This window comes from Capnocytophaga sp. oral taxon 336 str. F0502 (assembly GCF_000411575.1).
GTDB classification, from domain to species: domain Bacteria; phylum Bacteroidota; class Bacteroidia; order Flavobacteriales; family Flavobacteriaceae; genus Capnocytophaga; species Capnocytophaga ochracea.
In genome coordinates this window covers 97,502-155,172 of the sequence record NZ_KE150492.1, presented here as the reverse complement: position 1 = coordinate 155,172, position 57,671 = coordinate 97,502, and the positions used below count along the sequence as shown (strand labels likewise).

General features: G+C 39.8%; 32 protein-coding genes and 1 pseudogene (2 of these 33 running past the window's edge). 20 read left to right on the top strand and 13 right to left on the bottom strand.

The features are described from left to right. Window positions 1–1,351, top strand: partial view of an arylsulfatase gene (locus tag HMPREF1528_RS10510; protein ID WP_016479728.1) — the 3' portion only. 92 nt of this gene lie to the left of the window's left edge; only the last 1,351 of its 1,443 coding nucleotides appear in the window; its start codon lies off the left edge, out of view; the stop codon is at window positions 1,349–1,351. A 112-nt stretch (window positions 1,352–1,463) separates the two neighbouring features. Here HMPREF1528_RS10510 and HMPREF1528_RS10505 read toward each other — a convergent pair whose 3' ends face one another. From HMPREF1528_RS10505 to murD, 8 genes are all read right to left on the bottom strand, one after another. Then, complete coding sequence (locus HMPREF1528_RS10505) at window positions 1,464–2,747, bottom strand: MFS transporter (RefSeq protein ID WP_016479727.1); 1,284 nt, start codon at window positions 2,745–2,747, stop codon at window positions 1,464–1,466. Between the two features lie 143 nt (window positions 2,748–2,890). Further along, on the bottom strand, window positions 2,891–3,484 hold the full coding sequence (locus HMPREF1528_RS10500; protein ID WP_009417664.1) for a thymidine kinase: 594 nt from the start codon (window positions 3,482–3,484) through the stop codon (window positions 2,891–2,893). A gap of 3 nt (window positions 3,485–3,487) precedes the next feature. Continuing rightward, a complete protein-coding gene (locus HMPREF1528_RS10495; RefSeq protein ID WP_016479726.1) occupies window positions 3,488–4,507 on the bottom strand; it encodes a DUF3078 domain-containing protein in 1,020 nt (339 codons plus the stop codon). Between the two features lie 519 nt (window positions 4,508–5,026). Continuing rightward, window positions 5,027–6,736 (bottom strand): 1-deoxy-D-xylulose-5-phosphate synthase, encoded by a 1,710-nt coding sequence (locus HMPREF1528_RS10490; RefSeq protein WP_016479725.1) that lies wholly within the window; start codon window positions 6,734–6,736, stop codon window positions 5,027–5,029. A 175-nt stretch (window positions 6,737–6,911) separates the two neighbouring features. Then, complete coding sequence (locus tag HMPREF1528_RS10485; protein WP_016479724.1) at window positions 6,912–7,457, bottom strand: CopD family protein; 546 nt, start codon at window positions 7,455–7,457, stop codon at window positions 6,912–6,914. Between the two features lie 85 nt (window positions 7,458–7,542). Beyond that, on the bottom strand, window positions 7,543–8,574 hold the full coding sequence (gene hemH / locus HMPREF1528_RS10480) for a ferrochelatase (RefSeq protein ID WP_016479723.1): 1,032 nt from the start codon (window positions 8,572–8,574) through the stop codon (window positions 7,543–7,545). A 25-nt stretch (window positions 8,575–8,599) separates the two neighbouring features. Then, on the bottom strand, window positions 8,600–9,832 hold the full coding sequence (locus tag HMPREF1528_RS10475) for an FtsW/RodA/SpoVE family cell cycle protein (RefSeq protein WP_009421080.1): 1,233 nt from the start codon (window positions 9,830–9,832) through the stop codon (window positions 8,600–8,602). Window positions 9,833–9,834: 2 nt separating this feature from the next. Next, window positions 9,835–11,169, bottom strand: a complete 1,335-nt coding sequence (gene murD, locus HMPREF1528_RS10470) for a UDP-N-acetylmuramoyl-L-alanine--D-glutamate ligase (protein ID WP_016479722.1) — start codon at window positions 11,167–11,169, stop codon at window positions 9,835–9,837. Window positions 11,170–12,383: 1,214 nt separating this feature from the next. On the opposite strand from murD, the gene HMPREF1528_RS10465 reads away from it, so the two are divergent. Then, window positions 12,384–24,551: a T9SS type B sorting domain-containing protein gene (locus tag HMPREF1528_RS10465; protein ID WP_016479721.1), complete on the top strand. Its 12,168-nt coding sequence runs from the start codon at window positions 12,384–12,386 to the stop codon at window positions 24,549–24,551. Window positions 24,552–25,061: 510 nt separating this feature from the next. On the opposite strand, the gene HMPREF1528_RS12485 is transcribed toward HMPREF1528_RS10465, so the two are convergent. Further along, the gene (locus HMPREF1528_RS12485; protein ID WP_157464904.1) at window positions 25,062–25,214 is read right to left on the bottom strand and encodes a hypothetical protein; all 153 of its coding nucleotides are present in this window, start codon (window positions 25,212–25,214) and stop codon (window positions 25,062–25,064) included. 273 nt (window positions 25,215–25,487) lie between these two features. Between HMPREF1528_RS12485 and HMPREF1528_RS10460 the strand changes: the two genes are divergently transcribed. Then, the gene (locus HMPREF1528_RS10460) at window positions 25,488–27,017 is read left to right on the top strand and encodes a leucine-rich repeat domain-containing protein (RefSeq protein WP_034568047.1); all 1,530 of its coding nucleotides are present in this window, start codon (window positions 25,488–25,490) and stop codon (window positions 27,015–27,017) included. Between the two features lie 951 nt (window positions 27,018–27,968). Then, window positions 27,969–28,694, top strand: a complete 726-nt coding sequence (ric, locus tag HMPREF1528_RS10455) for an iron-sulfur cluster repair di-iron protein (protein ID WP_016479719.1) — start codon at window positions 27,969–27,971, stop codon at window positions 28,692–28,694. Window positions 28,695–28,749: 55 nt separating this feature from the next. Here ric and uvrA read toward each other — a convergent pair whose 3' ends face one another. Beyond that, complete coding sequence (gene uvrA / locus HMPREF1528_RS10450; RefSeq protein WP_016479718.1) at window positions 28,750–31,506, bottom strand: excinuclease ABC subunit UvrA; 2,757 nt, start codon at window positions 31,504–31,506, stop codon at window positions 28,750–28,752. Between the two features lie 4 nt (window positions 31,507–31,510). Then, window positions 31,511–32,096: pseudogene (rhuM, locus tag HMPREF1528_RS13165) on the bottom strand (RhuM family protein). Between the two features lie 656 nt (window positions 32,097–32,752). Here rhuM and HMPREF1528_RS10440 point away from each other — a divergent pair. From HMPREF1528_RS10440 to HMPREF1528_RS10390, 12 genes are all read left to right on the top strand, one after another. After that, window positions 32,753–33,436 (top strand): SIMPL domain-containing protein, encoded by a 684-nt coding sequence (locus HMPREF1528_RS10440; protein WP_016479715.1) that lies wholly within the window; start codon window positions 32,753–32,755, stop codon window positions 33,434–33,436. 8 nt (window positions 33,437–33,444) lie between these two features. After that, a complete protein-coding gene (locus tag HMPREF1528_RS12670; protein WP_016479714.1) occupies window positions 33,445–33,570 on the top strand; it encodes a hypothetical protein in 126 nt (41 codons plus the stop codon). Window positions 33,571–33,886: 316 nt separating this feature from the next. Further along, window positions 33,887–36,931 carry a SusC/RagA family TonB-linked outer membrane protein gene (locus HMPREF1528_RS10435; RefSeq protein WP_016479713.1) on the top strand — a complete coding sequence of 1,015 codons (3,045 nt, stop codon included), beginning with the start codon at window positions 33,887–33,889 and terminating at the stop codon, window positions 36,929–36,931. 12 nt (window positions 36,932–36,943) lie between these two features. Next, window positions 36,944–38,617: a RagB/SusD family nutrient uptake outer membrane protein gene (locus HMPREF1528_RS10430; RefSeq protein WP_016479712.1), complete on the top strand. Its 1,674-nt coding sequence runs from the start codon at window positions 36,944–36,946 to the stop codon at window positions 38,615–38,617. An 18-nt stretch (window positions 38,618–38,635) separates the two neighbouring features. After that, on the top strand, window positions 38,636–40,114 hold the full coding sequence (locus tag HMPREF1528_RS10425) for a hypothetical protein (protein ID WP_016479711.1): 1,479 nt from the start codon (window positions 38,636–38,638) through the stop codon (window positions 40,112–40,114). A gap of 128 nt (window positions 40,115–40,242) precedes the next feature. Next, window positions 40,243–41,769, top strand: coding sequence for a hypothetical protein (locus tag HMPREF1528_RS10420; protein ID WP_016479710.1), 1,527 nt, complete (start codon window positions 40,243–40,245; stop codon window positions 41,767–41,769). Window positions 41,770–42,334: 565 nt separating this feature from the next. Next, window positions 42,335–43,132 (top strand): hypothetical protein, encoded by a 798-nt coding sequence (locus HMPREF1528_RS10415; RefSeq protein WP_016479709.1) that lies wholly within the window; start codon window positions 42,335–42,337, stop codon window positions 43,130–43,132. Between the two features lie 53 nt (window positions 43,133–43,185). Then, window positions 43,186–44,604 (top strand): aryl-sulfate sulfotransferase, encoded by a 1,419-nt coding sequence (locus HMPREF1528_RS10410; RefSeq protein WP_016479708.1) that lies wholly within the window; start codon window positions 43,186–43,188, stop codon window positions 44,602–44,604. Window positions 44,605–44,621: 17 nt separating this feature from the next. After that, complete coding sequence (locus tag HMPREF1528_RS10405) at window positions 44,622–46,949, top strand: family 20 glycosylhydrolase (RefSeq protein WP_034568045.1); 2,328 nt, start codon at window positions 44,622–44,624, stop codon at window positions 46,947–46,949. A 100-nt stretch (window positions 46,950–47,049) separates the two neighbouring features. Then, entirely contained in the window at window positions 47,050–47,820 is a 771-nt protein-coding gene (gene surE, locus HMPREF1528_RS10400) for a 5'/3'-nucleotidase SurE (RefSeq protein ID WP_009422604.1), read from the top strand. Continuing rightward, window positions 47,808–48,110 (top strand): hypothetical protein, encoded by a 303-nt coding sequence (locus HMPREF1528_RS10395; protein ID WP_009411254.1) that lies wholly within the window; start codon window positions 47,808–47,810, stop codon window positions 48,108–48,110. Before surE ends, HMPREF1528_RS10395 begins: the two co-directional genes overlap by 13 nt. Before the next feature lie 11 nt (window positions 48,111–48,121). Continuing rightward, a complete protein-coding gene (locus HMPREF1528_RS10390; protein WP_016479706.1) occupies window positions 48,122–50,041 on the top strand; it encodes an LTA synthase family protein in 1,920 nt (639 codons plus the stop codon). A gap of 93 nt (window positions 50,042–50,134) precedes the next feature. On the opposite strand, the gene trxB is transcribed toward HMPREF1528_RS10390, so the two are convergent. Both trxB and HMPREF1528_RS10380 read right to left on the bottom strand, forming a co-directional pair. Next, entirely contained in the window at window positions 50,135–51,076 is a 942-nt protein-coding gene (gene trxB, locus HMPREF1528_RS10385; protein WP_016479705.1) for a thioredoxin-disulfide reductase, read from the bottom strand. 81 nt (window positions 51,077–51,157) lie between these two features. Then, on the bottom strand, window positions 51,158–52,159 hold the full coding sequence (locus HMPREF1528_RS10380; RefSeq protein WP_016479704.1) for a hypothetical protein: 1,002 nt from the start codon (window positions 52,157–52,159) through the stop codon (window positions 51,158–51,160). 846 nt (window positions 52,160–53,005) lie between these two features. Here HMPREF1528_RS10380 and HMPREF1528_RS10370 point away from each other — a divergent pair. The 4 genes from HMPREF1528_RS10370 to HMPREF1528_RS10355 all read left to right on the top strand — a co-directional run. Beyond that, a complete protein-coding gene (locus HMPREF1528_RS10370) occupies window positions 53,006–53,701 on the top strand; it encodes a DUF6089 family protein (protein WP_034554165.1) in 696 nt (231 codons plus the stop codon). Window positions 53,702–53,716: 15 nt separating this feature from the next. Then, window positions 53,717–54,439, top strand: coding sequence for an isoprenyl transferase (locus tag HMPREF1528_RS10365; protein ID WP_016479702.1), 723 nt, complete (start codon window positions 53,717–53,719; stop codon window positions 54,437–54,439). A 4-nt stretch (window positions 54,440–54,443) separates the two neighbouring features. Further along, window positions 54,444–56,978, top strand: a complete 2,535-nt coding sequence (gene bamA / locus HMPREF1528_RS10360) for an outer membrane protein assembly factor BamA (protein ID WP_016479701.1) — start codon at window positions 54,444–54,446, stop codon at window positions 56,976–56,978. A 69-nt stretch (window positions 56,979–57,047) separates the two neighbouring features. Further along, a protein-coding gene (locus tag HMPREF1528_RS10355) for an OmpH family outer membrane protein (protein ID WP_016479700.1) crosses the window boundary here: on the top strand, window positions 57,048–57,671 show its 5' portion. It continues 471 nt past the right edge of the window; only the first 624 of its 1,095 coding nucleotides appear in the window; the start codon lies at window positions 57,048–57,050; its stop codon lies beyond the right edge, outside the window.

Below are 57,671 nucleotides of genomic sequence, written 5' to 3'. Positions count from 1 at the left end.
TGACGATTTAGGTTACGGCGATATAGAGCCTTACGGTCAGCAAATTATCAAAACACCCCAACTCAGCAAACTCGCTGATGAAGGAATGAAGTTTACTCAGTTTTATACAGGTACATCTGTGTGCGCGCCCTCTCGTGCTTCGTTTATTACAGGGCAAACTACGGGTGAAACGCACATACGCGGTAATGAAGAAGTGCGTGAGCCAGTAGATGGGCAAGCACCTTTACTTGCTAACGACCCATCGGTAGCACAACTTTTTAAGAAAGCAGGCTATAATACGGGTTGTTTTGGTAAATGGGGTTTAGGTATCGTTCCTTCTGAAGGGAATCCGCTAAAACAAGGGTTTGATACCTTTTTTGGTTATAACTCGCAGTTCCGCGCTCATCGCCGTTATCCTGCTTTCTTGTGGCACGACAATGAAAAGGTGCTCATTCCTGAAAACGGAAATTATGAGCGCCAAGAGGTTTATGGCGAAGACCTCATACAAGAAAAAATATTGGATTATATAGGCAAACAAACAGCTGAAAAGCCTTTCTTTATGTGGCTTACTTATACACTCCCACACGCCGAATTGGTAGTGCCTCACGACAGTATTTACGCTTCGTACGAATATCTCCCCGAGAAACCTTATAAAGGGGTAGATTACGACAAGATTACTCCTAAACCTTTTGGCTGGGCAGGTTATATGTCGCAACCGCATACTTATGCCACTTATGCGGCTATGGTGAGTCGGTTAGACAAGTATTTGGGAGAAATACGCAAGCTCCTTAAAGTTAAAGGGCTTGATGAGGATACCATTATCATCTTTGCGAGCGACAATGGGGCACATCGCGAAGGTGGTGCTGACCCTAAGTTCTTCAACTCCTCAGCAGGATTGAGAGGTATTAAACGCGACTTGTACGAAGGCGGTATACGTACCCCTTACATTGTGTATTGGAAAGGCAAGATAAAGGCAGGTAGCGTAAGCGACCACATAGGGGCTTTTTGGGATATGATGCCTACCTTTGCTGAGATTACGCATCAGAAGTATGTGCCTAATAGGCATCAGGTGTCGTTTTTACCTACGCTTTTAGGGAAGAAACAACAGCAACAGCATAAATACCTTTATTGGGAGTTTCACGAAATGGGAGGTAGACAAGCAGTGCGTTATAAAAACTGGAAAGGAGTACGTCTAAACGTGAATAAAGATAAAAAGGCTCCTATTGAGTTGTACGACCTTACTACTGACCCTGCTGAACAGCACAACCTCGCTGAGAAATATCCTAAGATAGTGAAGAAAATAGAGCGATTTATGGAACAAAGCCATACGTGCTCAGAGCTCTTTCCTTTTGATTGGGAGACAAAGAAATAAAACTTACTAAGGAGGAAGAAAGATAACTTAAAAGCCTTTACCTAATCAGTATTTAGGTAAAGGCTTTTAAGTATAAGTATTATAGACCTTAAAAATGCTCTAAGAAGTAGGTTTAATGAGCTTTTTCATCTATTTTATTCTGCTTGGAGTCATAAGTAAAAGGCACTTTCCAAGTGATTAATAGTGCAGGAATAGTGCAAATCATTACCAATAAGAAGAAGTGTTGATATCCTAAATATTTACTTAGAAAACCACTAATCATACCAGGAACCATCACTCCTAAGTTCATCAGGCTATTGGCGAAAGCATAGTGAGCCATTTGGTATTTACCAGGAGCTATTTGTTGCATCATAAAGAGGGTAAGACCTACAAAACCGAAGCCATAACCAAAGTACTCACCTACAATTCCCAAAGCAATAGTAGGCAAGTGAGAGGGCAAGAAATAAGCAAAGAGCAGGTAAACTACAAATGGAATATTAAAAGCACACGCCAAAGTGAAAAGAGCTTTGCACAACCCTACACGAGAGACGAAATAGCCAGCTGAAATAGAGCCTACAATAAAAGCAATAACTCCCGCAGTACCGTATACTAAGCCATATTCTTGTTCGGTGAGCCCTAAGCCTCCTTTATCAGTTTTAGCAATGAGGAAAAGAGGAGCTATCTTCATAGCTAATCCTTCTGCAAAACGGTATAAGAAGATAAAAAACAAATAATAAAAAATATATTTCTTTCGGAAGAAAGCTACAAAAATACCCCATAGTTCTTTCATTTTTACATTAAAATCACCAGCTTGCTGAGGTTTAGTATCTTTTGGCAAAGCATAAAGGTGATATAGACCTACGAGACCTAAAATAGCAGCACAAATGCTAAGAATCAGTTGCCAAGAAGCAATTACACTCATACCTTTTGCTTTTACGAGCCAACCTGCTAAGAAGATAAGACCACCATTGGCAAGCACTTTTGCTAAGTTGTAGAAAGCACCTTGCCAGCCAGAATATACACTTTGGGTAGCTGTGTCCAATTGTTCCATATACATTCCGTCACCTGCAATATCGTGAGTAGAACCGCTAAGGGCAATCACTCCTAATAAGGCTAAACACACAGTGAAAAAGTTGGGCAGAGGTAACGAAAAGACAATACAACCGAATAAAGCTGCTGATACTAATTCGGTAATGACAATGTATTGTTTTTTAGTACCATAGAGCTCCATTATTACACTGATAACAGGTTTTAATGACCAAGGTAAGATGAGTAAAGAAGTCCAAAAAGCGTTCTGGTCGTCAGGAATACCTAATCCTTTGAAGATAATAGGAAAAACTAATGAAAGCATCACAAAGGGAAGCCCCATAGCGAAATAGGTGGTAGGCACCCAAGTAATAGGATTTTTCTTTTTCATAATGGTTGTTTATATTACTTCATTTTAAAAATCAGACAAAAGTACAAAATAATTACAAATTGGCAAGTTAGCAGATTAGCAAGTTTGAAAATACCCTAAATATACCAAAATAACTTATCAATTAAGTACTTTAAGTGCGGTTATTATTCTTTTGTTTTCTTAGCATTCATTGCTTTATAGAAGGCAGCGCGACTGAGAGGCTCATAGCTATCGGCTTCTCCTAACAAGCGTTGCTGGTCGTTAGAAACTTTGCGAAAACTATAATTGGCGAGGTTGCCGGTACGCGTACAAACAGCGTGTACCTTAGTAACATACTCGGCAGTAGCCATCAAGAAGGGCATAGGTCCGAAAGGCTTTCCTTTATAGTCCATATCGAGTCCTGCTACGATTACACGTACCCCGCGATTGGCGAGCTCATTGCACACGTGTACTATCTCGTCGTCGAAAAACTGTGCTTCGTCTATACCCACCACATCGCAACCATCGGCAAGAAGCATAATACTGGCGGCGGCTTCTACGGGTGTAGAAGGAATTTCATTAGCGTTGTGCGATACGATATTGGTATCATCATAACGCGTGTCGAAACTGGGTTTAAATATCTCTACCTTCTGTTTTGCAAATTGGGCACGACGTAATCGGCGAATCAGTTCTTCGGTTTTGCCTGAGAACATCGACCCGCATATTACTTCTATCCAGCCTGTCTTTTCGTTGTCGTTTACTGTATTCTCTAAAAACATCACTTAAAAAGTATATAGTACTCCTACTCCTAATACTTGCTTGAACTGAGTGCGTGCGCCATAGTTGTGCACTTCACCATTAGGTGCTTTGTACGAATAAAACTTCACATCGTCGTCGTATTTGATATGCACCCCTATACGCGCCTGCACGTAGTTATTTACCTTCAAGTTGAGATTAGTTTCCCAATCTACATCTATATTTCCGAAGTTTTTAAGGTAATCGCCATAGAAGTTGAAGGAAGTATTGAGTATCATATTCTCCATCACTTTCTTGTCCCAGCGACCGGACACTGAAAAACCGAGTTCGTTATGAGTACGCTTACCCTTTTTCAGAATAGTACCGTCAGGAGCACGCTGGGCTCTTTCTACCCCGAAAGCACCTTCATCGGCTAAACGTTGGTCGAGTACAGCAGTAGTTTTAAGCGTGATAGGCGAAAGGAAAATACTGAATTTTATCTTTGAAGGAGCATATTCAGTACCCAAACCAAAGGTGATATAAGCAGGGGCAAAGAATTTGGAGATAGGCTTTTCTACATCGGGATAGTTGTACCCGTTGCTAATTTGTGAAAGAAACTGATAGCGCGCCGTGTAATACCAAAACGACTGTGAGTCGCCTCGATAGCCAAACGATGAGATGAGTGAGAGTTTATCGTCGGTCTTGCGCACTTCGCGTCCTTTTTGAGCGTTAATACCGTAGTTGATTTCTAATTCGTTGTCCCAAAAGAAAGTGCGTTCGGTATAACGACGACGGAATTTGGCATTAAATATCCCCGAAATAGAACTTTCTCCTCCTGCACTCCAATTAGAAAAAGCTACCTCGCTCATATTAAGGCTCACTTGATTAAATTTGAACCATTTTTGTTGTGCTAATTTAAAACGGTTGAAAGTGAACTTTAACGCTTCGGTATCTTTCATTACCTTTACCGTATCGGACTTTACAGGGGCTTCGTACGTTCTTGCTTTGCGCACTTGCCCAAAAGCGGTAAAGGAGGTAAGAAACAGTAGAACAATGAGTTTTTTCATACAGAGAATCGTGCTAAATATTTCAGGGTGCAAAGGTAATGATAATTTGCTAATTTGGCAATTAGCAAATGAACTAATAAATGTAAAATGGAATGAATATAGCTGTTGGATACTTGACAGACAAAGCGTAATGAAAATATAATAGTAGGGGAGAGGTATAGAATGAGAAGTAATTATCAGATTAGCAAAATAGAAGATTGACAGATTGCTGAAAAAATCTTAATGTTTGTTAAATGTATGTATTTTTTTCAATTATTAAAAAGAAAAATATAATATAGTCTCTTACACCCTAAAAAGAGTTAAAATATTATTATTCAGTTAAATAAAAGATTTATCATACTTGTCTCTTCACTGAAGCTTAACCGAAGGAAGAGCGAACCTAAGACGAAGGAAAGGTGTTAGTTAGTTGAATGTCAATAGGAAGAAAGGGCTTTTAAAACTGTTGAGAAAAAAGTGTTAAAAACGTGAAATGGTTGAAGAAAAAGCAGTTTTTGTTCTTTCACATATTGGCTTATTTTGTCAATCTGCTAAATCTCTAATTTTTAAAAACTCTTCTTTGAGTGTCTCTACTTTGCCGTGAGGAATAAAACTATCAGGAAGGGTGATGATTTTCAGCGGAGTGGTATAGCTGTGCTGGGTAGCAAATTCGGCTACGGCACTGCCTAAACCGCCTGTGCTTCCTTCTTCTACTGTGATTACTTTTTTATAAGAACGGAAGATATGATGTAGCATCGCCTCGTCCAAAGGTTTAAGAAAACAGGCATCGTAATGGGCATATTTTTCGGGTTCAGCAGTTTGAGTGAGCTGTTGTTGTACATTTTCGGCAATGGCGCCAATGGTGAGTACGGCTATCTCGCTACCTTCTTTTAGCTGTTCGCCTTTGCCTATAATTAGCTGTTGAAAAGGTTGTTGCCAATCGGTTTGTGTACAACGACCACGAGGATAACGAATGGCAATAGGGTGCTTGAGCCATTGCTGGACGGTATAAAGCAAATTGCGCAACTCGGTAGCATTACGCGGTGAAGCGATAATGAGGTTAGGAATAGGGCGCAAGAATGCCATATCAAACACTCCGTGATGGGTGGCACCGTCTTCGCCTACGAGTCCTGCACGGTCTATACAGAATATTACGGGCAGGTTTTGCAGGGCTACATCGTGAATAAGCTGGTCGTAAGCGCGCTGTAAAAATGTGGAATATACCACACAGTACGGTATAAAACCTTGTGTAGCCCAACCGGCAGCAAAGGTAACCGCGTGTTGTTCGGCAATCCCCACGTCCATTACCCTATCGGGGAATGCCTTTTGCATAGCCGTGAGTCCGCTACCACTACTCATTGCAGGGGTGATGACAACTATCTTGGGGTTCTGCTGTGCGAGTTCGGTGAGAGTTTGCCCTACTACGTCTTGATATTTAGCAGGGAGAGCAGAATTTTCAGGCAGAGGGTTGCCTGTGATTTTATCGAATTGTGAAGGGGAATGGAAGAACACTTGTGAGGCTTCGGCTTTGGGGTATCCTTTACCTTTGGTGGTGACAACGTGCAAGAGGCGTACTCCACGGGCTTGCTTTTCGGCTTTGAGTGCCGAGATGAGCGCGGGGAGGTTGTGCCCGTCTATTACGCCTTTGTAGGTAATCCCCAAAGCACTAAAAAAAACACTGCGGGTCGCGTGTTCGGTTTTCAGTTGGGCAAGGTAATGAGAGAACGCTCCTATGGTGGGGTCGATAGCCATTGCATTGTCGTTCAGTATAATGAGCATATTGGCATCGGTGGTGCCTGCATAGTTCAGAGCCTCGAAAGCCATACCACTCACAATAGAAGCATCGCCTATCACGGCTATATGTTGTCGCTCTTTATCGCCTGCCAAAGCTGATGCCATTGCCATACCCAAGACAGCAGAAAGAGAGGTAGATGAGTGTCCCGTACCAAAAGCATCGTACTGACTTTCTGCACGTTTAGGAAAACCACTGATACCTCCACGCTCGCGTATATGCGTAAAATCCTCGTTTCTATCGGTGAGGATTTTATGAGCATAACTCTGGTGCCCTACGTCCCATACTAGTATATCGTGAGGAGTATCGAACACATAGTGCAACGCAATAGTAAGCTCTACCACTCCGAGACTTGCACCTAAGTGTCCACCTCGTGTAGCAATAACCTCTATAATGCGGTTGCGGATTTGCTGCGCCAGAGCAGGAAGAGAGGTTATAGGAGTATTTTTTAGTTGTTGCATATTAAGCTTACGCTATAGAAATTCAACAAAGAAATTAAAAAGGATAAGGTTTGTGCCTTAGAAATCAAACAAATCTATTCAAATCAAACAATTAAAAAAGAAGTGTAGCTCGTATTTGAAACTTTGGCTAAGTTTGCGACGCACTCATTGGCTAAAATGTTAATTTTCAAATATGCTAATTCTTTCCTTTATTGACCAATTTCACTACTAACATTATCAGAGCCCCCATTGCTACAAAAGCTATTAAAGAAAAATACCAATAGGTGATGAATAAGCCTTTTAGTATCACGGCGAATATCACTACAAAGAGGATAATTGTAGCTACTTCGTTGAGCATTCGCAGTTGCACCGAAGTAAGAGAGGCGCGACCCGCTTGGAGTCGTTTCATTATGCGCCAAGAATAGTAATGATATACAAACAAAAAGACGACGAATAGCAGTTTGACGTGAAACCATCCTTGTTTAATAAGCGTCCACTCGCCACCGTCGTATAGCATATAGAGTCCGCTAAGAGTCATCAGCACCAGCGCTGGCACGGTAATGATGTTCCACAAGCGCTCTTCCATAAAGCTGAATTGTTTGTGGAGAATTGAGCGTTCGGGGTCATCTTTTTCCAAGGCTTCGGTGTGATAGATAAATAGTCGCACCATATAAAAGAGCCCTGCGAAATAGCTCACTACAAAGATGATATGTATGCTTTTAGCAATAAGGTAATCGGTCATTAGAAATATTTTAAGCGTTTCAGATTACAAAGATAGGAATTAATTAGCTAAAATAGAAAAAGAAGTCGTCCGAAAAGTTTTAATCTTATCTTTCATCTCTTGTCTCTTCATTAATCCAAGAGGAGAGAGCTTGTACCCACAGGTCGGAGTCGTTGAGGCAGGGAATCATTTTAAAATTTTCGCCACCATTTTCGCGGAAAGATTTACCTCCTACTATTTCTATTTCTTCAAGAGTTTCTACGCAATCGGTGACAAAGGCAGGAGCGATGACCGCTAATTTCTTCACACCATTTCGGGCAAGTTCTATAATTTTATCGGAAGTGAAAGGGGTAATCCACTTATCCTTCCCCAAACGCGATTGAAACGCTTGTGAGTATTTTCCTTTTTCTAATCCTAACTTTTCTGCCAATAAGCGAGTAGTCTCAAAACAGTGACTGCGGTAGCAGTGCGTTCCTTCTTCGCTGTAAGGGTCGCAACAAGTTACACCTTCTACAATGTGTTTGTGTGCAGAGGTAGGTGTGGTTTTGTAGAGATGGTGCTCGGGTACACCGTGATAAGAAAAGAGCAAATGGTCGAAAGGAGCTGTCCCTATATGAGCGCGTACGACCTGCGCTAAAGCCTCGATATACTCGGGGCGATGGAAGAAAGCAGGAAACTTGGTGAGGTGCATATTAGGATAAGAGGCTTTGATGAGTTTTTCGGTGAGGACTTCAATGGTTTCGGTAGTAGCCATTGCGTATTGAGGATAAAGAGGAATGAGGAGTACTTCATCAACTCCTTTGCTGTGTAATTCTTTTAGTGCATTGGCGATACTTGGGTTGCCATAGCGCATTGCTAATACTACGGGTACAGAGACTTTACGCTGTACTTTTTCAGTAAGCCAACGACTAATGACAATGAGCGGAGAACCTTCGCTCCACCATATTTTTTGATAGGCTTTACTGGTTTTAGGTGGACGCGTATTGAGAATAACCCCGTGTACCAAAGCATAGCGCAATAGGTAAGGCAGGTCGATGACGCGTCCGTCCATTAAAAATTCTTTTAGATATCGTTTAATGTCTTTTATAGCAAAGGAATCGGGTGATCCTAAATTTACGAGTAATACTCCTTTGGGCATTTTTAGTTAAGTGAAAAGTTAAAAGTTAATCGCCTGTGCGGTTCGCATTTTTCATTTGTCTGAGAGCGCTTTCAGCGAGTTCTTCCTCTACGTCGGCTTCGGGTTTGTCTTTCTCCATCTTACCATCTTTGCGCTTTTGGGCACTTACGGAGAGAATACACCCTAAGGCTAAGCACGTCATCCATAGTGATGTACCCCCACTACTGATGAGAGGTAGGTTCTGCCCCGTTACGGGAAAGAGTTCTACTGCTACTCCCATATTAATGATTGCTTGCAAGAGTATTGGGAAACCTAAGCCTAATACTAATAACTGTCCGTAGAGGGTAGGCGCTTTTTGTGAGATGACTACAATGCGAATGAGCAGTAGTATGTAAAGCACCATTATAACGATAGCTCCTAATGAGCCATATTCTTCGGTGATGATAGCATAAATAAAGTCGGAGGAACTTTGGGGGAGGAAGTTTTTCATTGTGCTTTTACCTGCTCCTTGTCCCATTATACCTCCTTTGGCAATAGCCATTTTGGAGCGCTCTATCTGATAGCCTTCTTTGTTGTCCTCGCCTCCCATAAACGATTCGATACGACTCATCCAAGTATCTACCCTATTGGGGAAAGCTTCGGGGAAGGCTTTTACTACTAATAAGAAAAGTGCAAGGAAAACAATTGCAATGCCTATAGCTGAAAAGATATGTTTCATTGGGAAACGACCCAAGAAAGTGAGCATCAGTACTGAGCTGAGGATTAGCATTGCGGTGGATAGGTTAGAAAGAAGCACTAAGGCTGCAATCACTCCTACGGGCATCCACAGGGGTAAGATAGTTTCTTTGAAAGAGAGTTTTTTGCCGTAGTTTTTAGCTAAATAAGAAGCTACATAAGCCATCAGCATTACCATTGCAAAGGTGGAGGGCTGAAAAGAGAAACCCCCTACGCTGAGCCATCGGCTGGCGTTTGCCCCTTCGATGGTGCTTCCTGAAAGGTTTGCAAAGATGAGCAGGAGCACCGCTAAGATAAGCCCCAGTTTAGAAGCAGGACGGAAAAAACGATAAGGTGTACGATGCACGATATAAAGAGTGAGATAGCCAACCCCTACAAACACCAAGTGCTTGATGAGGTAGCCAAAAGGAGTACCCTTACCCACTACATACACTAAGTTGGTACTGGTGCTGTACACCGCCAAGAAGGAGAAGAGGGTAAAGACGAGTATGAGCGCCCAAAGGGTTTTGTCGCCTTTGATATGTGAGGCTATCCATTCGCGCATTATTACAGTTTCTGAACGGCTGCTTTAAAGAGGTCTCCGCGTTCTTCGTAGTTTTTAAAGAGGTCGAAGCTGGCGCAAGCGGGGGATAATAGTACTGTATCACCTTCTTGAGCAAAACCTTGTGCTAATTTTACAGCTTCGTCCATTGAGCGGGTTTCGACAAGCGTGCCTATTGTGTTGTGAAACGATTGAATAATAGGGGAATTATCGACTCCGAGACATACAATAGCTCTTACTTTTTCGTGTACATAAGGCAAAAGAGAGTTATAGTCGTTGCCTTTGTCTTGTCCGCCAACTATCCACACGATAGGAGTTTTAATGGTGTCGAGAGCGTAGAATACTGAATTTACGTTAGTAGCTTTGGAGTCGTTTACGTAAGTGACGCCATCTACTACTTTCACCTCTTCGAGACGGTGGGGAGCACCTTTAAAGCCTTTGAGACTTTCGCGTAATGAGTTGTTGCGGATATTTACTAAGCGGGCAGCTACACTTGCTGCCATTGTATTTTTAATGTTGTGCTTGCCACGAAGGCTAATTTCTTCAACGTCGATTTCAGTAGTTTGATTCTCTAACATAATGTATATTTTATTATCTTTTAAGAAAGCTCCTTGTGGGAGTTCTTTCTCTATAGAAAAAGGTATAAGTTTAGATTTTATAGTATGGGTGCTGAGCCACTGTGTAATTACCTCGTCGTCGGCATCATAGATAAGGTAATCATTTTCAGTTTGGTTCATCGCGATACGGAATTTAGAGTCGATATAGTTTTCGAACTTATAGTCGTACCTATCCAGATGGTCAGGAGTTATGTTAAGCAACACGGCGATATGGGGGGCGAAATGCTCTATGCCGTCTAACTGAAAACTACTGATTTCGAGTACATAATACGGAGGATTTTCGGTAGCTACTAATTCGGCGAAGCTATAACCTATGTTTCCGCCAAGTCCCACTTGCAATCCTGCTTCTTTGAAAATGTGATAAGTGAGCAAGGTGGTAGTGGTTTTACCATTACTACCCGTGATGCCTACAATGAGGCTATCGGTATATTGGCTTGCAAATTCTATTTCAGAAATCACAGCAATGCCTTTTTCGTGAGCTTTTTTGATGATAGGAGCTTTATCGGGGATACCTGGGCTTTTCATAATCACATCGGCTGAGAGAATTTTCTCTTCGGTATGTGTGCCTTCTTCCCACTGAATGCCTTCTTTGTTAAGAGTTTCGCGGTAGTGAGGTTTTAGGGAGCCTTTATCGGAAAGGAATACTTCCCAGCCTTTTTGTTTACCGAGAATGGCAGTTCCTACACCACTTTCACCACCTCCTAATATTACTAAACGTTTCATTGATAAAACCTCGTTTTGTTGAGGGGCTTATTATTTTTGGGCAAAGGTACAAAACAAATAGGAATTAGCAAGGGAGAAAGCGAAAAAAAATAAATAATGACAGAAATGAGGAAATGAGAGAATGGGGTAAATGCTAATAATGCCAATAATACTGATAATTAACTTTGCCAAAGGTGCGAGCCGCACAGGCAAAAACTTTGGCAAAGTGTGTACCCCTAAAAGTGACACAGCTGAGCTTTCGGAAGGAAACGGAGAAGTTCGGAAGAGAGGAGGGAGAGTTTTTGATGAAAAAAGGGTGTAGGGAGGGTGGGGTTAGCTTATAGAGAGCTTATAGGAAGCTTATACGAATCTTGGACGATTGGTATAGAAAGGGTGTATAAATAATTGATTAATAATATAATACGACAATGCAAAAAACGGTAAAAACGGGGTTTCGAGGCAAAAGAAAGAGGAAGAGGTGCTAGGCCTTAGGCCATAGGCAATAGGGGCAGTGTGACAGAAAAGAGAATTAGCAAATTAGAAAATTTGGAGATTAGTAAATTTGTTGGAGGAGTTTAGAGGGAATGTGCTGGAAAAAGAGGATTAGAAAATTTGGAGATTAGTTGGAGGGACTCAGAAAAACTTTTCTCTTTATTCACTTACTCGGTTACTACGGATAACTCTTAGAGAGTATAGGTGAGTGATTTTCAACTTTGCCAAAGGTCGTATCACGACGGGTGAATAGAAACTTTGGCAAGGTGTAGGGCTCATTGGATAAGCATTGAACTATATAGATTGGATAGACATTAAACGAAGATGAATTTGCGATAGAATACATAATATAAATAAGGTGATAAAAGTTTTTGTGTAAAAACTTCCAATTATCTGTGTAAAGGAGGTGAAAAAAGAGTGAAAAAAGAGTGAAAAAAGAGGGTGTTTTTTACCAAAATAGCGTCTTGGAAATGTTAAATTTTTGTATATAAAAAGTTAAAATATAGCTAAAAAATAGCGGACTAAAAGGGTAAATTGTTTTTCTTTTTTACAGTTGTATGTAATTAATAATGTTATAGTTGTATAAGATTTTTCCGTTGGAAGAACAGGGTAGGGAAGGGGTAGACGAGCAACTTTTGTTTTAACATTTGCAATAAAAGAGTTTTGCTGTTTCGAGAAAAATATATACTTTTGTGCATTAAAGTATAGTGATACTATTGTTTCAAAATAGCATATATAGCATTATGAGAAAGTTTTTTCTAACAATTGTTTTTATAGTAATGATGGTCTTCGGGCTTTCGGCTCAAACACCGCTGAACTTAAACAACTTTAATGTTTCCACAACACCAGGGCAATGTGCCTCAGATGGAAAGATTAAGGTGACGCTTCCTACTACTATGGGACCTGTAGGTACCAAGTTGCAGGTAAAACTCGATGTACCTGGTGACCCGAGCGGTCGTACGTGGCCTATGGAAATAGGAGTGGCGGGTAAAAATGAACACGAGTTTACTACGCTTAAAGCGGGTACGTACACTGTTACAATGGTGAATGTAGCTAATAACCAGAAATCTACTTTACCTAAAGTGGTAACGATTACTTCTTCGTACGTACCACCAACTTTTAAAAGTTTTAAATCGGTACCGCCGTCTTGTACAGGGAATGGTAATGACGGTAGCGTGGTTTTCAGTATACAGAAAGGAGCTAAGGGGCCTTTTAAAGTGCGCCTTACCAAAGGGGGGACTGAGCTGTATAATGCTACTCATAATGCTGTTGCGGGGCAAGACTTGGAAATCACTATTCAAGGAACTGATGCTAAACCGATTACTATAGGAAGTGGTTATGAGCTTACCGTAGAAGATACAATGAATGGAACTCCGAATTGTGGGGAAACCAATAAAACTACTTTTTCAGTAGCGGCTTCTTCATTGAATATTGACTGTATGGAGTTTGAACTCGACAATGAGAATTCAGGCATACGCGTAGGAGCTGATTGTAAGTTTAATTTTTCATTTCGTATAAAACGAAAAGACAATGTAGGTATACAACAAAGTTTAGAGAATGAAATTAAAGGGAACCCTGGCACCGCTGTTATAAAACACTATGATTCAGCAGGAAATTATAAAAATACTTATGATATTACCTCTTCTTATCGCACAGGAGCTCGCCCACAAAAATCCAGTGCTTATTCTTTTATTACCAATGATATAGCTGGAGTACATTTTCAAGAAGGAGATATTATTGAACTGACTATTAAGTTAGGGAAAACACCTATAGTTAAGAAGTTCAAACTTGATAAGGACTTAGTAGATGTTGTAAAGAACAAATTGAACCCTACGAACTCGCACGATCCTTTTATATATATGGATAGAGCAGGTTCGACAGCGATAGCAGCAGTGAACCGTTCAGACCTAAACGCTGACCCTACTAATCCTTGTCCTAACGGTTCTCCAGCTAAATATCTGTACGTAGAGGCTAATTGGAAAAAAATAGAATTGCCTAACCCAGATGTTGCTTCTGATAAGATGTACTTTGGGTTCTACAACTGGCAGAACTTTACTCCAGCAGACTGGGTACAAAATCCATCAGCAGCAGGAGCCAAAGGATTTTACTTTGAAATATACAAATATATAGGTACAGGTGACCCCAGTTGGAATGCTACTTATACACAGTCAGAAATAAGCGACTCTACTAAATGGCAACTTCTTATACCAGGGACTGACTATACTTGGATAAACAATAACGGTAGTTTATATGCCGATTTAACTTCACAAGCTAATGGCTACTATAAGGTGAAGTTTAAAACTAAGGGAGCGGGAATTACTCAGTGCTATGAGCCAGAGCGTATTGTAAATATGACTCCTCTGCCTAATAAGATAGATGAGCGTTTTGACGGAATAGAAATTAATAGAGGGATATTTAAAGGTACTGTATCTATACGTAAATGGGTAGCAGGAAACCAATTTAATTATCCTATCACTGTGACTGTTGATTATTTAGACGATGGACACAGTGGTACTACTCGTACTTTTGACTTCCAAACCGCTTTGCCTTTTGAACCACTACACAAAGTAACGTATACTTTCCCTATGGTGAGAGAGGTGAGAAACCCTGATACTGCTAATGAAACGTATCGTTTTGAGTTTGGAGACCTTCCACCAGGTAGATATAATATTACTATTAAAGACCGTTGTGGCAATGAAGCTACCAAAGAACTCAACTTAAATACTCCGATGCAGTATGACAAAGATGAGGTGAAAGTAGAGCAAGGATGTGTGGGAGCGGCAAAGGTTTCGTATGAAATAGGAACAACTCCTGTGGGGACACTACGTTATGCACAATATACTTTATTAAAAAAGACTGCCACAGGTTATGACCAAGTAGTAGGAAGAAGCAATAACCATTCACACACCTTTAATAACTTATCAGCAGGAGAGTATCTGTTACAGTCTACTTATTTCTATTACGCACGTATAAAACAATTGTGGGATGTAGGGAAACCTTCACAAAGAGAACAGTACTTTACTAACCCAGCTGATTGTATTAATTTGTATAGTGCAATCCCTTCTCCTGATACTCATAAACCTTCTGACCCAGTGAATGATGGTACAGGAGCTTTTCACGTCAGTCGTGTGTACTTAACCGTGAGCCCTACGGGAGAACTCAAACGCGATGTGGTAGGTACTTCGTGTAGTGCGGCATCGGGAACAGGACTTATAGCGGTGAACGTTACCAATCCTGAGTATATCCGTTATCCATTACAATTCAGTATTAAGAATACCGTTACAGGAGTAGAAACTAAATCGCCAGTATTTGGAGCTACTTCTACTGCTACGGGGTACGTATTTAAGAACGTACCAGACGGTACTTATGCTGTAACCACTTCTCACGCTTGTGGTGATTACCCTGATTCGGCTTTGGTAACGGCAAATAACTATACTTCACCAGGAGTTACCTATGTAGCAAGAAGCACGAACCCTTGTAATGGTGATGTGGTAGACCTTACCTTTGGCGGTTCGGCGCAACTCTTCAATATAGAGTGGTTCCGTATAGAAACTGATGCTACTGAAACTTTCTTGGGTAGTGAACAGACTATTAGTGATACGGTAACACGCAATACTCAGTATGTGGTGCGTTATAGCTTAAAAAATCTCGGGTTGTGTGCTACTAACTCGGGCAGTCATACTATTACCGTAAACTTTGCTCCTGACGCCATACCTCCTGTGATTACAGGTTGCCCATCACAAAATATTGAAGTAACTGCGGTAGCTAACCAGTGTTACGGAATAGCACATTGGGGAGTGGTAACGGCAACCGATAACTGCCGTATAGGCTCTTGGAGTCAGACTCACCAAAGTGGAGAGCGTTTCCCGATAGGAACGACCTCAGTAACCTATGTGTTTAAGGATACCTCAGGTAATGCGGCTACTTGTACTTTTAACGTGGTAGTAAAATCGCGCGCTGTAGATATGGAGGTTACCAATGATTTTGTAGATGGTACAGGAGCTCCTATCAACCGCGATTTATCACTTACTGAGAACTTCAACTATCGCATTACTTATAGAAATAAAGGAACCGCAGGGGTAGTATCGTCGACCTTGGAGGTTACTTTGCCTAATCACCCTAACATTACCATAGGTACTCCTGATGTTACAGGGGCTACCCTTACTATCTACAAGCCTACCTTTACTAAATCGGGTAATGTGATTACTTTTACACTGCCTAAGCAAACACTTACAGCAGGGGGTAATGTGCGTACCATACTTATTCCTCTTACTCTAAAAGGAGAGTGTTCAGTAATCGGTAAGCCTTGTATGAATGTGTTGCAAGCTACTTACTCTTTAACTTACTCAGGAGGAACGGCAGCTTGTACTATTCCTGAACAAACTAGCACAGGCTCTAAAACTATTGCAATATCTACGCAAGAGTGTTCACGTACTGAGATCGCTTGTTCTGGCATAAATACACGCCTCACCGCTATTGATGGTTTTACTGCTTATAATTGGTATAAGAACGGTACACAGATACCAAATCCGTTAAACCATAATTATATAGAGGTAAGCGACCCTGCTACTTATAGAGTAGATAAATTGATGAAATGTGGTAATGTAACCTACACTACCAGTGAAGAAATAAAATTCATATCCAGCAATAACCTACCAGACCCTATCAGACCTCAAGCTAACGGAGGTGATGTGTGTGCGGGTAACAACTTATGGGTAAGTCACTTTATATTGTGTAATCAGCCTTCACGTAATATAGTGGTGAACTTCCGCGATAGCAATATAATGTGGCAAAAGCTAAAAGCAGGCTCTTCGCCATCAAGTTTGAACTGTCCGAACTTAGATGATAATGCTTGGGAAGATGTACATAGCAACAATACTTTTGTTGCCAACGCACAAGGTCATTTCCGCTTGCGTGTATCAGACAAGAATAACAACTGTGAAAAATACTTCTATTTTGATGTATTTACCAATTCACTTTCAGGTGAAATAATAGACTTTGCCAATGTGACCAGCTATCAGCAAGGTTTCATTACTATACGTATGGCTACGGCAGGTCTTACTTATAAATATGTGTTGAAAAACTCAGCAGGCAATGTAGTGAATCAAAACGGGCAAGCTTTTGTGCTTACTAATAATTCAGAATACCGAGTGCCTATAACCACCGCTCCTGATACTTATACTGTTGAGGTTACTTCACCAGCTTTGCCAAGCACTTGTAAGGCAACTTTTATACAAAGAATAGAAAAGCAAACTACACTTACTGCCAAAGTAACTCCTAAGGCTTGGAAGAACTGTAACTCACTTACTACCCGTTTTGAAGCCGATGGAGGTAAGAATCCTTATCAGTTTGCTATTTGGAGTATTGACGGCGTAGTACAAAACGGCTATACTGACTACTCCGATGTACCTCCTTCAGCTTTCATAGCTACCATACCTGCAGGTAGTAGCTTTGTAGAGCGTGATATACATATAGACCAACCTGGTAGATATGTGTTCATTGCCAAAGATGCTAACTCAGCTTATGCTCTTACTGCCCCTGTGGATATTTATCCAGAAGGACTCTTAGGCTATACAATCAAAACTCGCGATATCTTGTGTGGCTTTGCTAATAACTCAGGACAGGTGTCTATTACTTATAATACACAGCAAAACGTGAAGTCTACCCTTTACAAGTTAGACGACACAGGAACACGAGTACAAAATATGGGTACCAACTCTACAGGTTTCTTTAATAACTTGGAAGCTGGTAAGTATGAATTGGAAATAAAAATACAGTTATCTACTACCAATATATGTACTTATAGGAACCGCAATATTGTAATTAAAGATATAGAAAGCACTTTGCGTGCTTATGCAGGAGTGGCTGAGGATATCTCTTGTGATACTTCAAGTCCTACCAAAGAGTATATAGTACATATTAACAATGTGTCAGGAGGTACTGGTACAGGTTATGAGTTTAGTACTAATAACGTATCGTTTACTACCGTACCTATTTTGCGTGTAGGCTCTACAGCAAGTGTGGTATATGTACGCGATAGTAATAAATGTACTCTTGAAATACCTATTACCATAAAACCAATAGTACCTGCTACCGTAAGTGCTTCTACTGTTACTTATGACTGTGAGGGTAAAGGTACCTTTACGGTAACTACTAACCCAGCAGGTAACTACGAATACGACATTGTAAAAGACGATGGTACTCTCAGTGAAACACGTACTTCTAATGTCTTTACATTAGACCCAGGTATTTATAGTGTTTATGTGCGGTATACACCGAAGACAGCTACGGGCACAACTCCTAATGTGTTGTTTAAAGAAGACTTTGGTAAAGGTAAGAATACTTGCGACTCCGAGTCGGTATTTATTACTTGTAATGCCAGCGGTACTACTTTGGGCGATAACCAGTATATGATTACACGCCAAGTACCTACTACAGGAACTTATTGGGTATCTACACCACCGTCAGACGCTTCGGGAGTAACCGATGGTCGCTATTTAGCAATCAACGGAAGTAGCCCTGATAATGACAATGGTATTGTTTACAAGCGCACGATTAGAGACGTAGTAGCCGGTCAAGAAATGAGTGTATCGGTGAACTTGTTTAACTTATTACCTGTTACCTATATAGGTGGTACTAACCCTAACTTGGTAGTACGCTTGTACAATCCTGGTAACCCAGCACAATACGTTGAAAGGTCATTAGGTGAACTTCCTCGTACAGGAGCTTGGCTCAATAAGAAAGTAACCTTTGCAACTACTGATATAACTGCTAATGCTTATATATTTGAGATTAGAAATATAGCAGCTGCTTCTACTGTGGGTAGTGATTTAGCAGTGGACGATATTGTGATTACACAACCTACTAAGATATGCCAAGTGCGCGCCGAAGGACTTTCAGTGAAGATTGACAAGAACAAAGGCTTTAAAGCACGTGGTACTACCTACGACGAAAAATGTGGTAAGAATGATGGTTCTATCTTCTTAACAGTTGATAATCCACCTTCTACATTTGTAGTAGAATATCAAATAGCGGGTACTACTACTTGGACGAGTGTTACCCTTACACAGCTTAATCCTGCTCAAGGGGTGGCTACTCTCACAGGAATCCCAGCAGTAAATAATGGTACGTTATTGGTGCGCAAAGCTAATGAACACAGTTGCCAAACAGCCTTTAACTATACTATTAACAAGCCTGTACCTTTAACAGTTACGGCTACAGTTACAGCTCCGGTGTCTTGCTTCAATACCTTTGCAACAGTACGCTTTACTGCCGAAGGAGGTGCAAGACCTTATAAAACATTCCGCTTTACTCCTATAACAGGTGCTACACCATCACAATCGAAACCGGCTGTAAATAACGAAGCTGACTTTAACTTACAGGTAGGTACTTATGTAATTGAAGTAGAGGATAACAATGGTTGTACAATGACGGCTACTCTTAATGTTCCAGCGCCTAAGCCATTGCAAATAGAAGTAGTAGACTTAGAACCTTGCTTTAAAGGTGGTGCTACAGGTCGTTTGCAAGTGAAGGTAATAAATGGCAATGGTAGCTATCAGTTTAGTAAAGACGGAGGCGCAACTTTTGAGTCCAGCGCTACAAACTTTATCATTTACGAAAACCTATCGGCTGGTGTTTATAACTTTGAAGTAAAAGATGGTGCCGACTGTCGTACAAGCACTTCTTATACTATAGATAACCCATTGCGTATGCAAGTGATCTCTAAAGCAGCTTTAACTTGTGTACCTAATAGCGAAGCTGAGTATGATATTACTTACTCTGGTGGTAAAGCTGGAGGTGCTCGTCAGTTCTTGTGGAGCAATTCACCTACTGCCAACTTTACAGTAGCAGCCCCTACAGGTATTGCTATTAGCCAGTCTGGTAATACTTATACTTTCAAAACTAAGATACCAGGTGATTACTACTTCAAGATACGTTACCAAATGACTAATGGAGACTACTGTGAAGTGATTTCATCTAGACAAGAAGTGAAGAAAGGTGCTCCTGCCTTTGTAGTTACGCCTACTGTTGAAGGTATTAACTGCGCAGGCATTAATTCAGGTAAGATACTTTTCAACAATGCCAATATTTCAGGAGGAGTGGCTCCTTATACTATAGAGTTTAATAATGGTCTTACCACCGTTACACGTCCAGTAGGAGATATTACGGGATTGGCAAAAGGAATCTATACTCTTACAATTGTAGATGCTTCAAACTGTAAATCCGACCCATTAGGTCTTACTGTTACCGAAGTACCTGCAATGGTAGTCTCTGTTACCCATACTGACCTTGAGTGCTCTACTACGGGTACTCAGAAAGCTCAGGCAAGCGCTTGGGTGAATAAAGGAGGTACTGCACCATTCACTGTTACTTTAAATAAGAACGGCGTGGTGAATGCTACTCGTACTAATGTAGCTACTGGTTCAAGAGAAACCTTTATGAACTTAGACATTGGTAACTACCAAATAGTGGTAGAAGATGCTAAGTCTTGTAAGTATACTTATGACTTTGTTGTAAAATCCGATGCTAATGGCTTAGACGCACGAGGTACAGCCACCATAGGTTGTATAGCCAACTCCGGTGAAATAGCTATCTCAGTATACGATAACTCAGGAGGAACTATTGGTGCTAACCAATACATCGCCGTATATCGTGAAGGTATTACTCCTCCTTATGGAGCCACTACCAGTGTACAAGAAACAGTGGCTAACCCTCTAGGAGGAAATGATACTTGGTTCCACGGTGGTGCTGTAGTACCTACTCTCTTGTCTGATAGTAGTGTTAAAAACGCCTCTACTTATACCTTTACAGGTGTTACACCAGGGGTAACCTATACCTTTATCGTGTACGATGCAAATAGTAAGTGTACCTTTATCAAGGAAGCTAATATACCTGTACCTACACAATCGCCTTTAGAAGCTACTATCACAGGTGTTGCTTCTACTACTTGTGCTGATGCCAATGACGGTAAGGTGTTTGTTCACTTGAAGAACTGGACAAATCCAAATGTTACCTATCAAGTATTCCGTTATACACCTACTTATCCGTCATTAGGAACTGCTATAGCTAGTGGTCCTGTTACGCCACCATTAACAGCAACTCCAGCAGTGGGTCAAGATATAGTAATACCAAATGTTCCAGCAGGTAGATATTTTGTCCTCTTTACTGAGGGTGGTACTAACTGTACACAAGGTACTACCAACTTTACCATAGGTAAGTCAGCGTCTTTATTGACAATGACTGCTACGGTTACCCGTAAGGCAAACTGTCAAGCACCGCAACCACAAGGTCTCGGTAAGATAGTAGTAGATGCCACAGGTGGTACAGCCCCTTATCAGTATTACTATCACAATACAACCATATCAGCAGCACCTACCGGTACTGCCTTAGATAATGCCCTCACTACTTCTACTGATAACGAATCAAAAGACGTAGAAGCAGGTGTTTGGAAAGTATTTGTCAGAGATACTTCTGGCTGTTTGAGAGAAAATACAGTTACCGTAACCGTCGATTCTCAACCTTCTGTTGCCTCAATTACTGTCGATGACGCTTGTAGCGATAATACCGATTATCCTATTAGAGTGAAATTTAACAGCATAGGTATTGGTCAACATCAATACAAGATAGACGGTATTGTGAACTGGCAAAACATAACAGTAGCTACTGAAACTGTTTTACCAATACGCTTAGCACCAAATCCAAATCCGTACACCATCTCATTTAAAGATGCTAATGGTTGCGAAACTAGTACTACATTTAGAGTACACGAGATGATTAAGTTTGATGCAAGTCACTTACCATTGTTACCTTGTGGTGCTACTAATACAGTAACTATCAATGTAACTAATATCACAGGTGGTTCAGGTACTTATAAGTTTAGTCTCTACCGTGTGATTAACAAAGGTACTGCCAACGAACGTGCTGTACCAGTGGTTACAGGGGCTAATGTTACAGGTAATGCACACAGTGTAATAACCAATGGTGGTATAGGTAGTTACCTCATCAATATCTATGATGCAGCTACTTGGGGTACTCCTGCCGAATGTGCTAAGTCGTTAGACTTCGTAGTAAGACCTCCTGAAATACCTAGACTCGAAGTCCTTTCGGTTACTACACCTACTTGTTATGCCGAAACTGCTACCGTACGTATAAAAGCAAACCCTGTTGATGGTATTCCATATACCTTCACAATCACCGATAATGCAGGGGTAGCAGTACCAGGTGTTACTCAGGTTCTAAATGGTAATTATGTAACCTTTAATAACGTACCATCAGGTGCAGCCATCTTAGGTGGTGCTACCTACCGTATTACAGCTGTAAGTGCACAAGTTTGTTCATCAACCATTGAAGTAACGGTTACCTCTCCTGATGTAATCTCAACTACCAATGCCCTTAGCAAAAAAGAGTACACTTGCGATGCTGATACAGGTGAAGTTACTAATCCACAATTGCATTTCGATTTGAATAATGTAACAGGTGGTACTGAGTCTTATACACGTATTGAATACCGAGAGCTTGCCTCAGGCACCTTGCTCTATCAACAGCAAGTAACTCCGGGAGTAACCTCTTATAGCTACACCTTACCAAGCTATTTAACTACCGCTAATAGTTATTATGCACAGGTGTACGATACCAATGGTTGTAGTGCAACTACTACCGCAGTGACTATTTCACCTACACTTATGATGAGCAGTCTTACCGCTACTCAGTTACAAGCGAAAACTTGTAATGTAGATGAAAACATCTCTGTAACCCTCAGCACTACCACCGTATACAGTGGCGAACCTATCGAGTACTCAGTGAGCAAAGTAGGTTGGGGTACTATTACCGTAATACCTCCAGTAACGCTTAACTCACTCACTTATACATTCACCCTTACTGAACCTTACGCTTATGTGATAAGAGCTAAGAATATGATTACGGGTTGTGAGGTAAGTACCAACTATACCGTGCTCGATCCTAACACCTTATTGTTAGAAGCTAAGAACCCACAAAGGGTAACTTGCTACGGTGGTACAGGTTCTATTACCTTAGAACTTACCGATACCCGTCTCTCTGACGGCGACCAAGTGGCTAACGGATTTAGCTATACAATTTATCCATTGCCAGTAGGTACTCCTATTACAGGTAACTCTACAGGTGCTACCATAGTACACGCAGGCTTGCCAGCAAGCAAGTACAGGGTAGAAGCTATCTCGGCTATTTCAGGCTGTAAAGCCGAAACTACCTTCGAAATAGTACAAGCCGAAGCTCCTATAACTGTTTTTGCAAGAGAAACATTTAGTGTAACTTGTGATAATAATCGTGGTGAGATACTCGTAACCGTGTCAGGTGGTTGGGCTCCTTATACGGTCAATATACAAGGCGGTGCTATTACAGGTCAGAAAACCATAGCTCTCAATGGCGATAGTGTATTATTCTCAGGATTGGTCGGTACTCCTGGTGGTGTAGTAACTTACACTATTACTGTTACCGATGCGTGGGGCTGTTCAGTAGCTTCAGGTACTACTCAGGTAGGCTTAAAAGCACCTGACCCAATTACCGCTACTGTTTCCGTAACTCGTCACGTTACTTGTCAGGGAGATACTGATGGAGAGATTACTATTGATCCATTGAGCATAAGAGGAGGATCAGGACGTTATCATTATACAATTATAGATTCTCACTATAACTTTAGGACGCAATCAGATACTACATTTAGGAACTTGCCTCCTGATACTTATACAGTCGAAATAATGGATACTTGGGGCTGTTTGTTCAAAAAGGAACAACTAATAGTAAAAGAACCTAAGCCTATCGTAGTGAATGTAACCGATTCTAACTTGCTTGTATGCCACAAAGGTAACGACGCTTGGATAGAGTTCACTGTTGATGGCGGTCGTCCTAACTACGACATCGCTATAATGAAAGAAGGCTCTAACGTTCCTGCACATACCGATTATGCTACCTCGTCAGCAACCGTAATCCGCGCTTCTAACTTAACCGAAGGCAATTACGAGATTGTGGTAACCGATAGCGTAAGCAGTACAACCAACAGCTGTGTGATGTCGCCTACTTATAAGTTTAGCGTTTACTCAGCTCCTGACCTCGACCCAACTACCGAGCAAGGCTTCAGTTGTGATAATAACGAGTTCACAACCTGGATAGAAGTACGCTTCAAAGACGAAGTAGATTTCAATAAGATAACCTACAAACTCAACGGAGCTACTACACCACAAACCTTCTCGCGTAACAACGGTGTGAATGTCGGCTATATCGACCAGAACAGGTTTAATATGAGTATAGCAACACAAACCTTAGAGATTATCTATACCGATGTCCATTCAGTTACCGGAGCTGTTAAACAATGTACTCAAATGGCTACCAAATCAGTAACTGTAGTAGAGTATCGCCAGTTGAACAATATTGTGAAATCACCTACTACCGTTATCAATACACTACAAGTAGAAGGTGTAAACGGTGTGAAACCTTATCGTTATGAGTTCAATGGCGAAGATTACGATACCAATAACGTCTACGAATTGAGAATGAACGACCGTGAGTACACCGATCCAGTGAGCGGTAAGAAACTCAAAATAGTAGATGTAGTAGTACACGATGCAGCAGGCTGTACGTTCTCCAAAACGTTCTATGAAGAATACTTCGATGTATTCATACCGAACTTCTTTACTCCTGACGGCGATGGCAATTACGATACGTGGGCACCACGCAGGGTAGATAAGTATCCGTTCATCCGTACTACTATTTACGACCGCTACGGTCGTCGCCTCAAAACCCTTAGAGCAGGCGAAGAATGGGACGGTAAGTACGACGGTAGAGATATGCCAACAGGCGACTATTGGTACCTCGTAGAACTTAGCAACGAACACGATACTCGTACCTTCAACGGTAACTTTACACTATATCGTTAAGATTTGTTTGCTTCATAGGTTATACATTAATTAATATTTATTTCAAAAGGGCTATCCGCTAAGGGTAGCCCTTTTTCATTTCTTAAAAATTTTATTGCTATCCCAACTGTAATGGTCATTGTATTTTCCTTCACTTTATTTATTACCTTTTGCCTTTTGCCTTTTATTTTTATCTTATACAATCCCCATTTGCTAATTTCCTCATTCTTTCATTTTTTTACTTCTGGTATTATTGGCTTATTTTGGTATTATCAGTTTTATCCCCTATCTTATGCATCATAATTAACGTCAGTTACAATTTTTTTATTACTGTTCCGTGAAATTCCTCAGCTTTAGCTGAGTAATCCGTGAAATCTACGCGAGACTTTCAGGCTTGCTACCTATTTGTTTGATTATTTTAAGATTTGTAAAATTTCTGTAGCGTAAGCTACACTTTTTTCTTACACCAATCTCACATTAACTTAAAACACTATAAACTCAATTAAAGTTCGATTATAATTTAATTAATCGTTATTGTAGAGCCGTTGTAGAGCCGTTGTAGAGCCGTTGTAGAGCCGTTGTAGAGCCGTTGTAGAGCCGTTGTAGAGCCGTTGTAGAGCCGTTGTAGAGCCGTTGTAGAGCCGCTGTAGAGCCACTGTAGAGCCACTCTAGTTCCGTGTACATCACATTTGTCAATTGTCAATTATCAATTGAAAGACTTTCTGGGTAGCTTCCTACCTATTTGTTTGATTTTCTTTAAAGAAAACCTCGTACGTTTAACCTATACTTCTCTTATTAAACAATAATTTTACTCTAATAAAGTTCTTATAATATTATTTGATTGTCAGATGTTTAAATATAAAATGTTACAAATAACACAAAATAGTAGATAATATTATCTCTAAAAGTTTGTTTTGTATTGTAAAAATACCTATTTTTGTAGCGAAATTTAATTAAATGTATTTAGCAATGAAAACTAGACTAATGATGTTAGCTTTAGCAGTGTTGACTTCAGCAACCCTGTTCAGCTGCAAAAAAGACGATAAAGAGGGAGACTCTAATATCATATTAGAGAAAACGGCTGTCACCCTTAACTTAGGAGGGCAAACAACCGTGAAAGTAACTGCCCCCGACGGTATCCTAAAGCCCGAATCTGAAGATGTAGACGTGGCTATCGCCAATATGGGAAGAGATATTAATGTTATTATCTCTAGCAAAAAAGTAGGCGGTAAAGTAGGCGAAACCCGTGTGAAAATAGAAAGTAAAACGGGTGGAGTTGCCTATATCAATGTAACTGTAAAAGACAAAGAAACTAATGATAGAGGTTTAGTCGTTTTGGGTAAAACAGTATTTGTTGATAGAGACCAAGAAGTAGAAGTTACCAATTTGCTCAAGAAATATAACGGTACTGTAGATAAAGTAAATATCAAATCTACTTCATCTGCTTTGGCACAAGTACGCAAAGATGGAAATAGATTTTTTGTAAAAGGAATAGGCGAAGGGCAAACTGGTGAAGTATATTTCGAAGATACCGCGGGTGAGAAAGACGATAAAGGATTCCCTAAAGGAAGTTTTATCGTACACGTACGAGCTCCTTTTACTGCTGCAATTCAAAATGTAGAAATAGGGATAGGAGGAAAACCTAGACGTATTGATTTAAATAATATTTATAATAATTCATTTACTATTGGCACTTACGATAGTAGTATTGCTACTATTGAATATGCGAAAGAATTAGTTGGTGCAGATATAGAGAAAGAGAATGGTAAATATACGGGTGTTAAAATATTTGGGAAAAAAGAAGGAACTTTAACAGTAGAGCTTACTAATAGTGATGGTGATAATGGTAAGGGAAATAAACTTATACTTACTATTGCTGTTAGAAAATCAGATGACTCAAGTTATATTGTTAAAGATGGTGTACTTTTAGGAATAAAGACAGGTGTAAAATTGAAAGGAAATATTACTCTTCCACCTAATATTACTAAAGTAGCACGTAGGGCTTTTGCAGGACAAAATGAGCTTACAGGAATAGATTTTAATAATGTTACAGAGATAGAAGGTAAGTTGTTTAATGAAAATGAGACAGATCTTTATTCTTTTAATGTTAATGTTTCATATATCAAATTTCCTAAAATTAAAAAGATTGGAGATTCTTCTTTTAGAATGGCCAGAAGTTTAACGAAGGTAGAATTTCCCGCTACTTTAACCCACTTAGGACAAAATGCATTCAGTAATTGTACTGCATTACAACACGTAGCTTTTAGAGGAACAGTTCCTCCAAAAGGATTAGGAGCTTTACCAGAGGGTAAAGATGTTCCAGCTCCTGAAATAGATAACATAAGAGATGTTTTTTCAAACGGAAACGGTAAGATACAGTTGTATATTCCATTATCAAGTAAAGCTGATTATGATAGAGTTATCTCACAGTCTGATTTCCGCGCAGGAGGTATATACAACCCTAAAGATATTTTAGAATTTAAATAATAGACAAGATAGTTGGAGAAGATATACTTTTAGTAGTCTTATTCATAAGAATTAAATATTTAATAATAGGGAAAACCGTTATAAGTGTTGCAACTTATAACGGTTTTTTTATGTGCAATCTTTCAAGCACTCCAATTTTGAAATCAATTGTCCGTCGTGCTACTACTTTTTCTGAGGCATAGTTTCACTCTTTAGCCCAAATTCGCCTCAAATTGTATTTGCCTAATTAAAGTGCCTGCCGTGCTACGGTCGGCCGGCTCAAATAAAAAGAGGCTTCTAACCCCTTAGAAGCCTCTTGAATTTAATAATAAAAAAGAAAACTTAAAAATAAAAATTATGAAAAAAACTTTTTGTTTACAATTACATTCTTGTTTTTATACACAACTTGTAGTTTGTTTATTTCTTTGTTGTTGGTTATGAAAAAGTCTCTTATCTTTTTTGATGGCACAAAGATACGTTAAAAAATGTAACTACCAAAAAATATTCAAAAAAATATGCAAAAAAATATAACTATCGTCGCTGAAATTCTTATTTTACTGTTAATAATTACACACTAAATCTTTAAAAACACTGCGTTTTATCTGTTAAAAAACCGTTTTTAACAGATAAAACGCAAAGAAAATGTTAAAATCCCGAGAATAACGCAAAGAATGTTAAAGTTTTATTTTTGCCCTTTTAAGACAACATTATCTTCTTTAAAATGTCCAAAATCCTTATAAAAAAGCTATTGTGTTACCCTTTCCTTTATTCATTTTAGAACGATAAAAGGATTCAAGCATCTTCTTAATGTTAAAACAAAGGTCTTAAATATTTGTTAATGTAAAAGGAATGTTAAAAGCAAAAACTACCTTATTCCTAAGGTATAGTATTTGTATAATAAATAAAAAAGATATAATACACTTTTATTATCCAAATACTTTTCATACTTTTGCCCTCTCAAATTAAATCATTATGAGTATAACAACAAACAAAACTATTGGCGAAATCGTAGCCGACGATTTTCGCACTGCCGCTATATTTAAAAAACACGGTATTGATTTTTGCTGCAAAGGCGGTCGTACTATCGACGAAGCCTGTGAGAAAAAAGGAGTAGAGAAAAACGCGCTTATTAGCGAGTTAGAAGCGCTCCCCAAAGGCAATAGCAACGAGGTCGATGTACGCGATTGGCCTCTCGACTTGCTTGCTAACTATATTGTGCGCATTCATCACCAATACGTGCGCGACAAAACCCCTATGCTTTTGCAGTTTCTCGATAAGCTATGTCGTGTGCACGGCGAGCGTCATCCTGAACTCTTTGAAATCAATCGTATTTTTAATGAGAGTGCTCGTGACCTCGAGTCGCATTTTAAAAAAGAAGAAGGAGTGCTTTTCCCTTTTATCGAAAGCCTCGTAAAAGCACAACAATCAGGGCAACCTCTTGGTGATATACCTTTCGGTACGGTAGAGAACCCTATCGCAATGATGATGCACGAACACAGTGCAGAAGGTGAGCGTTTCGAGGAAATAGTAAAGCTTACCAATAACTATACGCCTCCTGCCGACGCTTGTAATACTTACAAGGTAACGTATCAAATGTTGCAAGAGTTTGAAACCGATTTAAATCGTCATATTCACCTCGAAAACAATATTCTTTTCCCTAAAGCTATTGCTTTGGAAAAACAACTTCGCCAAGCGTAGTTTATTATTAGGATTATCAAAAAAAAGAGTTCGGTATTCTTACCGAACTCTTTTTTTATTTCAGTTTTAAGTATTTTCCTGTATAGCTCTTTTTGTTTTTAGCGATTTCTTCGGGCTTACCCGTTGCTATGAGATTACCTCCCTTAGCACCGCCTTCTAAGCCTAAATCTATCACGTAGTCAGCCGATTTTATCATCTCTACATTGTGCTCTATAATAATTACCGAATGCCCTTTTTCTATAAGAGCTTGCAGCGAGTCTAAGAGCTTGCGAATGTCGTGAAAGTGCAAGCCGGTAGTAGGCTCATCGAAGATAAAAAGCACTTTTTCTTTACTGTCCGATTTCGATAGAAACGACGCTAATTTTATCCGTTGGGCTTCCCCGCCCGATAGGGTAGAGGAGGACTGCCCTAGTGTTACATACCCCAAACCTACATCTTGCAAAGGTTTGAGTTTTTCAGCTATTTTGGTTTGTTTGTGCTTTTGAAAAAAGGCTACGGCATCATCGATAGTAGTGTTCAGCAGGTCATCTATGTTTTTGCCTTCGTACATCACTTCAAGCACTTCTTTTTTGAAGCGTTTGCCTCCACAAGCCTCACAAGTGAGGTGCACATCAGCCATAAATTGCATTTCTATGGTTACTTCACCTTCGCCTTTACACACTTCACAACGACCACCATCAACGTTGAACGAGAAGTGTTTAGATTGGAAATTCCGCATCTTTGCCAACTTCTGACTTGCAAAGAGGGCGCGAATATCGTCATAAGCCTTAATATAGGTAATAGGATTTGAACGGGTAGATTTGCCAATAGGGTTTTGGTCTACAAACTCCACACTTTGCAAGTGCTTGTATTTGCCCTCTATCTTCGTAAACTGACCGATTTTCTCTCCGCCTAAATCCAATTCTTTCTGAATAGCAGGATAGAGTAGCTTTTTCACCAAAGTCGATTTTCCACTACCCGATACCCCTGTAACTACCGTGAGCATATCCAAAGGGAAGGTAACATCTATATTTTTAAGGTTGTTCTCACGGCAACCTACCAAAGTGATGTAGTGAGGGGAAGTGCGTCGCTTTTTGGGTACTTCAATTGTTAAGCGCCCACTGAGGTATTTCCCCGTAAGGGTGTTGGCTTTTAGAAGTTCGTTGTAAGTGCCTGTCGCTACTACTTCGCCACCGTGCGTGCCCGCTTCAGGACCTATATCGATGATGTAGTCGGCAGCTTTCATAATATCCTCGTCGTGCTCCACTACAATCACCGTATTGCCTAAGTCGCGCAAGGATTTTAGTACGCTTATCAGTCGTTCGGTATCGCGCGGGTGCAAACCTATACTGGGCTCATCGAGTATGTACATAGAGCCTACCAAACTACTTCCCAACGAGGTCGCTAAGTTAATGCGTTGGCTTTCCCCTCCTGAGAGCGTGTTCGATTTTCGGTTGAGTGTTAAGTAACCTAAGCCCACATCGGTGAGGAATTGCAAGCGGTTGTTAATTTCTAAAAGCAATCGTTTGGCTACCTCTTGCTCATAGTCGGTGAGCTTGAGTTCTTTGAAAAAGACTTGTAGTTCTTCAATAGGCAATTCTACCAAGTCCGAAATGCTTTTCCCTGCTATTTTCACGTAGTTAGCTTCTTTGCGCAAACGCTTGCCGTGGCATTCGTGACAACGCGTTTTTCCGCGATAGCGTGCCAAGAGCACTCGGTTTTGTATTTTATAACTTTTTTCTTCTAACTCTTTGAAAAAATCGGTGAGTCCTGTGAAATACTTGTTGCCGTCCCAAACCAATTGTTTCTGCTCATCGGTGAGCTCAAACCAAGGCTTGTGTATCGGGAAATCGAACTTATAGGCGTTATTCACCAATTGGTCACGAAACCAACTCATCGTCTCGCCACGCCAAGGATAGATAGCATTCTCGTAGACCGAAAGACCTGTGTTAGGTACGATAAGGTCTTCATCAAGTCCGATAGTATCACCATAACCATCGCATTTTGGGCAAGCCCCATAAGGGTTGTTAAAGCTGAACAAGTGTACGTTAGGCTCTAAAAAAGTGATACCGTCCAACTCAAACCGATTGCTGAAATGCGTTTGTACCACTCCGTCCATTTCTTGAATGTAGCATTCACCCTTCCCTTCAAAGAAAGCCGTGTCTACGGCATCGGCAAGGCGGTGCTGAAAGTCTTCGTCGTGACGCACAATCACCCTATCTACTACCAATTGGAAATTGTCGAGATTCTTAGGCAAATTGTCTTCCTCAAGACGGATGATTTCTTCTTTGTGCAGAATGCGTGCATAGCCCTGTTGTAATAGGAGTTTGAGCACTTGCTCTACGGTACGGTCTTTAGGGATACTCACAGGGGCTAAAAGCAATAGTTTTGTGCCTTCTGGATAGCGCATCACCGCATCAACCACATCGGTAACCGTATGTTTTTTCACCTCTTGTCCCGAAATTGGCGAATACGTTTTCCCGATACGAGCGAAGAGCAGTTTCAAGTAGTCGTACACCTCGGTAGAAGTGCCTACAGTAGAACGTGGGTTCGAGGTGTTTACTTTCTGCTGAATAGCAATGGCAGGGGCAATCCCTATGATGTTGTCTACTTTGGGTTTGTCTAACTTACCCAAAAACTGACGCGCGTACGACGATAGGCTCTCCACATAACGGCGCTGTCCTTCGGCGTAAAGCGTGTCAAACGCCAATGATGATTTACCCGAGCCCGAAAGTCCTGTAATCACCACTAACTTATTACGAGGAATTCCTACAGTTATATTTTTAAGGTTGTGCAATTTCGCACCCTTTATAAGTATCTCTCTGTTTTTCATTTGTTTATTTTAGCAGTTTTATATGCGCTTCTAACTCTTCTATTTCTTTTAAATCTTCTAAGTCAGCTTGCTGAGCATCATATTGTTTCCGTTTCACTTCAAACTCGTCATACACTTTTCTCACTATTGTTTTCATTTGTTCGTTGCTCACTGAACCATTGCCTTTTAGTACTTTTTTATCGTTGAATTCAATAATCCTATCGATGTTCTCACGCCAAAAATCCATAGTAATGTCTTGTCGGTTTTTAGCTCTTAATTCCGCCGATTCCAAGAATACCATTACAAAGCGATTTAAGCTATCAATCTCATCATCAGTAAGGTAATTCTTAGCTATGTAAATATCCCCTTTCCTCACTATGTTTCCCTCCCACACAGGCAGTTGTTAAGTAATTCTTAATAACTGAATTTGGATATAATTCATTATCCTTTAGTATATTAGATATGTGCATACTGATATTAGGAACAGAGGTGTCAAAAAGGTCAGCAAGCTGATTTTGATTCAACCATACCGAGCCGTCTTTGGCAAAAAGAGAGATTTTCACCTTACCGTCGTCGGTCTTATAAATGATGATTTTTTGTTGCGTGTTCATTGTTTTATCTATCGAGGGGGCAAAGGTACAAAATAATTAACAAATAGGCTAATAGGAAAAATTCTTACTATAGCAAACATACAAAATTAAAAGTTAATATCATTTCTATATATAATTCTGATTTACAGTATCCTTTTGAAGAATGTCTTTGTAAAATCTAAGCAACTTGTTACTAAAATCCGTGAATTAAATGAATCCCTCCGCTAATGCGTTTCTTGTAGCTCGTGCCTCCGAGCTTCTTCAATTAATTTCCTGTTTCATTTGCTAATTTTCTATCTCCCCGTGTGCTTTGCACGGTCTCCCTTTGAAGATAGCCAGCGAGAGAAAGGTATTGTAAGGGGGATATTTATAATCAATAGGTTAATTCAACCCTTGATTGGTATTAGTAACATTCTAAACTCAATCAGTATTCACTTAGTATTCAGTTAATCTTTGGTTAGTCTTCATTGTAGACCCACTGTAGACCCACTGTAGAGCCACTGTAGAGCCACTCTTCGTCCATCTATCCTATAAACTTTGTATAATCCTCTCCCAAATTAACCATTCACCATTAATCATTAACCATTAGCTAATTTCTAAGTTATCCGCCTGCCTGTCGTGCTACAACCTCGCACCTTTGGCATATAAATTGCATATAATAAACTAAAAACAAACATATGAAACAGTACATTTTATTATTCTCATTGGTCTCTACAATGGCAATAGCACAAACCCAAACGCCTTCAGTGCAAGTGGTCGGTGAAGGCATTGTATATGTTACCCCCGATGTCGTAAACATCTCTATCAGTATAGAAAAAGAAGGACTTGACCTTAAAAATTTGCGACAAAAAAACAGTGAAGAAGTAGCCAAAGTCTTGGAGACTTTGAGTAAAGAACTGCCAAAGGAAAACTTCCAAACCAGCTATGTTTCACTTTATAAAGACGATTATAACAAGATTAATAAATATCGCGTTTTACAAAATATTACTATCAAATTAGAAGATATTAGCAAATACGATAGTTTAATGAACGCTATTTTCGATGCAGGCGTAAACCGTATCAACAGTGTAAGTTTCGATGTGAAGAATAAAGAAAAGCATTTGCAAGACGCTCGTGTAGCTGCCATTGAAGATGCTCGTAAAAAAGCTCTGCTCTATGCGGTAAGTTTAGACCAAAATATAGGCAAAGCCATTGCTGTTAAAGAACTTTCATCAAACTTTAACGATGTACAACCTACTTTCAGATCCAGTAAAGTGAGCTTAGGTAGTAGCGGAGCGGAAGCTAACGACGACACCTTAGCAATAGGCAAAATAGCAGTAGAAGCACAAATAAATGTAGCTTTTGAATTACTCAATAAATAGATATTTCTATGAATACACAAGAAATCATCGCTTATATATTAGTTGTTATAGCAGTAGGCTATCTCGTAAAAATACTTTTTTTTAAAAAGAAAAAGAAAAGTTGTGGAGGAGGAACTGATTGTAAGTGTGGATAAAAATAACGAGATTTTTCTCGGCATTGTAATATATTTTTAAATTGCGCAGCCCCCTTTTTGGGGGCTTTTTTTATCTTTTATTCTTTTGTTTTTATCTTTTATTCTTTTGTTTTTATCTTTTTTCTATTTGTTATAGGCTATTTTTCTTTTTATTACTTTCTTAGAGCTTCTTTTTAGCCTTTGATTATGAATATCTTAAAACTCATTAGACGATTTTAAACCTTTTATAGACGATTTTAAACCTCTATTTCTTCAACTATTTTGTACTTTTGAGCCATCAAAACCATACGAAAACAAACGAACAAACAACCATTGTATGAAAAGAAATCTATTTTTATCAGTTCTGTTGTTCTTATTAGTGAGTTGGAGCTATGCGCAACAACGCACTATCCGTGGAACTGTCAGTGATGCTACTACCAAAGAGCCCCTAATGAGTGCTTCGGTAGTAATTAAAGGAACTAGTAAGGGTGTCAGTACCGATATGAGCGGTAAGTATACCATAGAGGTATCGGTAGGGCAAACCTTAGAAGTCTCATTTATGGGTTATGTAACTCAAAATGTAAAAGTAACCGCCAATACACCTTCACCTTTGAATATTGCTCTTGCCGAAGAGCAAAGAAAGTTAGACGAAGTAGTGGTCGTAGGTTATGGCGTTACCAAAGTACGTGATTTAGCAGGTGCTATTACCTCCATCAAAACCAATGATGTAAAAGCAGGGGTGGTAGCCGATATGTCACAGATGTTAAAGGGTCGTGCCTCAGGAGTACAAGTGCGCCAAAACTCACTCGAGCCTGGTGGTAATGTATCTATCCGTGTGCGTGGTGCTTCTTCAGTAAGTGCCGATAACGAACCGCTCTACGTAATCGATGGATTCCAAACAGATAATATGTCGCAAATCAGTATAGACGACATCGAATCAATCGAAATCTTAAAAGATGCCTCTACTACTGCTATTTACGGAGCTCGTGGTGCTAATGGGGTTATCCTTATTACTACTAAAAAAGGTAAAGAAGGTAGCTTTAATGTAGAGTACTCTAACCAAACTTCTTATAAGAATATGTACAATCCTTGGGATTTGCTCGATGCTGGAGAAACCATAGCACTTACCCGTCGCTTATATGAACAAACCCAAGACGCCGCTTATGGCAAATGGACAGCTCAACAAGCTACCTATCGCGGTAAAGGTACCGATTGGCTCAAAGAAACCACTCACGATGCCTTTACTGTATTGCATCAGCTTTCCGTATCAGGAGGTACTGACCGCTTATCTGCTTTTATGTCAGGTAACTACCTTACCGAACCTGGTATTCTGCTCAATACCGATTATAATCGTTATGGAGGACGCATCAATTTGCAGTACAAGATAAGTCCGAAAGTAAGAGCGGGGGCTAATATGAGTTTTTCCAAATCTAAAAAGAAATTCTTAGATATGGGTACAGTCTCTTCTGATAAAAATATTATGTATCGTATCTTTAATTTGGAACCTTGGAAAAATAAAGAAGGTTTCGATGTATTTGGAACTAAAGACCGTCGTCCTGCTGTGTTCGAAGAAATGAGCGGAGCACAACTCTATCGCCATTTTAATACAATGTATGCAACCGCTTATGCCGATATTGATTTGTTGCCTTCACTTACTATCAATGGTCGTTATACCTATGCTTATGACCATTTAAAAACTGAAAAGTATTATGACCGTTCTACTTCTATAGGTCAGTCTTACAAAGGACAAGCATTTCTCAGTCACGAAGAAAACGTAAAACACCAAATAGAAGGTGTGGCTACTTATCACCCTAAAATGGAAGGTAAACACGATGTAAAAGTAACCGCAGGTACTTCCTATATTTATCAAAGAGGTAAAGGAGATGAAGTGCAAGCCTATGGTTTTGCTTCCGATGTATTCTCTTTCAAAAATATTGGAGCTGCCCAACATTTAGATTGGATAGGTTCAGGTGAATCCTCTATCAAAAAAGCTTCTGTTTTTGGTCGTGCCGAATACATCTTCAATAACCGTTATATTATTAACGCTTCAGTTCGTGCCGATGGTTCATCAGTGTTTGGTGCTGACTATCGTTGGGGTATATTTCCTGCGGGGTCTATTGCTTGGCACTTAGGTGAAGAAGAGTTTATGGAATTTGCTAAACCTCTTTTCTCTCGTATCAAATTGCGCACTAGCTATGGACTTAGTGGTAACGATGGTATCCGCTTTGGTTTGTCACAATACCAATACTCTGTACGCGATGTGTATATTGGTAATGATGTGAACTCTAAAGGTATGTATCCTTCTAATCCCTACAATCCGAAACTCCGTTGGGAAACCACTGCACAATGGAATGCCGGTATCGATTTAGTGGTTGGTAGAGTAGAAGCCAGCTTCGATTATTATATTAAACGCACTCACGACTTGTTAAACCCTGACCCTATTCATCCTTCAGGAGGTTTCCCTAACTATACTAACGACGGTCGCCGTTTTGAGTATACCGCAATGATGGTAAACGATGGTGAGATTGAAAACCGAGGCTTTGAAATAGCAATAAAATCTACCAATATCAATAAAAACGATTTTGTGTGGACTACAGCATTTAACCTCTCTCATAACCGCAGTGAGGTTTTGAAACTCAACAATGGAAAACCACGCTTTCAGTATATACGTCCTCACGGTTCTTATGACGAAAAAGAATATATGATGCTCAAAGAAGGTGAACCTCTTAGTGCTATCTATGGTTATGAGTTCGATGGTATCCTTCAAGAAGGTGAAACTTATGCACCACAGCCTAACTCAGCACCTGGTGACCCTAAGTTTAAAGACCTTAATGGTGATGGTAAAATAGACGAAAAAGACCGTACGGTATTGGGTACTGGTATCCCTAAAACTATCATAGGTCTTAACAATAGTTTTACCTATAAAGGGTTTGACTTCTCTTTCTTCTTTGAAGCCTCATTAGGAGCCAAGATGCTTAACTTAACTCGTATTTATTTGGAAGATAATAACCGCCTTTCAGATTCAGCTGACCGTTGGACAAAAGCTCACGCTTCTAACAGTGTGCCTCGTAATGGTTATCAAAAAACAGCTAAATTGCAATACGGTTCTTATGTGAACTCTCGTTTTGTAGAAGATGCCGATTTCGTAAAATTGCGCAATGTTGAGTTAGGATATACCTTCACAGGCAGTCAATGGAATATGAAAACTCTTAAAACAATGCGTGTGTTTGTAGGAGGCCAAAACTTGCTTACCTTCACTAAATACCAAGGTTTCGACCCCGATATCAGTACCAATGGTAGTAGTGCTATTGCACAAGGTTTGGATTTGAACTCTTATCCTGCTTACAGAACCATTAACTTTGGAGTGAAATTAACTTTTTAACGCAAAAGAATAATGAAAACGAATTATAAACTATATACATTGGTAGGTCTTTTAGGACTCTCGTTTACCGCTTGTGAACTCAAAGAAGATTTAAGTTCAGTTTACAATGCCAATAACGCCTATACTACCGAAGAAAATGCACAAGAAGGTGTAAACGGAATTTACCGTTACCTTCTTGGGGCTACACACACAAGCAACTTCTATATCAACGATATGTCTACTGATGACTGTTTTAAAGATGGTATTGCTTTCGAGATATACAATGAAAATGGTCTCTCTGGCAACGTAGAACTTGCGAGATGCTACAATGGTAACTGGCAAATGATTGGTTGTGCCAATACTGCTATTGACAATATCTCAATGATTCCTGAATCTCGTTTCAAAACCGCCGATAGGAAACCAGAGCTCTTAGCCGAAGCCCACTTTTTGCGCGCTTTTGCTTTCTATCAGCTTACCAATGCTTTTTATCGAGTACCTTTGATAACAAATGGTTTCTACGAAGCTGATGCTAACCCTACTTTGGCTACTGTTGAGGAATTAGATGACCAAATAGAACAAGATTTGCTTATTGCTACTAATAACCTTCCCGATGAATGGGGTACTACAACAGAGGGAGCTTCAGGTCGTCCTACCAAAGGCGCTGCTTATGGCTATTTGATGCGTCTTAATATGCGTAAAGCAGGGCGTTTGCGTGAAGAAGGTAAAGATGCTACCGCTGCTTGGCAAGCTGCTTTAATGTATGCAGACCAAGTGATAACCTCAGGTAAATACGCCTTACAAGCTAAAGTGTTTGATGTGTTCGACCCTTCTAAGCCAGAAACCTTAAATAATAACGAGATTATCTTTGCTATACGAGCAAGTGATAAAGTGCCCTCAGGTTCTTCAGATTTAGCTTTATATTTCACTCCCTGGGAATATGATATGGGCTGGAACAATATCAATATGCCTCTGGAATTGTACTGGAAGTTTGATAGTGACGACCAACGTCTTAAAGAACTTATTGTAACTTCTTTCAACAACGTGTACGGAAAACCTATAAAGTACATATCTCCTAAACTTAATGAAGTAGGAACGCTTAGGAATGAAAAAAGTAATCCGCAAATAGTAGAGAATGATGCGGTATATACTAAAAAGTACAAATATACCAAACCAGGAACCTATAATTATAATACACCTAATAACCTCATCTTATTGCGTTATGCTGATGTATTGCTTTGCAAAGCTGAAATTCTTAATGAGCTCAATGGACCTACTCAAGAATCAGTGGATTTGATTAATAAAATTCGTGAGAGAGCTTTTGAAAATAGCAACCACAATTATACCTTGGCAAACTTTGCTTCTAAAGAAGATATGCGTAGTAAATTGTGTGATGAACGCTTGTTTGAGCTTAATATGGAGGGAGTTCGTCGTGTAGACCTTATCCGTATGGGATTATGGAAAGACCGCTTAGATGCTTATATGGATCTTGTTAAACAGAAATTGGAAACTAAAGAGGCCAATCTAAATGCCAGAAGAGACCCTAATGTAGTAAAAAATCCTTATGATTTGAGTCCTGAATGGAAAGTGTATCCTAAGTTCAGCAATCCGTTTAAACCTTATGACAAACGTAGGTATTACCCTATACCAGGGGTGTATAGTAACAAATTCCCTGACCTACAAAACAACCGTTCTTTTAGAGAACAATAATCTTAAATGTAAACTCATATGAAAACCTATACAAAACCAATACTGATGGCTGTTGCGATGCTTAGTATGATAGGCTGCGACAAGAGCGATGCAGATGGGCGTTTTAGCGATAACCCACGCAGTGAGATAGGAACTCCACAAGAAGGCAGTTTGGTTACTGCTAAGCAAGTGAAGTGGAACTTTGATAATACCAATGATTGGCTTAATGCCAGTCAAGGAGAACAGGCTAATATCTCACAAACTTCAGTGGAAAGCAATACACAAGCTGAAGATGGTAAAGTAGTGAAAATATTCACTAAAGCAGGTACCAAAGAGCGTAAAAAGCTCAAAACTAAAAAACAATACGGAGCAGGACTCTACACTTGGCGTGCCTATATCTCTGATTTAGGAACTACTGAACGTGTGAGCATAGGCTCTTGGTTGTGGAATAGCGATAAACACGAATTGGACTTCGAGGTAGGTTCTGGTACGGCTAAAGACCGTGATGCCTTAGGAGCTGCTGATGATGAAGTGATTGCTTATATTACCAGCCAGGATAACCCAGCTTTACACCAAAAAGTAAAAATCAAGAAGAATGCTTGGCATACGTTCCAAATTGACCTAAAATTAGCAGGAGGAAAGTATTTTGCTACTTGGCTTATTGATGATGTAAAGTGTGCCGCTCAGCAACTTACTTATGGGCAAGAGCATCCTTTTTATATCTTTTGTAGTACTGAGAACTTAAAGTTTGTAGGGGATAGCTGGCCTTATAAGAACAATTATGGTTTATGGGATTATGTAACCTATACACCTTACCCATATTCTATGGAACCTACAGAACCTCAAAACCAACTTAACCCACCTGACCCAGAACCGGAACCTGACGCAGGAGAAACAAAGGTATGGACATTTAATGCCTTCCCAGATGATTGGGGAAGATGGGCAAGAGCTAATGTAGAAGTTAATAATAAAATAGAAAATGGAAAATTGGTGCTTACTACTTCTCCTAATTGTGATGTTTCAAAAATATTCCATAAAACTCGAGCAGGTTATGGAAAATACACTTGTTCTATTCGTTTACCAAAGGTAGACAAATCTGCTAAGATACAATTAGGTATGAATCTTTATAATGAAACTCCGGAATATTTCTTCTTAATGATGGCTCGTTATGGAGATGATGCAGAACGCAAACGTTTGGGAGCTAAGACAGGAGAATTGTTACTCTTTGTACAATCTATATCGCCTGCTATAGAAGAGTATGTAGCAGTGTTAAAACCTAACAAAGACTACAAATTTACTATTGACCTCAAAAAAGTGGGTAATAATTATGGCGTTGAATTTTCTCTTGACCAAAATGTTGTAAAGAGTTTGGCAGTGGCTAAATTTGGAGAAGAGAAGATGAAATTTGAATGGAGTGTTTCAGCAGAATGTAATAGAGGGACTTGGCTACCAGGTGAAACGCTAGAAGAAGGACAGTATAGTGCTACTTTCAACTTTATTGAATATACTGCCTATTAGTAGTAATCGATGTTTATCTATAAATGGCAAATTGATTTTTCTGAGGCTGTCTCACCTCCAACAACGAGACAGCCTCTTTTTCTTAAAAAGAAAACTAAGAATAAAGCATACAACTTAATGATTTTAGTATGAAAAAAACATTTATTTTTTCATTGATGACCTTGTTCATCTATGTTGGTTGTAAGATAGATTCTGAGGAACCTACCCGCAACGCAACAACTACATCAAGCGATGGACAATCGCTTAATGCTGCACAACAGGCTCAAAAAGGGGTAATGTTTTGGGAGTTTGATGCTCCTTCTAACGATTGGATTGAAGCCAATCAGAACAGTAAGCCTAATTGCTATAAGATACAACATAGCCCTGGCTGTACAAACGGTGGACTTATTATTCACACAGAGGTGAATACTTTGCAACGCAACAAACTCAAAACTGTAAGACAATATGGAGCGGGAGTATATGAGTGGAGATTGTATGTTCCTAAATTGGAGAAAGGAGCCCAAACAAGTGTGAATTGCTTTCTTTACAAAGATGACAGTCACGGATTGGCTATCAAAGTCTATTCAGGAAAGAATGCGGAACGCTCTCAAATGAGACTTACTGATAATCAAGTAATAGCAGAATTGGGTGGTTATGGAATGGCAACTAAAAAGATAGCTATTACCCAACAAGATTGGCATAGGTTTAAGATAGAATTGAAGTTAGTGAATGGTAACTATCACGCTATCCTTACAGTAGATGGAAGAGAAGGAAAGGATAAATTGGAAGGAACACTTGATTATAGTCAAGACAACCTTTTCAATATCTTTTGTAGTGTAGAGAACTTACCAAAAGTAGGTGATAGACCTGCTACCACTCCTACAACAGGTGTATGGGATAATGTTAAGTATACGCCCAATGGTGGAGCTGTAGTTCCTACACCTAAGCCTACACCTAAGCCTAAGCCTGATAATCCTGTTGGAACTTACAGATGGCACTTTAGTTCTTATCCTCTTTCAGATTGGGTTTTAGCCAACCAAGAACCTAATAAGAATGTAGACCATTGTTCATCAGTTTATAAAGATGGTTGTGACGATGGTAAGGCTTTGAAGATATGGACAAAAGCAGGGACAAAAGAGCGAAAAAAATTAAAGACAAAACAAATGTTTGGTGCAGGGATTTACACTTGGCGTGTTTTCATTCCTACAATGAATATTGGTGAAAGAGTGAGCGTAGGTTCTTGGCTTTATAACGATGACCAACACGAAGTAGATTTTGAGGTTGGTTCAGGGACTATTAAAAAAAGAGAAGAAGCTCACGCAACGAAAAACAATCAGTTGATAGCTTATATTACAAGCCAAAATAATCCAGAACTACATCACGATACTGAGATTGTTACAGTTGATAGGGTAAATAAAGGATCGTGGCATACTTTTCAGATAAGATTGGAAATAAATCAAGCTATTAATGGTCAGAACTATATCATTACTTGGGCTATAGACGGAGTAGACCGTTATAAGTCAAAACTAAACTATGGACAAGAAAAATTATTTCATATATTTTGTAGTGTAGAGAACTTAGACTTTTTAGGAGAACGTCCTACTACAGAAGATGTTGTAGGCTTATGGGATTATGTAACTTATCAACCATATCCTTATTCTTATAAACCTCGCTAATAAAACGAGACTTACATATTGCTTTTATAAATGGCTGGTAAAGGGGTTGTAATTATCTACCTTTATAGAATATTAATAGAATTGCTTTGTTGTTAGTTAAAACGGTATTCATTACAACCCTCACACCAGTTTGTATAGTGAAAAGTGAAAAATTATTAGGATAAAGAGTTTTTTTGAGCTTTTCGGAAGGAAACGGAGATTTTCAAAAGGAGGAATTTAGATAAAAGGTAAAAGATGAGCTGTAAATTGGGTGGGGTTAGCTTATAGAGAGCTTATAGGAAGCTTATACGAATCTTGGACGATTGGTATAGAAAGGGTATGTAAGTAATTGATTAATACTGTAATACAACAAAGCAAAAAACGGCAAAAACGGGGTTTCGAGGCGAAAGAAAGAGGAATAGGCAATAGGTCTTAGGCCATAGGCACTAGGAGGGAGTATGACGGAAAAGGTGAAGTGTAGCGATGCAATAACGAATAATGAACAAAGAAACGGAGAAGAAATAGCGAAGAAACAATAAAGCAAAAGAGAATTTTAAATAAAGCAAAAACGAAAAAATAAAAGCATATGAAACGGGTAAATCTATTTTTAATGGTAATGTGTTGGACAGCTTTTGTAAGCTGTAGCAAACAATCGAGCGATATTCCTGAGGTGACCATTGATAAAACCAAAGTGATGCGATGGGATTTTAAAACGCTTGACGGTTGGTTATTAGGTAATCAGGACGAGGATTACCCACAAGGGAAGGACAAAGAAACTTATGCCAAAGTGGTAAGTGATTCTTACGCCGAAGATGGTTGGGCACTGAAAATATGGACGAAAGCTCATACTGAACAACGCAAAAAACAAAAAACAGTACACCGTTACGGGGCAGGTATTTACACTTGGCGCGCTTACATTCCGCCGATGGAAACAGGCGCTTGGGCAAGTATAGGCTCTTTCTTGTATAACAGTGAGGGGCACGAAATAGATTTTGAAGTGGGCTCAGGTGATGCTAAACGCAGGAAGAAGTTGGGCGCAAAAGAGGGGCAGGTAGTGGTGTTTATGACCAGCCAGAATAATCCTTGGAAGCAAAATGCTGAGGTGCTTATAGACAGCGACCAATGGCATACTTTTCAGATTAAATTAGCTATCAATCCGCAGAATAACCATTATATTGCTACGTGGCTCATCGATGGGGTGCAACACCTTCATACGGAGCTCAACTATGGGCAACAGTATCCTTTTCGTATCTTTTGCAGTGTAGAAAATATAGATTTTATAGGCGACCGTATTCCTACCAGAGACCATTATGCCTTGTGGGATTATGTGACATATGAACCTTTTAGTAATGCTATTGAGCCTGTAAATCCCGATAAAGACTAACGCTTTTTTCTTATTGAAATAATTAACATAGAGGAACGAGAAAGATTTAAAATATGAGAAAATCGATTATTATTTTGTTTTTAACCATAGGAGGATTATTAGTCTCGTGTAAAAAAGATGACTCTTTTACCCCTCCGTATCAGGGTAACCTTACCGCTTTTGAGGTGTCTTTGAGTAAGACGAATAACCTTCGCGCGGAAGTAACTGCAACTTTCAGCGGAGAAACGTCCTTCCATATAGCTTATTGGGAAGTGAACCATCCGGCACAAGTACAGCAAACCAATACCTATCAGGGCAAAGGGATAGAACGTAAAACGCTATTGTTCCTCAAACCCGATACTGAATATGCTTGCAAACTATTTTACGGCAATGGATTGGAAACCGAAGTGAAAACCTTTAAAACAAAAAATGTGGAGGCTTTCCTTCCTAATGCAACATTACTGATAGACGACCTAAAAGAAGATATAGGCGGTTATTTTTTTGCAAATGCCCGTAGGAATGGTACAAAAGCCATCTATATGACAGATACTAAAGGAGTAGTAGTATGGTATGAGCTAGTGCCCGAAGAGCCTTTGGTCGTAAATTACGATGCACAGCGTCAGCAGTTTTACATTCTTACCAATCCTACTTACCCCGTTGGAAGTCCTTATACTTTCAATGCTAAAAGTATTAAAATTATAGACCTCTTTGGTGAGGTAGTATTTCAAAAAGACTTTGCTACTGTTCCCGCACTTAACGGACGGGAAGTGCATCACGAGTGTCGCCCTATGCCCGATGGCAGTATAGGATTAGTAACCTATATTGATAAAACTTTCGACCTCACTGCACAAGGTGGTACAACCACTGATACTGTAAAGGGTGATGGTTTTGTGATTATGAATAGAAAAGGAGAAATCACCCAGCAATGGAGTTGTTTTGATTATGTAGACCCCACTACCGACCCTAATATAAAAACACAAGGGGTAAAAGAAGATTGGCTACACGCCAATTCCTTTAACTACGATAGCGAAGGTAATTACTATATGACGTTTAATCGTTATGGAGAACTTTGGAAAATTGACGGTAAAACAGGGAAGTTACTATATCGCATAGGCGAAAATGGCACCATAAAACCTGAGAAAAAATACTTTACTCACGGGATGCACTGTGCTAACCCGAAAGCACCTAACGAAGTGTTAGTGATTGACAATGCGCGTTCAGATTCCGATACGGGCTCGAGAGCTATTTTGTATAAAGTGAATGAACAAAGCAAAACAGTAACAGTTCCTATGGCAGTAGCACTTCCCAAAGATTTATCCTCATCAAACCGTAGTAATGCACAATTTATAGGTGAGGACTTACTACTAATCACGTTGAGTACCAAAAAACAAATAATCATTACCGACCGCAACGAAACACCCACCATAAAACGTTCTTTTATGTTGCCTTTTACTTTCTATCGAGCACAATATATCCCAACTATTAAATATTAAAAATCAAACCACCACCAATGAAAAAACTTATATTTAGTTTAGTAACACTATGTCTTATGGCTTGTAAAAGCACTGAGCCTGTAATTCATTACGAGGTAATTCCGCTACCACAATCCATTAGTTATACCCATCAGAAACCTTTTGAGCTCGATGCTCAAACCGTGATTACCTATCCACAAGGTGATGCCTTACTACAAAGGAATGCCCAATTCCTTGCCTCTTATCTTAAAGAAATCACAGGGCTAACCCTTACCACTGAGCCCAATGTAAATAGTGGAAAGGTTATTCGTCTTAAAACCGACCTTAAAAAACCTAACCAAGAGGCTTATCAACTTACCGTAGCAAGTGAGCAAATTACTATCAATGGAGCAAGTCCCGCAGGTGTGTTCTACGGCATACAAACCTTGCGCAAGTCGATTGACGTAACAGAACCTAAATCCTTAGCGTTCCCTACGGCTGTGATAGACGATGCGCCTCGCTTTGCCTATCGGGGAATGCATTTTGATGTGAGCAGGCATTTCTTTACAGTAGATTTTATCAAGCAGTACATTGATATACTTGCACTTCATAACCTTAATAAGTTCCATTGGCACCTCACCGATGACCAAGGGTGGCGTATAGAAATCAAAAAATATCCTCGCCTTACTGAGGTAGGTTCAACACGCAAAGAAACGCTTATTGGGCATTTGCTCAAAGATAAACCCCACCAATTTGATGGTAAACCTTATGGCGGGTTCTACACCCAAGAACAGATTAAAGAGATTGTAAAATACGCCCAAGACCGCTATATTACGATTATTCCCGAGATAGATATCCCTGGACATACCTTAGCTGTGCTCACGGGTTACCCTGAGTTGGGTTGTACAGGCAAGGACTATGCAGTAGGTACCAAATGGGGCGTGTTCGACGATGTACTTTGCGCCGGCAATGAGGCTTCTTATGAGTTCTTAGAAGGCGTATTCGACGAAATTACCGAACTTTTCCCCTCTAAATATATTCATATAGGAGGTGATGAGTGTCCTAAAACACGTTGGAAAGAGTGCCCTAAATGTCAGGCTAAAATTAAAGCATTGGGCTTAAAAGGCGACGGAGAACACACTGCCGAACAGAAACTACAAGGCTATGTGGTATCGCGCGTAGAGCAGTTCCTCAAGAAGAAAGGTAGAGAGGTAATAGGCTGGGACGAGATTTTGGAGGGAGATAACATTTCACAAGACGCGATTGTAATGTCGTGGCGAGGAACCGAAGGAGGCATCGCCGCAGCACAACGCCACAACCGCGCTATTATGACTCCGCATTACAGTTTGTATTTCGACTATAATCAAGGAGAAGACCCCAGTAAAGAACCACTGTCCATAGGCGAATACCTTCCCGTGAAAAAGGTGTACGACTACGAACCTATCGACCCTAAACTCACTCCCGAACAAGGTAAATACATCTTAGGAGCGCAAGCTAATTTGTGGACAGAGTACATCGCGAGTCCTGCGCACGCCCAGTATATGCTCTTGCCGCGTTTGGCTGCCTTAGCTGAGGTACAATGGACAGCCCCAGAGAAAAAGAACTATGCTGACTTTTTGAAGCGTTTAGACAACTTACTCAATTACTACCAAAAAGAGGGATATCATTATGCCAAACACGTCTTGGGTGTTACCCCTGTCATTCAGCCCGCTCCTAAGAAAGATGGTATTCAGGTAGAATTCCTCACCGTAGGCGATGGCAAGGTGTACTACACCACCGATGGCACTACTCCTGATGCTACCAAAACGCTTTATACCCAGCCTATCAAACTCAGCAACGAGGTGCTGTTAAAAGCAGTAGCTGTGCATAAAGATACCATAAGCGGAGTGTTTAGCTACCAGTCGTTATTTAATAAGGCTACTTACAAGCCTATACAATTACTCACTGAAACTAATCCTAAATACACTTTTGGAGGGGCTACAGCCTTAGTAGATGCCCAAATAGGTGAAGATTCTTATATCGATGGACATTGGGTGGGCTTTCCTGGTCGAGTGGGAGTAGAAGCAGTAATCGATTTAGGTAAAGAAGAAGAAATTAGCAATCTCAAAACAGGTTCTCTGTCCGATACGCCTAACTGGATATTCCCAGCCTCAGAAGTCGCTATTTACAGCTCTGCTGATGGAAAAAACTTTCAGCTCATCACTCAGCAACCTTTGAAGATAGCTCAGAAGACCGACCCTATCAAACGCGTGCCTATCAGTTTGAACTTTGCTAAAACTAAAACTCGCTATGTGAAAGTAGTGCTCAAAGGTACTGTAATCCCTGAATGGCACGAGGGTAAAGGCACACCAGCCTTATTGTTTGTAGATGAAATCCAACTGATGTAAAAATATATATTTTTCATATGTAATATTGCTTTTATTTAAAATTTGTGTACTTTTGCACATCGTAAAGACGCGACTACAAAACGCGTCTTTACTTTTTAGTATGCAAAAACCTTTAATATTAGTAACAAACGACGACGGTATTACCGCTCCTGGTATCCGTTATCTGATAGACATAATGAAAGAATTAGGCGAAGTAGTGGTAGTAGCCCCTGATTCGCCACAGAGTGGTAAAGGGCACGCCGTTACCCTCGATACTACTATGTACTGCGACCCTATGCCCTCACATAACGGAGCTACTCGCGAATACGCTTGTAGTGGTACACCTGCCGACTGTGTGAAAATAGCCAAACACGAAGTGTTGAACGGTCGTCTGCCCGATCTCTGTGTGAGTGGTATCAATCACGGTTCCAATGCTTCTATCAACGTGATATATTCAGGAACGATGAGTGCTGCTATCGAGGCGGGTACTGAGGGTATTCCTGCTATTGGTTTTTCATTATTAGACTCCAGTTGGAATGCCGACTTTTCGCAAGCGCGCTCTTATATCAAAAGTATTGCTGAAAAAGTACTCGCTAATGGGTTGCCCAAAGGGACAGTGCTGAATGTGAATATACCTAATATCAAGAAGGAAGAAATAAAAGGCGTAAAAGTATGCCGTCAAGCACGTTCGCGCTGGATAGAAAGTTTTGACAAACGTGTGAACCCGCAAGGGAGAGTGTACTACTGGATGACAGGTACTTTTGTGAATGAAGACCAAGGTACTGATACTGACCAATGGGCTCTCGAAAACGGCTACATTTCAGTAGTGCCTATTCAATTTGACCTTACGGCTCACCAAAATATTCAAGAGTTAAAGCAATGGGATTTTTAAATATAAATCAAAAACGCAAAGACCAAATCATTGGTTTTATAGCAGGTATTGTTGTAAACGTAATAGGGGTGATAGCCTATGTGCTTATTTTCTCTAAATTTAGTATTGCTACTACCTTGCAAGATGCCTATTACAAGAGATATTTAGGTAAACTCATACTCTTAGGAGCCCTATTAGACCTTGCTATCTTCTTCTTTTTTATCAATCGTTATGAAAACGAACGCGCACGTGGTGTACTTATCGCTTCGTGTGTATTAGCCTTTATAATTCTGCTATTACAATTCACTTAAAATTAAATACAATGAGAATCAGAGAATATGTAGTTTTCTTATACCGTATCTTCTTGGTATACTTATTTTATGCTATTGCACGTGGTTTGTTTATCTATATGAATCGCGGACTGATGGGTGATTATAACACATCCGACCTTTTCTATTATGGATTGGCGTTTGATAACTGTGCTATAATGTACACTAATTTGCTGTTCATACTGCTCAGTTTACTACCTTTGTGGGTAAATACCCATAAGAAGTTTCAGAAAGTAGTTTTTTGGTCGTACTTTATACCTAATACGATTGCTTATGCCACCAATTTTATTGATATGGCATACTACCCTTTTAGCAAGTCTCGCCTTACTTCGGCATCGTTTGCAGTTATAGAACACGAAAACAACAAAATGAAAATATTCAGTAGCTTTTTAGGAGGCTATTGGTATATGTTCGTAGGCTTCTTTTTACTGATAGCTCTTTGGGTTTTCCTTTATAAACGCGTGAAAAACGTCGAAGTGCCTATTGCTCAAAAGAAATCTTATTTTGGTTGGTCTGCTGTATTTTTCTTAGGCTTCGGTACTCTGATAATGATGGCTATACGAGGAGGTGGTTTTACTTCGGATACACGCCCTATCAATATGCTCGATGCTAGCCGACACGTAAATACAGCTCCTCAGGCTGATGCGATACTAAACACGCCTTTTTGTCTCATTCGCAGTATGGGTAAGAACAAAGGATTTAAAGAATATCACTTTGTAGATGAAGCCTACATCAATGAGAGTTTAAAACCTATTAAGCAGTACAACCGCGAAGTAGCTACCAAGCCCAATGTCGTCCTCTTTATTTTAGAAAGTTTCGGTAAAGAGTATTGGGGCTGTATGAATACTAAAACCCATATTCCTGACTTTAAGTCGTATACACCCTTCTTAGACTCGTTAGCACAACATTCACTTGTGCTCGACAATGCTTATTGTACAGGACGTCAGTCTATACACGGAATGTCGTCAATGTTGGCAGGAATCCCCTCTTTTCAAGTCGCTTACACCTCATCACCTTATGTAAAACAACCCACACAATCTTTGGTGTCTATTGCCAAAGAAATGGGCTACGATACCTCTTTCTTCCATTCAGCACCCAATGGTTCTATGGGATTCTTAGGTTTTTCTAATATCTTAGGCTTCGACCATTACTATGGTAAGAATGAGTACAATAACGATGCTGATGACGATGGACACTGGGGAATTTGGGACGAACCTTTTTTCCAATATATGTGCAGGACTTATTCTCAAAAGAAACAACCTTTCTTAGGCACTATTTTCACACTCTCCTCCCACCACCCTTTTCAAATTCCTAAGCAATATGAGGGCAAATTCCCTAAAGGCAACTTAGAAATTCACCAATGTATTGGCTATACCGATTACGCTCTCAAACAATTCTTTGAGTGTGCTAAAAAACAACCTTGGTATAACAATACTATCTTTGCTTTTGTCAATGACCACCCTAACCAAACTTATTACGACCTTTACAAAGAGCCTATTACAGGCAAAGGAGCGGCAATTATGTTCTACAGCCCTAACCCTAATTTAGTGCCAAAGGGTGTAAATTCAGATATTGCCCAGCAAATAGATATTTATCCTTCGTTAGTAGACCTAATGGGTTACCATAAGCCTTTCCGCTCTTGGGGGCGCAGTGTGTTTGCCAATCTTCCTGATGAAACGCCCCGCGCTTTTATCTCCGATGCGCTTATGTACCAAATGAAGCAAGGTAATTACATCTATATCATCGACGAAACAGGCAAGGTAAACGGAGTGTACAAGAAAGAAGACGGTGCTCTCAAAAACAATCTCTTGGGCAAGGAAGACAATGCCGAAATACAAAAAGGTATCAAAGATTTAAAAGCCTTTATGCAAGACTATATGGATAGAATTATCAACCATAAATTGAATAATTAGCAAATTAGTCAATTAGCAAATGAGAAAGCGCGATGTTTAGAATAATAAACATCGCGCTTTTTTACCTTTTACCTTTTATCTTTTACCTCTTACCTATTCAAGAGTAAGAAGGTATTTCTCTGCGTCCAACGCTGCCATACAGCCCGAGCCTGCTGCGGTAATAGCTTGGCGGTAGCGCGTGTCGGCAGCATCACCAGCTACAAACACCCCTGCTACATTGGTGAGCGAAGTGCCCGCTACATTCTTAATATAGCCCACCTCATCAGTGTCGATATAAGGTTTAAACACATCGGTATTAGGTTTGTGACCGATAGCTACAAAGAAACCTGTGATAGCTATTTCGCTTATCTCCCCTGTCTTGTTGTTGCGCACTTTAATGCCGGTAACTACTTGCCCGTCACCTAATATCTCTTCAGTTTCAGTATTGAAAAGCACTTCTATTTTTGGCGAATTGAGCACGCGTTCCTTCATAATTTGTGAAGCGCGGAACTCATCGCGACGCACGAGCATTGTTACTTTCGAGCAAATGTTCGCTAAGTAAAGCGCTTCCTCACAAGCCGAGTCGCCTGCCCCTACAATAGCCACGTGTTGATTGCGGTAGAAAAAACCGTCGCACACAGCACAAGCCGATACGCCTCCTCCTGTTTGCAAATAGTGCTGTTCTGAGGGTAAACCTAAGTATTTAGCCGAAGCACCCGTAGCGATAATCACAGCATCAGCGTGGAGCTCTTGGTCATCTACCCATACTTTGTGGGGGTGAGCCAAAAAATCTACCTTAGTCACCCAGCCGTTGCGAATATCAGCCCCAAAGCGTTTAGCTTGTTGCTCTAACTGCATCATCATTTCGCTACCCATTACTCCCTCAGGATATCCCGGAAAATTCTCTACTTCGTTAGTAGTAGTGAGCTGTCCACCAGGTTGTTCTCCTTGGTAAAGCACAGGGCTTAGGTTCGCGCGCGAAGCGTAAATAGCGGCAGTATAGCCCGCAGGACCTGAGCCTATAATTAGGCATTTTATCTTTTCAATGTTTGCCATAGCAATTTTTTCTTTCTTTTAATTAGGGTGCAAAACTACAAAAATAATACCAATCTACAAACCTGCCAATTTGTTAACTCCTTAATAGGGTAATGTTTCTACAACTGATTCTTTATAAAAACTCTCAGCAGAATATAATCTATCTCCGATACTGATGAACAAGCTGTTAGACGTATTTTCTTGCAAAAAATGTTGTAAAAAGTAGCTCAGTATATCTTGGGCTTCATTCAAAAAGATGTAGTATTGGTATAGGTAGATAGTTTTTACCTCAAAGGGGATTTGTACCAACCATTCTTTGGTAAATGTTCTTCTTAAACGGTTGTATTTAGAGAAACACACCCATTGATAGCCGTATTTATTGGAATATACTTGCGTATAATTCACCGAACCCGTTACTTTGTAAGGAATATCTTTCAAATAATCGGTAATAGTTACTTTATCGTCGGCAAAAAACAAGCAAACTTGCTCTGTAGCCACCAGAGGAGGTAATATAAAATCAGATTGCGCTAATTTTTCTTTCCATTTGCGCAAAATTTTTAGTATTAACTCACGGTTCTTCTTGCTTTTTACAAAAGTAGGGAGCTTCGCTACCATTGTCATTCCCTCACGTTCGCGTAGGTCAGAGGCAATATAGTCTTCCATTATTTGCAAATGGCTCATATTTCTCGCCCAAAACAAGTTACCACGCACGTTTTCTTGAAAAAAGTACGGCAACCCAAAAGTGCTATCACATTTCAGTCCGTTAGGTGCTATAGGGTTAGGTTTGTGGTACAACTTGTACTGAGGTTTCACGAGGTACTCTTCGCCACACTCAGGACATTTCACTTGGCAAAGGTCTTTCTTTTCTTTGAGTCCGCCTTGTCGTTGTTCAATTGGGGTGCCACAATTGGGGCAGTGTAGTTTTACTGTAGCTACAAACAACTCCAAATTTTCACTTGTTTTCTCAAATCCACAATGCTCGCAACGCACTTTACTGCCACCTTTATCTGTTACCACGGCAATTTTTTGACACTCGGGACAGGTTACCCAAGTGTCGTCTTTCCATAGAATAAGGTGTTTTTCGGTATATCGTTGCTTCGTCATTTTTACTTTTTAGTTATAAGTAATCGCTCATTAAAGAGCATCTTTTGTATAACAATCGTATAAGGTTTTTATAAGGTTTTTATAAGTTTCCTATAAGCTACCCCTCATTTTTACTGAGGTTTCGAGCCCCCACATTTTCAATTTCTGAAAGCAAAAGTACAAAAAATATACTAATAAACAAAAAATTAAACCTCTCATTTACTTTTGCAACAAACCTTAGTGAAGCTCCTCCCTCCGCTGGCGTGTTTCTTGTAACTCGCACTTCCGAGTCTCTCCGAGATTCTCCGAGAACTCTCATTAACCACACCTCCCATATGCTAATTCCTAAATTTGCTAATCTGCTAATTTTCTTTCAATTTCTCCACCCTAATTATTACTTATTTTTATGTCCGACAAGTCTAGCCAGTAGAACCAGTGATATGGGCAGATAGTAGCACTATAAGTCCAATCAGTATTCAGTTAGTATTCCATTAATCTTCGGTTAGTCTTTATTGTAGACCTACTGTAGAGCCACTGTAGACCTACTGTAGAGCCACTGTAGAGCCACTATAAGACTACTGTAGTTCCGTTTAAGGTTTATTAAAAGTCCGTCAGATGTCTCACAGAGCAACCACAAGGTACTTCTCGCTCCCTCCTCACAAGCACCTTTCATCTACCCACTTTTCACAAATCACCCCCGATAACTTATAATTCTTTATAAAAATAAATATACTTATATCGTGTTAATAATCAATGATATATAAAGAATTTTAACAGCTAATTAAAAAATCCAAAATAAAAAAATAGGAAATAATAAATGTTATTTCATATAAAACACGTATATTTGCGCCTTGCATAGAATAGCGTATGTACAGATTTATACACATTACATTGATACTATTGGCGATGCATATGGCATCGGCACAGCAACACGAAATCGGTGTTTTCTTAGGTGGAAGCAACCCCATTTCAGATGTTGGTAGAACCTATTATTTATATCCTAACAAAATCGCTTTTGGTGGGATATATAAATGGAATTTCCACGAACGTATGGCAGTTCGTGTGCAGGTTACTAAGTCCGAACTTAGAGCTAACGACGTCCAGTCCGATATCCCTGGTAAACGCAATCGAGGGTTCGCTTATTCAAGTGATATTACCGATTTGGCAGTAGGCACCGAGTTCAATTTCTTTAGCTACAGAATCGGCAATTTGCTCGATATGCCTATGACCCCCTATGTGTTCGTAGGTATAGCTGGGCTTTGGCACGACGATTTGTACTTCGACCCCTCCTCTCCCAAACCCGTTGAAGCTACCGATACTACACGTCGCGACTTCGATGTGGCTGTGCCCGTAGCTTTCGGTTTTAAAGCTAAAATCACTCGAAGGCTTGTTTTAGGAGGTGAAGTAGCTTTCCGTTTTGCCCTTACTAACAACGTCGATGGTAGTGCGCCCGAAAGAAAATCCTTTACATTCGGTAACATAGGAAGAAGTTACGACTGGTATGCCTTCTCAGGTCTTACCCTTACCTACACCTTCGGCGAATGGCCTTGCTATTGTAGATAATTTCACTTAAAACCAATGGAGATTACGAACTATCCAAAGCATCTGGCTATTATAATGGACGGTAATGGGCGCTGGGCAAAAAAACAAGGTTTGCTCAGAGCCTATGGTCACGAAAAAGGAGTGCAAACTGTGCGACAAGTAGTGGAATATTGTGTGGAACACGGTATTCCATACCTCACCCTTTTTGCCTTTTCTACCGAAAATTGGAAACGACCCGCCTTAGAAGTAAAAGCCCTAATGGAGCTATTGGTAAAGTTCCTAAAAAAGGAAGTTGATAATTTGCACAAGAATAATGTAAGACTCAAAACCATTGGCAATTTAGACCGTTTCCCTCCTAAACCACGCGAAGCCCTACTTGCTTCTATCGATAAACTCAAAAACAATACAGGGCTTACCCTTACCTTAGCCCTCAACTATGGAGCACGTGAAGAAATCCTAACTGCTATAAAAGAAATTGCAGCAAAAGTAAAAGAAGGCACACTTATTGCTAATACAATTACCGAAACAACACTACAAAAACACCTATACACCTACGACTTACCCGATGTAGACTTACTTATCCGCACCAGCGGTGAGGAGCGCATCAGCAATTTTTTATTATGGCAAATAGCCTATGCCGAACTCTATTTTACTGAAGTATTATGGCCTGATTTCACAAAAAAACACTTAGAAGAAGCCTTATCAAACTATCAAAATAGAGAAAGACGATTTGGAAAAACAAGCGAACAACTTACGTAAAACTATGCTGAAAAAATTTTTATTGCTTGCTTTCTTGGCTTTTGTAAGCCTTGTAAGTGCACAAGAAGAAGATAGAATATCATTAGGAAAAGGAAGAAAATATACAATTGGTGGCATTGAAGTTACTGGCGCAAAACGTTATAACGAACAAACTATCCTCACTACTTCGGGTTTGAAAGTAGGTGATGTAATCGAAATCCCCAGTGAAAAATTCAGCTCCATCATTCATAAGCTATGGGGCTATAAGTTGTTTAGCGATATTAATATTTATATCAAGCGCGTAGAAGGTGATACCGTATTCTTAGAGTTAGCTATCAAAGAAACACCTTCATTAGTCGATGTAAAAGTAACAGGTATCGGACAGAAAAAAGCAGAAACCCTCCTTAAAGATGCCGAAATTAAAAAAGGAGTAAAGGTAAACGAAAGCCTTATTGCTAATACTAAAAACTATATCACTAATAAATATCGAAAAGATGGTTATCTCAATACCAAAGTAACCATCGATACCAAAATAGATACTACCGATGCCAATGGTGTAGATATGCTCATTCACATCGATAGAGGTAATAAGGTAAAAATCGATAAAATTACTTTTGAAGGCAATCAGCAATTTACCTCAGCCAAGTTGCGCAAGAAGCTCAAAAAGACAAAACAAGTGCGTTTCGGTCGTTTCTGGAAACGCTCCAAATATGTTAAGAAAGACTACGACGAAGATTTAACAAACCTCGTAGATTTCTATAAAGAAAAAGGCTATCGCGATGCTCGTGTGGTAAACGATACGCTTATTAAAAATAAGGACGGTAACGTAAGTCTTAAAATAGCAGTAGAAGAAGGGAAGCGTTATTATTTCGGTGATATCCGCTTCTTAGGAAACTCAGTCTATAACGACCGTGTGCTCAATCAAGTATTGGGTATCAAAAAAGGCGATGTATATAACGGAGTATTGCTCAAAAAACGCATTCAAGACAATACCAAACCCGATGCCGAAGATATAACCAATTTATATCAAAATAGTGGTTATCTCTTCTCGCAAATACACCCTGTAGAAACCTCAGTAGTAAATGATACTATCAATTTCGAAATACGCGTGGTAGAAGGGAAGCCTGCTTATTTTAATAAAATATCAGTAACAGGTAACGAAAAGACTAACGACTATGTAATTTATCGCGAGTTGCGCACACGTCCTGGTTATCTATATAGCAAAGATGCCGTAGTGCGTACTGTTCGTGAGTTAGGACAGTTGCAACTATTCGATGCTCAAAACATCAATCCAGAGTTTAAAAATGCTGACCCTAATGCAGGAACCGTAGATATAGAATATAAACTCACCGAAACAGGTTCAAGCCAAGTGCAGTTGCAAGGAGGGTACGGTGGAGGCTCATTCATAGGTACACTTGCCCTTTCATTCAATAACTTTTCTATTCGCAACTTGTTCAACCCCAAAGCCTATCGCCCAGTGCCTATGGGCGACGGTCAAGCACTATCACTCAGTTTCCAAATAAGTAGGTACTACCGTACTTATGGGTTTTCATTCACCGAGCCTTGGATGGGAGGTAAACAGCCTGTGCAGTTCTCAGTGTCATTCAGTAGAACCGAACAGTTCGGGTATAGTTACAGGAGCTATGATGTAGATAAGAGTAAGCGTGTGTATATCACGGGAATAAGCGTAGGTTTAGCCAAACGTTTAAGAGTCCCCGATGATTATTTCCAAATCGCTCATACTTTAAGCTATCAGCATTATGATTTGAAGAATTATCCTAATTTAGGACTCTTTACTTTTAAAAACGGTAACTCTAATTCATTAGCTTATACTATTTCGCTATCGCGTAATTCAAGTGGGCCTAACCCTATCTATCCAATGTCAGGAAGTAGCTTTACCATTAGTGCGAAGCTTACCCCTCCTTACTCATTGTTCAATAAGGTAGATTATGGCAAACTACTTGAAGAACGTGAAACAGCATCTACCAATAAAGATTCTGAAAGAATAGCACAAATAGACCAAGAGCGTTTCCACTGGTTAGAGTTTTATAAGCTCAAGTTTACCTCAGCTTGGTATACCAATATTTACAGTAAATTTGTATTAAAGTTTGGTGCTGATTTTGGTTATTTGGGAGCTTATAACAGCAAACGCGGTATAGTACCTTTTGAACGTTTCTTTATGGGAGGCGATGGCTTAGGCTATTACTCGATGGACGGACGTGAAAACATACAAATGCGCGGGTATGAAAACTATGCCCTTTCCGCCGATGATGGCGAGACTGTGTTTAACAAGTTCTCTCTGGAATTGCGTTATCCTATTACTCTTAAACCAATGGCTTCTATCTATGGCTTAGTATTTGCCGAAGGAGGTAATGTACACAATGGATTAGAGAACTTTAATCCTTTCCAGATTAAGCGTTCAGCAGGTTTAGGATTGCGACTCTTTATGCCACAGTTCGGTATGCTGGGTATTGACTTTGGGTATGGTTTCGATAACCCTGCCAATAGCAATAACCGCAGTGGCTGGCAAACACACTTTATTTTTGGACAACAATTCTAATTTTTGGCACGATATTTTCTTTTACGAAAAGAAAAGGCTAAAAAGTAGTATATACATTTGATAAATGTTATGAACAAACTACAAGCGTTATTTATAGTACTATTGTGTAGTGCCTGTTTTACCTATGCACAAAAGCCATCTCGTATTGGCTATGTGGATATGAATTACATACTATCACACCTCGAAGATTATAAAGTAGCAAGCCAGCAGTTTGCCTTACAAGTAGAGCAATGGGAGGCTGAAATAGCCAAACGCCAAGAAAAGATAAAGGCTGAAAAAGATAAGTTAGAAGCTGAGAAAGCTTTACTTACTCCCGAGCTTATCAAAGATAAAGAAGAAGAAATAGCTCTGTTAGAATACAACCTGAATGCCTATAAACAGCAGAAGTTTGATGCTAAGGAAGGAGAGTATATCACCCAAAAGTTTATGCTAGCTAAGCCTATCCAAGACCAAGTGTTTAATATAGTGCAAGAGATAGGCAAGATGCGTAAATACGACTTTATCTTTGAGAAGAGTGATGCCACTATGTTATTCTCTAATGAGCAACATAACTTGAGTAAAGTAGTGCTTCGTGCCTTGAAGAAGAAAGACAATGCCGAAGATAGGAACAAAGATATGGCTCAGCTCTTAAAAGAAAGCTATGATTTTGAGTTTGTAGAAGAACGCGTTAAGAAACGTAAAGAAGCTGAAAAA

Bases quoted from the DNA above. Each gene is read 5' to 3' on its own strand.
- HMPREF1528_RS10505 (WP_016479727.1), bottom strand. From the start codon at position 2,747: ATGAAAAAGAAAAATCCTATTACTTGGGTGCCTACCACCTATTTCGCT.
- HMPREF1528_RS10500 (WP_009417664.1), bottom strand. From the start codon at position 3,484: ATGTTTTTAGAGAATACAGTAAACGACAACGAAAAGACAGGCTGGATA.
- HMPREF1528_RS10495 (WP_016479726.1), bottom strand. From the start codon at position 4,507: ATGAAAAAACTCATTGTTCTACTGTTTCTTACCTCCTTTACCGCTTTT.
- HMPREF1528_RS10490 (WP_016479725.1), bottom strand. From the start codon at position 6,736: ATGCAACAACTAAAAAATACTCCTATAACCTCTCTTCCTGCTCTGGCG.
- HMPREF1528_RS10485 (WP_016479724.1), bottom strand. From the start codon at position 7,457: ATGACCGATTACCTTATTGCTAAAAGCATACATATCATCTTTGTAGTG.
- hemH (WP_016479723.1), bottom strand. From the start codon at position 8,574: ATGCCCAAAGGAGTATTACTCGTAAATTTAGGATCACCCGATTCCTTT.
- HMPREF1528_RS10475 (WP_009421080.1), bottom strand. From the start codon at position 9,832: ATGCGCGAATGGATAGCCTCACATATCAAAGGCGACAAAACCCTTTGG.
- murD (WP_016479722.1), bottom strand. From the start codon at position 11,169: ATGAAACGTTTAGTAATATTAGGAGGTGGTGAAAGTGGTGTAGGAACT.
- HMPREF1528_RS10465 (WP_016479721.1), top strand. From the start codon at position 12,384: ATGAGAAAGTTTTTTCTAACAATTGTTTTTATAGTAATGATGGTCTTC.
- HMPREF1528_RS12485 (WP_157464904.1), bottom strand. From the start codon at position 25,214: ATGTACACGGAACTAGAGTGGCTCTACAGTGGCTCTACAGCGGCTCTA.
- HMPREF1528_RS10460 (WP_034568047.1), top strand. From the start codon at position 25,488: ATGTATTTAGCAATGAAAACTAGACTAATGATGTTAGCTTTAGCAGTG.
- ric (WP_016479719.1), top strand. From the start codon at position 27,969: ATGAGTATAACAACAAACAAAACTATTGGCGAAATCGTAGCCGACGAT.
- uvrA (WP_016479718.1), bottom strand. From the start codon at position 31,506: ATGAAAAACAGAGAGATACTTATAAAGGGTGCGAAATTGCACAACCTT.
- HMPREF1528_RS10440 (WP_016479715.1), top strand. From the start codon at position 32,753: ATGAAACAGTACATTTTATTATTCTCATTGGTCTCTACAATGGCAATA.
- HMPREF1528_RS12670 (WP_016479714.1), top strand. From the start codon at position 33,445: ATGAATACACAAGAAATCATCGCTTATATATTAGTTGTTATAGCAGTA.
- HMPREF1528_RS10435 (WP_016479713.1), top strand. From the start codon at position 33,887: ATGAAAAGAAATCTATTTTTATCAGTTCTGTTGTTCTTATTAGTGAGT.
- HMPREF1528_RS10430 (WP_016479712.1), top strand. From the start codon at position 36,944: ATGAAAACGAATTATAAACTATATACATTGGTAGGTCTTTTAGGACTC.
- HMPREF1528_RS10425 (WP_016479711.1), top strand. From the start codon at position 38,636: ATGAAAACCTATACAAAACCAATACTGATGGCTGTTGCGATGCTTAGT.
- HMPREF1528_RS10420 (WP_016479710.1), top strand. From the start codon at position 40,243: ATGAAAAAAACATTTATTTTTTCATTGATGACCTTGTTCATCTATGTT.
- HMPREF1528_RS10415 (WP_016479709.1), top strand. From the start codon at position 42,335: ATGAAACGGGTAAATCTATTTTTAATGGTAATGTGTTGGACAGCTTTT.
- HMPREF1528_RS10410 (WP_016479708.1), top strand. From the start codon at position 43,186: ATGAGAAAATCGATTATTATTTTGTTTTTAACCATAGGAGGATTATTA.
- HMPREF1528_RS10405 (WP_034568045.1), top strand. From the start codon at position 44,622: ATGAAAAAACTTATATTTAGTTTAGTAACACTATGTCTTATGGCTTGT.
- surE (WP_009422604.1), top strand. From the start codon at position 47,050: ATGCAAAAACCTTTAATATTAGTAACAAACGACGACGGTATTACCGCT.
- HMPREF1528_RS10395 (WP_009411254.1), top strand. From the start codon at position 47,808: ATGGGATTTTTAAATATAAATCAAAAACGCAAAGACCAAATCATTGGT.
- HMPREF1528_RS10390 (WP_016479706.1), top strand. From the start codon at position 48,122: ATGAGAATCAGAGAATATGTAGTTTTCTTATACCGTATCTTCTTGGTA.
- trxB (WP_016479705.1), bottom strand. From the start codon at position 51,076: ATGGCAAACATTGAAAAGATAAAATGCCTAATTATAGGCTCAGGTCCT.
- HMPREF1528_RS10380 (WP_016479704.1), bottom strand. From the start codon at position 52,159: ATGACGAAGCAACGATATACCGAAAAACACCTTATTCTATGGAAAGAC.
- HMPREF1528_RS10370 (WP_034554165.1), top strand. From the start codon at position 53,006: ATGTACAGATTTATACACATTACATTGATACTATTGGCGATGCATATG.
- HMPREF1528_RS10365 (WP_016479702.1), top strand. From the start codon at position 53,717: ATGGAGATTACGAACTATCCAAAGCATCTGGCTATTATAATGGACGGT.
- bamA (WP_016479701.1), top strand. From the start codon at position 54,444: ATGCTGAAAAAATTTTTATTGCTTGCTTTCTTGGCTTTTGTAAGCCTT.